52 protein-coding genes and 3 pseudogenes (1 of these 55 running past the window's edge) are annotated in these 57,671 nt (G+C 60.7%); 16 read left to right on the top strand and 39 right to left on the bottom strand.

What is annotated here, in order from left to right; all coding sequences use genetic code 11:
- A protein-coding gene (locus EZI54_RS11640; protein WP_423226997.1) for an ABC transporter ATP-binding protein crosses the window boundary here: on the bottom strand, positions 1 to 1,167 show its 5' portion. It extends 660 nt beyond the left edge of the window; 1,167 of the gene's 1,827 nt are visible here — the first part of the coding sequence; it begins with the start codon at positions 1,165 to 1,167; its stop codon lies off the left edge, out of view.
- Between the two features lie 202 nt (positions 1,168 to 1,369).
- Here EZI54_RS11640 and EZI54_RS11635 point away from each other — a divergent pair, with 202 nt between their 5' ends.
- On the top strand, positions 1,370 to 2,812 hold the full coding sequence (locus tag EZI54_RS11635) for a hypothetical protein (RefSeq protein WP_242674437.1): 1,443 nt from the start codon (positions 1,370 to 1,372) through the stop codon (positions 2,810 to 2,812).
- 258 nt (positions 2,813 to 3,070) lie between these two features.
- Here the strand turns inward: EZI54_RS11635 and EZI54_RS11630 are convergent, their stop codons facing one another.
- A complete protein-coding gene (locus EZI54_RS11630; RefSeq protein WP_131482054.1) occupies positions 3,071 to 4,525 on the bottom strand; it encodes a rhomboid family intramembrane serine protease in 1,455 nt (484 codons plus the stop codon).
- Between the two features lie 166 nt (positions 4,526 to 4,691).
- Between EZI54_RS11630 and EZI54_RS25080 the strand changes: the two genes are divergently transcribed.
- Entirely contained in the window at positions 4,692 to 5,417 is a 726-nt protein-coding gene (locus tag EZI54_RS25080) for an OmpA family protein (protein WP_242674436.1), read from the top strand.
- 119 nt (positions 5,418 to 5,536) lie between these two features.
- Positions 5,537 to 5,947 (top strand): copper resistance protein NlpE, encoded by a 411-nt coding sequence (locus EZI54_RS11620; RefSeq protein ID WP_131482053.1) that lies wholly within the window; start codon positions 5,537 to 5,539, stop codon positions 5,945 to 5,947.
- Positions 5,948 to 5,957: 10 nt separating this feature from the next.
- Here EZI54_RS11620 and EZI54_RS11615 read toward each other — a convergent pair whose 3' ends face one another.
- From EZI54_RS11615 to EZI54_RS11590, 6 genes are all read right to left on the bottom strand, one after another.
- A complete protein-coding gene (locus EZI54_RS11615; RefSeq protein ID WP_131482052.1) occupies positions 5,958 to 6,359 on the bottom strand; it encodes an MAPEG family protein in 402 nt (133 codons plus the stop codon).
- A 64-nt stretch (positions 6,360 to 6,423) separates the two neighbouring features.
- On the bottom strand, positions 6,424 to 6,666 hold the full coding sequence (locus EZI54_RS11610) for a GlsB/YeaQ/YmgE family stress response membrane protein (RefSeq protein ID WP_123634625.1): 243 nt from the start codon (positions 6,664 to 6,666) through the stop codon (positions 6,424 to 6,426).
- Between the two features lie 133 nt (positions 6,667 to 6,799).
- Entirely contained in the window at positions 6,800 to 7,516 is a 717-nt protein-coding gene (locus EZI54_RS11605; RefSeq protein WP_131482051.1) for a lysophospholipid acyltransferase family protein, read from the bottom strand.
- A gap of 107 nt (positions 7,517 to 7,623) precedes the next feature.
- Positions 7,624 to 7,914 carry a DUF6316 family protein gene (locus tag EZI54_RS11600; protein ID WP_131482050.1) on the bottom strand — a complete coding sequence of 97 codons (291 nt, stop codon included), beginning with the start codon at positions 7,912 to 7,914 and terminating at the stop codon, positions 7,624 to 7,626.
- Between the two features lie 83 nt (positions 7,915 to 7,997).
- Positions 7,998 to 8,657: a class GN sortase gene (locus EZI54_RS11595; protein WP_131482049.1), complete on the bottom strand. Its 660-nt coding sequence runs from the start codon at positions 8,655 to 8,657 to the stop codon at positions 7,998 to 8,000.
- Positions 8,654 to 10,765, bottom strand: a complete 2,112-nt coding sequence (locus tag EZI54_RS11590; protein ID WP_242674435.1) for a marine proteobacterial sortase target protein — start codon at positions 10,763 to 10,765, stop codon at positions 8,654 to 8,656. The genes EZI54_RS11595 and EZI54_RS11590 overlap by 4 nt, the downstream gene beginning before the upstream one ends.
- Positions 10,766 to 10,951: 186 nt before the next feature.
- Between EZI54_RS11590 and pdsR the strand changes: the two genes are divergently transcribed.
- The 3 genes from pdsR (at position 10,952) to EZI54_RS11575 (ending at position 14,239) form a co-directional block, all read left to right on the top strand.
- Positions 10,952 to 11,653 carry a proteobacterial dedicated sortase system response regulator gene (gene pdsR, locus EZI54_RS11585; RefSeq protein ID WP_131482048.1) on the top strand — a complete coding sequence of 234 codons (702 nt, stop codon included), beginning with the start codon at positions 10,952 to 10,954 and terminating at the stop codon, positions 11,651 to 11,653.
- A 6-nt stretch (positions 11,654 to 11,659) separates the two neighbouring features.
- Positions 11,660 to 13,714, top strand: a complete 2,055-nt coding sequence (locus tag EZI54_RS11580) for an ATP-binding protein (RefSeq protein ID WP_242674434.1) — start codon at positions 11,660 to 11,662, stop codon at positions 13,712 to 13,714.
- 81 nt (positions 13,715 to 13,795) lie between these two features.
- Complete coding sequence (locus EZI54_RS11575) at positions 13,796 to 14,239, top strand: DUF4124 domain-containing protein (protein ID WP_165495737.1); 444 nt, start codon at positions 13,796 to 13,798, stop codon at positions 14,237 to 14,239.
- 9 nt (positions 14,240 to 14,248) lie between these two features.
- On the opposite strand, the gene EZI54_RS11570 is transcribed toward EZI54_RS11575, so the two are convergent.
- Positions 14,249 to 14,968 carry a spermidine synthase family protein gene (locus tag EZI54_RS11570; RefSeq protein ID WP_131482046.1) on the bottom strand — a complete coding sequence of 240 codons (720 nt, stop codon included), beginning with the start codon at positions 14,966 to 14,968 and terminating at the stop codon, positions 14,249 to 14,251.
- Positions 14,969 to 15,125: 157 nt separating this feature from the next.
- Here EZI54_RS11570 and EZI54_RS11565 point away from each other — a divergent pair, with 157 nt between their 5' ends.
- Positions 15,126 to 15,770, top strand: coding sequence for a hypothetical protein (locus EZI54_RS11565; protein ID WP_131482045.1), 645 nt, complete (start codon positions 15,126 to 15,128; stop codon positions 15,768 to 15,770).
- Between the two features lie 49 nt (positions 15,771 to 15,819).
- On the opposite strand, the pseudogene EZI54_RS11560 reads toward EZI54_RS11565, so the two are convergent.
- A pseudogene (locus EZI54_RS11560) lies at positions 15,820 to 16,347 on the bottom strand (DVUA0089 family protein); the annotation flags it as partial.
- Between the two features lie 335 nt (positions 16,348 to 16,682).
- Between EZI54_RS11560 and EZI54_RS11555 the strand changes: the two are divergent.
- On the top strand, positions 16,683 to 17,990 hold the full coding sequence (locus tag EZI54_RS11555) for a DUF3422 family protein (protein ID WP_131482043.1): 1,308 nt from the start codon (positions 16,683 to 16,685) through the stop codon (positions 17,988 to 17,990).
- On the opposite strand, the gene EZI54_RS11550 is transcribed toward EZI54_RS11555, so the two are convergent.
- Positions 17,991 to 18,959 carry a threonine/serine dehydratase family protein gene (locus EZI54_RS11550; RefSeq protein ID WP_131482042.1) on the bottom strand — a complete coding sequence of 323 codons (969 nt, stop codon included), beginning with the start codon at positions 18,957 to 18,959 and terminating at the stop codon, positions 17,991 to 17,993.
- 52 nt (positions 18,960 to 19,011) lie between these two features.
- A complete protein-coding gene (locus tag EZI54_RS11545) occupies positions 19,012 to 20,322 on the bottom strand; it encodes an MFS transporter (protein WP_131482041.1) in 1,311 nt (436 codons plus the stop codon).
- Positions 20,323 to 20,595: 273 nt separating this feature from the next.
- Between EZI54_RS11545 and EZI54_RS11540 the strand changes: the two genes are divergently transcribed.
- A complete protein-coding gene (locus EZI54_RS11540) occupies positions 20,596 to 21,000 on the top strand; it encodes a DUF4332 domain-containing protein (RefSeq protein ID WP_131482040.1) in 405 nt (134 codons plus the stop codon).
- Positions 21,001 to 21,025: 25 nt separating this feature from the next.
- On the opposite strand, the gene EZI54_RS11535 is transcribed toward EZI54_RS11540, so the two are convergent.
- Positions 21,026 to 22,123, bottom strand: coding sequence for a right-handed parallel beta-helix repeat-containing protein (locus tag EZI54_RS11535; RefSeq protein WP_131482039.1), 1,098 nt, complete (start codon positions 22,121 to 22,123; stop codon positions 21,026 to 21,028).
- Positions 22,124 to 22,251: 128 nt separating this feature from the next.
- Between EZI54_RS11535 and nfi the strand changes: the two genes are divergently transcribed.
- Positions 22,252 to 22,950: a deoxyribonuclease V gene (gene nfi / locus EZI54_RS11530; protein WP_423226999.1), complete on the top strand. Its 699-nt coding sequence runs from the start codon at positions 22,252 to 22,254 to the stop codon at positions 22,948 to 22,950.
- A gap of 52 nt (positions 22,951 to 23,002) precedes the next feature.
- Here the strand turns inward: nfi and EZI54_RS11525 are convergent, their stop codons facing one another.
- Together EZI54_RS11525 and EZI54_RS11520 are read right to left on the bottom strand one after the other, a co-directional pair.
- Positions 23,003 to 23,869 carry a DNA ligase gene (locus EZI54_RS11525; protein WP_131482037.1) on the bottom strand — a complete coding sequence of 289 codons (867 nt, stop codon included), beginning with the start codon at positions 23,867 to 23,869 and terminating at the stop codon, positions 23,003 to 23,005.
- Between the two features lie 363 nt (positions 23,870 to 24,232).
- Positions 24,233 to 24,946, bottom strand: coding sequence for an NUDIX hydrolase (locus EZI54_RS11520; protein ID WP_131482036.1), 714 nt, complete (start codon positions 24,944 to 24,946; stop codon positions 24,233 to 24,235).
- Between the two features lie 123 nt (positions 24,947 to 25,069).
- On the opposite strand from EZI54_RS11520, the gene EZI54_RS24425 reads away from it, so the two are divergent.
- Complete coding sequence (locus EZI54_RS24425; RefSeq protein WP_165495736.1) at positions 25,070 to 25,804, top strand: beta/alpha barrel domain-containing protein; 735 nt, start codon at positions 25,070 to 25,072, stop codon at positions 25,802 to 25,804.
- Between the two features lie 222 nt (positions 25,805 to 26,026).
- On the opposite strand, the gene EZI54_RS11510 is transcribed toward EZI54_RS24425, so the two are convergent.
- The 4 genes from EZI54_RS11510 to EZI54_RS11495 all read right to left on the bottom strand — a co-directional run bounded on the left by EZI54_RS11510 (position 26,027) and on the right by EZI54_RS11495 (position 35,747).
- Entirely contained in the window at positions 26,027 to 27,778 is a 1,752-nt protein-coding gene (locus tag EZI54_RS11510) for a hypothetical protein (RefSeq protein WP_131482035.1), read from the bottom strand.
- A gap of 51 nt (positions 27,779 to 27,829) precedes the next feature.
- Positions 27,830 to 33,067 (bottom strand): DNA repair ATPase, encoded by a 5,238-nt coding sequence (locus EZI54_RS11505; RefSeq protein ID WP_131482034.1) that lies wholly within the window; start codon positions 33,065 to 33,067, stop codon positions 27,830 to 27,832.
- Positions 33,068 to 33,153: 86 nt separating this feature from the next.
- The gene (locus EZI54_RS11500) at positions 33,154 to 35,088 is read right to left on the bottom strand and encodes a flotillin family protein (protein WP_131482033.1); all 1,935 of its coding nucleotides are present in this window, start codon (positions 35,086 to 35,088) and stop codon (positions 33,154 to 33,156) included.
- 32 nt (positions 35,089 to 35,120) lie between these two features.
- Entirely contained in the window at positions 35,121 to 35,747 is a 627-nt protein-coding gene (locus EZI54_RS11495) for an OB-fold-containig protein (protein ID WP_131482032.1), read from the bottom strand.
- Positions 35,748 to 35,994: 247 nt separating this feature from the next.
- On the opposite strand from EZI54_RS11495, the gene EZI54_RS11490 reads away from it, so the two are divergent.
- From EZI54_RS11490 to EZI54_RS11480, 3 genes are all read left to right on the top strand, one after another.
- Positions 35,995 to 36,399, top strand: a complete 405-nt coding sequence (locus tag EZI54_RS11490) for a YjfI family protein (protein ID WP_131482031.1) — start codon at positions 35,995 to 35,997, stop codon at positions 36,397 to 36,399.
- Between the two features lie 15 nt (positions 36,400 to 36,414).
- The gene (locus EZI54_RS11485; RefSeq protein WP_131482030.1) at positions 36,415 to 37,104 is read left to right on the top strand and encodes a PspA/IM30 family protein; all 690 of its coding nucleotides are present in this window, start codon (positions 36,415 to 36,417) and stop codon (positions 37,102 to 37,104) included.
- 63 nt (positions 37,105 to 37,167) lie between these two features.
- Positions 37,168 to 37,500: a hypothetical protein gene (locus tag EZI54_RS11480; RefSeq protein WP_131482029.1), complete on the top strand. Its 333-nt coding sequence runs from the start codon at positions 37,168 to 37,170 to the stop codon at positions 37,498 to 37,500.
- A gap of 134 nt (positions 37,501 to 37,634) precedes the next feature.
- On the opposite strand, the gene EZI54_RS11475 is transcribed toward EZI54_RS11480, so the two are convergent.
- The 4 genes from EZI54_RS11475 to EZI54_RS11460 form a co-directional block, all read right to left on the bottom strand.
- Positions 37,635 to 39,200: a pectate lyase family protein gene (locus tag EZI54_RS11475; RefSeq protein WP_165495735.1), complete on the bottom strand. Its 1,566-nt coding sequence runs from the start codon at positions 39,198 to 39,200 to the stop codon at positions 37,635 to 37,637.
- A gap of 74 nt (positions 39,201 to 39,274) precedes the next feature.
- Positions 39,275 to 39,862 carry a globin domain-containing protein gene (locus EZI54_RS11470; RefSeq protein WP_131482027.1) on the bottom strand — a complete coding sequence of 196 codons (588 nt, stop codon included), beginning with the start codon at positions 39,860 to 39,862 and terminating at the stop codon, positions 39,275 to 39,277.
- Between the two features lie 44 nt (positions 39,863 to 39,906).
- Positions 39,907 to 40,677, bottom strand: coding sequence for a ParA family protein (locus tag EZI54_RS11465; RefSeq protein WP_131482026.1), 771 nt, complete (start codon positions 40,675 to 40,677; stop codon positions 39,907 to 39,909).
- A 9-nt stretch (positions 40,678 to 40,686) separates the two neighbouring features.
- Positions 40,687 to 40,899: a chemotaxis protein CheW gene (locus EZI54_RS11460; RefSeq protein ID WP_242674433.1), complete on the bottom strand. Its 213-nt coding sequence runs from the start codon at positions 40,897 to 40,899 to the stop codon at positions 40,687 to 40,689.
- A gap of 53 nt (positions 40,900 to 40,952) precedes the next feature.
- On the opposite strand from EZI54_RS11460, the gene EZI54_RS11455 reads away from it, so the two are divergent.
- A complete protein-coding gene (locus EZI54_RS11455; RefSeq protein ID WP_131482024.1) occupies positions 40,953 to 41,318 on the top strand; it encodes a hypothetical protein in 366 nt (121 codons plus the stop codon).
- Positions 41,319 to 41,351: 33 nt separating this feature from the next.
- Here EZI54_RS11455 and EZI54_RS11450 read toward each other — a convergent pair whose 3' ends face one another.
- Together EZI54_RS11450 and EZI54_RS11445 are read right to left on the bottom strand one after the other, a co-directional pair.
- Positions 41,352 to 41,660 carry a response regulator gene (locus tag EZI54_RS11450; RefSeq protein ID WP_242674432.1) on the bottom strand — a complete coding sequence of 103 codons (309 nt, stop codon included), beginning with the start codon at positions 41,658 to 41,660 and terminating at the stop codon, positions 41,352 to 41,354.
- Between the two features lie 84 nt (positions 41,661 to 41,744).
- Positions 41,745 to 42,032 carry an STAS domain-containing protein gene (locus EZI54_RS11445; RefSeq protein ID WP_131482023.1) on the bottom strand — a complete coding sequence of 96 codons (288 nt, stop codon included), beginning with the start codon at positions 42,030 to 42,032 and terminating at the stop codon, positions 41,745 to 41,747.
- Positions 42,033 to 43,292: 1,260 nt separating this feature from the next.
- On the opposite strand from EZI54_RS11445, the gene EZI54_RS11440 reads away from it, so the two are divergent.
- Positions 43,293 to 45,350, top strand: coding sequence for a sensor domain-containing diguanylate cyclase (locus EZI54_RS11440; protein WP_131482022.1), 2,058 nt, complete (start codon positions 43,293 to 43,295; stop codon positions 45,348 to 45,350).
- Between the two features lie 141 nt (positions 45,351 to 45,491).
- Here EZI54_RS11440 and EZI54_RS11435 read toward each other — a convergent pair whose 3' ends face one another.
- From EZI54_RS11435 to EZI54_RS11380, 14 genes and pseudogenes are all read right to left on the bottom strand, one after another.
- Entirely contained in the window at positions 45,492 to 46,124 is a 633-nt protein-coding gene (locus EZI54_RS11435) for a response regulator (protein WP_131482021.1), read from the bottom strand.
- On the bottom strand, positions 46,121 to 48,802 hold the full coding sequence (locus EZI54_RS11430) for a PAS domain-containing protein (RefSeq protein WP_242674431.1): 2,682 nt from the start codon (positions 48,800 to 48,802) through the stop codon (positions 46,121 to 46,123). The genes EZI54_RS11435 and EZI54_RS11430 overlap by 4 nt, the downstream gene beginning before the upstream one ends.
- Positions 48,803 to 48,841: 39 nt before the next feature.
- Positions 48,842 to 49,138, bottom strand: a pseudogene (locus tag EZI54_RS25435) (PAS domain-containing protein); the annotation flags it as partial.
- Between the two features lie 245 nt (positions 49,139 to 49,383).
- Positions 49,384 to 51,462: a hypothetical protein gene (locus tag EZI54_RS11425; RefSeq protein WP_131482019.1), complete on the bottom strand. Its 2,079-nt coding sequence runs from the start codon at positions 51,460 to 51,462 to the stop codon at positions 49,384 to 49,386.
- 29 nt (positions 51,463 to 51,491) lie between these two features.
- A complete protein-coding gene (locus EZI54_RS11420; protein WP_165495733.1) occupies positions 51,492 to 52,187 on the bottom strand; it encodes a PilW family protein in 696 nt (231 codons plus the stop codon).
- 2 nt (positions 52,188 to 52,189) lie between these two features.
- A complete protein-coding gene (locus EZI54_RS11415; RefSeq protein ID WP_131482017.1) occupies positions 52,190 to 52,630 on the bottom strand; it encodes a PilV family protein in 441 nt (146 codons plus the stop codon).
- Positions 52,608 to 53,072 (bottom strand): pilus assembly FimT family protein, encoded by a 465-nt coding sequence (locus tag EZI54_RS11410; RefSeq protein ID WP_131482016.1) that lies wholly within the window; start codon positions 53,070 to 53,072, stop codon positions 52,608 to 52,610. Before EZI54_RS11410 ends, EZI54_RS11415 begins: the two co-directional genes overlap by 23 nt.
- Positions 53,066 to 53,590, bottom strand: coding sequence for a type IV pilin protein (locus EZI54_RS11405; protein ID WP_131482090.1), 525 nt, complete (start codon positions 53,588 to 53,590; stop codon positions 53,066 to 53,068). The genes EZI54_RS11410 and EZI54_RS11405 overlap by 7 nt, the downstream gene beginning before the upstream one ends.
- A gap of 222 nt (positions 53,591 to 53,812) precedes the next feature.
- Positions 53,813 to 54,096: pseudogene (locus EZI54_RS25070) on the bottom strand (IS5/IS1182 family transposase); the annotation flags it as partial.
- Between the two features lie 116 nt (positions 54,097 to 54,212).
- Positions 54,213 to 54,743 carry a GTP-binding protein gene (locus EZI54_RS11400; RefSeq protein ID WP_131482015.1) on the bottom strand — a complete coding sequence of 177 codons (531 nt, stop codon included), beginning with the start codon at positions 54,741 to 54,743 and terminating at the stop codon, positions 54,213 to 54,215.
- Positions 54,744 to 54,751: 8 nt separating this feature from the next.
- Entirely contained in the window at positions 54,752 to 55,645 is an 894-nt protein-coding gene (locus EZI54_RS11395) for a hypothetical protein (protein ID WP_131482014.1), read from the bottom strand.
- Between the two features lie 41 nt (positions 55,646 to 55,686).
- Entirely contained in the window at positions 55,687 to 56,043 is a 357-nt protein-coding gene (locus EZI54_RS11390; protein WP_131482013.1) for a roadblock/LC7 domain-containing protein, read from the bottom strand.
- Positions 56,043 to 56,468 (bottom strand): roadblock/LC7 domain-containing protein, encoded by a 426-nt coding sequence (locus EZI54_RS11385; protein ID WP_131482012.1) that lies wholly within the window; start codon positions 56,466 to 56,468, stop codon positions 56,043 to 56,045. The genes EZI54_RS11390 and EZI54_RS11385 overlap by 1 nt, the downstream gene beginning before the upstream one ends.
- A gap of 842 nt (positions 56,469 to 57,310) precedes the next feature.
- A partial coding sequence (locus EZI54_RS11380; protein WP_131482011.1) for a transposase occupies positions 57,311 to 57,671 on the bottom strand: 361 nt, incomplete at its 5' end.

Here is a 57,671-nt window from a genome sequence, read left to right as displayed (position 1 = left end):
GCGCAACACGTCTTCCTCGCCGTAGCGGAACGAGACGTCACGCAGGGTCAGGCTGACGGTGTGGCGGTTCCGGAACGGATTCTCCAGCGCCGGATAGCGCGGTTCCTCCTTCAACTGCAGCAGGCGATTGATCCGCGCCAGGGCCGCGTTGGCCGCGTAGTAGGCGTACTGCATGTTCAGCATCTCCTGCACCGGCGTCAGCATGAACCACAGGTAGCCGAAAATGGCGAACATCATGCCGATGCTCAGATCGCTCAGCAGCACGGTGATCATGGCGGCGGCGCGAAAGCTGTCCACGCCGAACTGGAACAGGGTGAAACTGGCGCGGGTGGCCGCATCGCTGCGCCATTCGAATTGCACGGCGTGATCCCGCACGCCCCGGGCCCGGTCGATCAGGTGCCGCAGGTAGTGCCCCTCACGGTTGGCCGCACGCAACTGGTGGATGGCGTCCAGGGTTTCAGTCAGGTCGCCCTGGAATACCTCGTAGGCGCTATTCTCCCGCCGCTTGAGCTCCTTCACCCGCTTGCCGATGAGCATGGTGCAGAAGATCACCAGCGGGTTGAACAGCAGGATCAGCAGGCCCAGCTCCCAGTGCACCCAGAGCAGCACACCCGCGGTGCCCAGTACCGTCAGGCTGGCCACCAGGAAGCGGCTGATGGTCGTGCCCAGGAACTTGTCGATGGTGTCCAGATCGGTGATGAAATGCGCGGTCACGGCGCCGGAGCCCAGGGTTTCATACTCCGACATGGCAATGCGCCCCAACCGGCCCAGCAGGCGCTCGCGGATGCGGAATACCACGTCCTTGGAAATGATGGAAAACTCCCGGGACTGGGCCACGTTGAAGGCCAGCGCCATCATCCGCATCAGGAACGCCAGCAGGACCATCACGGCGATGTAGACCACCGGCGCCTGCCAGCTTTCCGGCAGCACCGCGTTCATCGCCGGCAACACCGGGCCCGGCTTGTCCAGCAGCACCTCGTCCACCAGCACCGGCAGCAACAGGGGCAAAGGCACACTGACCAATGTCGCCAGCACGGCAATGATGTTGGCCCGCACCAGGCGGCGCCGGTGGGTCAGGGCGAAGCGGGCGATCTGGCGCCAGGTGTAGGCTTCTCGAGGGCCCGTCGCGGCCGCCACGGACCGGAGATCGGGTTGGTATCGGGTCAAATAGTGCCTCCCGCGCCCGGCGCGGCCTGCATGTACCGGTCGGGCAAGAATGTGTCGTCTGTCCCTGTATTCTAACGGAACGACGTCTCCGGTCGCGTCCGCATTTTTACGAAAAGCCAACATCCCGGCCACTGCGGGTGCTGGTGAGGTCCTCCGGCATCTGCCATGATTGTCGGCCAGATCAACCAGTTAGCAGCGCGACGTGAAACACTACTGTCATTACCATCCCAACACCGCCGCCAAGTGGCACTGCAACGGCTGCCAGCAGGACTACTGCCTGGCGTGCATGCCCGACGCCGATACCCATCGCCGGCACGGGACCTGCCCCCATTGCGGCCAGGTGATGCGTTACCTGGGCGCAGCGACGCAGGTGGAACCGTTCTGGAACCGGATTCCCGCCTTTTTCCGCTACCCGTTCCATTCCGATCCGCTAATGGTGGTGGGCATCTGTACGTTCGTGCCGCTGCTGCTGGATCGCAACCTGGTCGGCTTTGCGGTCTGGTTGATATTGCTGCTAGCCCTGCTCAAATACACCTACGCTGTGATCCGGCACACGGCCGAAGGCCATATGACGCCACCACCGCTGGCGACCGCCTTCACCGGTTCCGGATTCATCGTCGTGCTGCTGCAAGTGGTGGTGTTTTTCCTGATCGGCGGGCTGTTGTATAGCGCTGGCATGGTGGGCGGCTGGGCGCTGTGGCTGGTTGCTCTGGCCTTCGTGATTCTGGTACTGCCGGCCAGCATCATGATCCTGGGTATGGAGCAGTCCCTCGGGCCGGCGGTGAATCCGGCCCATCTGATTTCACTGATCTCCCGGATCGGCTGGCCGTACTTCGTTCTATACGGGCATCTGGTCCTGATGATGCTCGCCAGCGGCGCGATCCAGGAATTCGCGATGAATCATCTCTCGCCGATGGTGGCCCAGCCCCTGTCCGGCTTTATCGGCAGTACCTTCATGCTGATTTTCTTCCACATGATGGGTTACCTGCTGTTCCAGTACCAGGAGGAGCTGGGCTTCGCCAGTGACCTGCAGGACGACGAGGTCCTGCGCCGGGAACCGGACCGCTCGCTGCGGATCGACGCCGACATCGACATGAACCTCAAGGACGGTAACTACGAGCGGGCGCTGAGTCTGATCAAGTCCGGCCTCAAGAGTGACCCGAACCATCCCCAGCGCCTGGGCCAGCTCTACCGGCTGCTGGTGGCCATGAACGATGACCGCGAGCTCTACCAAGCCCATCCAAGGCTGTTGCAGTGGCTGGCCGACCAGCGCGATGCTGAGGGCTTGGCCGACTTCCTCCAGCGGCTGGAAAAGGTGGAACCGGGTTTCCGGCTGGATGATCCGGCCCTGGCGGTGGCCTGTGCCCGGGTACTGAACCATTACGGCCAGCATCGTGAGGTGTTGCGTGTGCTGCAGGACTTCCACAAGCGTTTTCCGGACAGCGAAGCCTTGGCACCGGCCTATCTGTTGGTGGCACAGTCCCTGGCCCAACTGGGCCAATGGGAAAAGGCCACCGCCTTCCTCACCTTCATCCAGAAACGCTGCACCGGCCACAGCCTGCACGCGTCGATCGCCACCTACCTGGAGCAGGCGCGCAACCAGCAGCCCCTGCGCGGGCCGGCAGCACAGTTCGGGGCAGAATAAGGCCACTGCGCCATTTCCCCCAGGACGTCGGTTGGGCTGACGCAGGAAGCCCAACAATGAGCGGGCACCGGACGTTCCCGTTATCGCGGGCATGCTTGGAGTATGGGTTCCCCAAAACCGGCTGTGACCATTGGATTGGATGAGATTGGCCGCAAACCCGGTTTGTTGGGCTTCCTCCGTCAGTCCAACCTACGATACGGGCCGCCGCTGGCGAGGCTTTTGCTGCCGCCTCGGCGTGGACCGTACGGTTTGGGCCGACTAGGCCCCCAACCGCCCCAGAAGGTCGCGGTAGTGACGGGCCTTGGGCGTCATCTGCCGTTTCTCGAACTCCGCCGCCAGCAGGCGGCAGGCTTCCTCCGCCAGCGTCCGGTCTCCGGTCGCCCGCAGGCGCTCGAAGACCCGTTCCGCCGTTTTCAGGTCGCCGCTGCGCAGGCCGGCGAAGAAAACCCGGTTGTGGTCTTCAGCCGATAACGGGTGATGCGGCTGCCCCTTGCCCTGGTATTCCTGCCAGACCGCCAGCATCCGTTCCGGCTGGTGCTGGGCCTGGGTCACCTGCATCAGCTCCCGGGCCCGGTCGCGGTAGGCTTCGCTGTCGGGCCGCAGCTTGGCCAGCTGGTACAGGTGTTCGAGCAGGACCAGCCGCTGCGGATACCGCTTCCACAGGGCCTCGAACTGCAGTCGGGCCTGTTCGAAATCCAGCGCGCCGATCCGCCCCATCGCCTGGCTGTAGGCGCTGCGGAAACGCTCTTCCTGTTCGTCCTCTTCCGGTTCGAAGAAGGTCTCGCGCGGCTGCAGCCAGCTGCGTCCCAGCAGCCACACCAGGCCAGCCCCCACGGCCAGACCGCCCGCGTGGGCGATGTAGGCCACGCCGGTGGCCCCGGCGAAGAAGTGATCGTAGATTTCCTTGCCGATCCAGACCGGCAGCAGGGCCAACGCCGGCGCCCGGAAGTAGTCGAAGTAGACCCCCACGAAATAGAAGAAGCGGATCCGCTGGCGTCCGAACAGGGCCACGTACATCCCCATCAGCCCCGCGATACTGCCCGAGGCACCGATCAGCGGTAAGTAATGCCCCCAGTTGAACCCGGCCCAGACCAGCCCCGACACAGCGCCGCAGAACAGGTAGGCCAGCAGGAACTTGACCGGCCCCAGCGCCCGCTCCACCGTGAAGCCCAGCATGAACAGCACCAGCAGGTTACCGATGATGTGCATCCAGCCGCCGTGCAGGAACTGGTAGCTGATCAGGTCCGCCAGCGACAGCTCCGCCGGCACCACCCCCGCAGCCAGCGCCGAGGTCTGGCTGACCCAGTCGGTCTGGATGGGAATCCGGTGTTGCGACCAGTAACTGCGCTCCTCCGTCGACCAGATCACCGACTGGTGCTGCAGCAGGTAGTGGTAGAAATCCGCGTCCATCAGCAGGACATGGGCCAGGACGACACGCTGGTCCTGGGCCATTAGATCCTTCACGGTCCCCAACCGTGACGTCAGGCCGGTCTCGCCCTCCAGCCGGATACGGCGTTCTAGGTAGGTTTCGTAGGCCGGTGCTTCCAGCCGATCCAGGTCGGCATCCAGGTACTGCGCGACGGCTCCGCCCATCCGGCGCCCGTCGCCGGACTGGTAGAACAGGAACACCAGCAGGCAGGTGAGCATGATGCCCAGGGTCATCCAGGGGGGACGGCGCCAGTCCACGGCGCGTTCGACGGGAATAATCAGCATAGTACGTCCATGGCTTCGGACGGCCGCAGCGGGGCCTGCCCGATTTCATCACATTTCATCCGTTCCGGTCTGCTTTTTACCACAGCGGTGCCAGATTATCGCGCTGAAATAGACCCTGAGAGACAGAAACGGGCCTAGTGTCCCAACCGACGATCAGGAGTTTTCCATGCCACAGCGTTTGTCACATCCCCTCCATAAAGTCCGCATTCAATCGGACGCGGGTCGCTGGCGGTTTACCGCGGGCGCCTTGCTGATCGGTGCCATCAGCGGCTGCGCGTCCAGCGGCGGGCCGGAAAACGACGCGGCCACAACCGCCTCCGCCCAGCCGCCGGTGGCCGACACCCGGCAACACATCGACCAACGGCCAATTGCGGCGCAATCCGCAGCCGACAATAGTGAGACCAAACCGGATGACCGCATCGCGGATGCGCCTGAGGAAAAAGATATGACCGTTCTCGTACTGGACAACCCGGAACTGATGGCCCGTGCGGCCCAGGTACACAACAGCGACTCACAGGTGAACCCGATGGACGAGAGCCCGCGCAAACCGCACCAGATGAAGTTCCACTTCGGCTTCGACAAGCACCGCCTGTCGGAGGAAGACCAGGCGATCCTGCGTCAACACGCCGCCTACATGAAGGCGCATCCGGAAGTGACGGTCAGCATCAACGGCCACACCGACAGCCACGGACCGGAAGAATACAACGCCTTCCTGTCCCGTCTGCGTGCCAACAGTGCCGCCAAGATCCTCAAGAGCGAGGGCATCGACGAGAGCCGCATCGAGGTGGTGGGCTGGGGCAGCCGCAAACCGCTGACCAACCCGGAGGACAGCGCCGCCAACCGTCGCCTGGACCTGCAGTACCACAGCGAGCAGATGGCCAAGGCCCAGTAAACGCTTCCGTGCCCATTCCCATCCGGCGTGTCGCCTGATACGCCGGATTGAACCATCCCGTCGAACCTGCGATTCTTTCCCCTCGCCAGACCCGCTACCCCCTTGCCAAGGAAGCGCCCATGCGACTGTTGACGCTCAGTGCCCTGTTGACCACTGCCCTGCTGACCGGTTGTGCCAGCCAGGCACCGGTGACGGAAAGATCGCCCTACGGCGTCTGGGAAGGCACGCTGCCCTGTGCGGACTGCCCGGGTATCGAAACCCGCCTGACGCTCTACCGGGCTCCGGACACCTACACGCTGACCGAGACGTACCTGGAGCGCAACGGCGATACCACGCGGCGGGAGGGCCAGTGGGAAATCCTGCCACCCACCGACCCAATGGATCTGGGGCGCATCAGCCTGCAGGGTGAAAATGGCCAGGTGGTTCGGATGTACCGCCGGCTACCGGAAGGGGGTCTGGAGATGCTCAACCGCGACGGCGAGCGCATCCAGTCGAAACTGAACTACACCCTCCGCCGCAAACGGCTCTGAGGATCAGGGGTTACAGGGAAACCTGGACCACGTTGAGCAGGGTCAGCGCGGCCATCACCAGGACCGCCAGCCAGGTGAACAGCGTGCCGAACATGCGGCCCAACGCATAGCCGCCACGGCTGCGTATAAAGCCCCAGGCATGCAGCAGGCGGCCCACAACGAACAGCATGCCGACGAGATAGACGTAGATCACGTAGACACCGTTCAGTTCGCCCAGCGCCATCAGGATCAGCATGATCGGGGCGTACTCCACCAGGTTGGCGTGGGCCCGGATCGCCACCTCGATATCCTTCTGCCCGCCATCGCCGATCCCGACCTTGAGCTTGCGGCGGAACAGCGACACCCGCAGGGCCAGGAACAGCATCAGGATGGCCGTGATGGCGGCAAAGACTGCAGTAACCGGTACGATCATTCTCCAGGATTCTCCAAGATGTCAGTGACGGAGCCCCGAACAGAGGCCGGGGCTCCCGGATGGTTCACGCTTTCTTTATCGCGCTGACGATCCACAGTAGTACGATGGCGCCTACCGTCGCGGTCACCAGGGACCCGATGGTGCCGTGGGACGACAGCCCCAACAGACTGAACAGGAAGCCACCGATCAACGAGCCGACAATACCAATACCGATGTTGGCGAGTACGCCGAAACCCCGCCCTTTCATGATCAAGCCGGCCAGCCATCCAGCCACGCCACCAATGATCAGAAACAGAATCAGATTCATCGCATCACTCCCTTTTGCCACTCTGCGGCCGGGTTCGATGCCCCGGCGGCGCCTTGCCGCCCCATGCGGCAATCCCCCACATACCGAAGGAAAATAGCTGGGAAGTCAAGCAGTCACGGTTCTGGAAAAGACCCTAGGCTGACGTCTCAGTTCCCATCTCGTGGATGGCCTGGCTCATCTCGTGATGGCAGCGGGCCATCAGCTCGGCAATGTCACCGGAACAGAGGTCATGGGTCTCCACCGGCGGCAACACCCGCAGCCGCACCGGGCGACGCCGGCCGAGCAGCCCCCGGGTTTCCGGGCGATAGGCCTCGGCACACACCATGGTGATGGGTGCCTTGGCGGCGATGGCCGCGTGAAAGGCACCTTTCTTGAACGGCTGAAGGTGCTCGCCGTGACTCCGGGTGCCTTCCGGGAAGATCCACAGGCTCTTGCGCTCCCGGGTCATGGCCCCGGCCGTCGTCTGGATGACGGCCACGGCACGGCTGGAGCGCTTGCGGTCGATCAGGATGTTGCCGCCCAGCCAGAACACCTGCCCGAAGAAGGGAATCCAGCGCAGCGACGCCTTGCCGATAGCGACGGTGCGCGGTGGCAGCAGGTCGCCCATCAGGAACAGGTCATCGTTGTGCTGGTGATTGGCGATGATCACCGTGGGCCGGTCCAGGGGCATGTTTTCGTAGCCCTCCAGCGGCCGTGCCAGACCCAGCAGGCAGCGACCGGTGCGGGCAACGGCCCAGCCCAGGATACGGGTGTTATCAGGATTGAACGGCCGTGCCAGGCACAGGATCAACCCCAGCAGGCAGAGAACAGGCACCGACAGCCAGGCCAGCAGTGCTCGGAGAAAACGCATCGGGACAGACTCCACAGCTTACCGGACGGCGCACACCTGTACGCCGGGTCGCATAGGATATCGATCCGGATTGCCGATGGGAACACTTCCCCGGCCCTGCGGGCCCGTCAGGACAGGAGGCGGGCCATCTCCCGGCACTGCTGGCAGTGCGCTGCGGTGCACGTCTCATAGTCGTGCAGGACCACGCCGTAGCTGTAGTCGACGGCGGCGCCGCGGCGGTGGGCATCCACATCCTCTATGTAGGCCCTGGCCGACTGTTCCGCCTGCTCGAAAGACTCGAACGGTCCCAGCGTGGTTTTTTCCCGCGTGGTGAAATACCAGCGCCGCCCGACCGCAAAATAGCGGCTCGACCGGGGCGGCAATGGCCCGTGCTCTCCTTGCCGTTTCTGCAGGAACATGACCCTGTCTCCTTTGGGAGCCTCCGACTGGCTCATCAGACTGAATCCAATGTGAGCCGGAATCCCATTTTTGTCAAACAGTGTCAAAATCCTACGCTGGCAGAGGTCAATAGATCACTTCCGGACGGGATTTTCGCCGGCTTCCGAATGGGTCGAACGGCGACGTGCCCGTCTGTTTCCAGCCCGGCCAGATCCTCAGCTTCGATCACGTAGCGCAGCGGCCCGTGAGGATCCAGGGCATCGAACGGGTAACAGGTCACCAGAATCAGGCGGTTGGTGCCATCCGGCCGGAAATCCAGGCGCGACTGCCTGGAATCCACCACCCGTTCATTCACCACCCGGTACCGGCGCCAGTCCCCGTCGAGTCCCTGCAGGGCCAACCGGTCCCCCACCCGGATTTCCTGGAGGACGCTGAAATGGGTATCGCGGTGGCCCGCCAGGATCACCGTGCCGGGCTGGCCCGGCAGCGCCGAGGCCGTAACATGGCCCGGCCCGAAGGCCAGGCTCTCGCCGCTGGTGCCGGCCAGGACCACCAGCGGTTCGTTGTCCTCCGGCAGACGCAGACGTCCCACCGGCCAGGTGTCGGCCCACGGCCAGGGGCGGGTCCGGGCCTGCTCGGCCTGGCTCTGGGCCCAGGCCATGTTGAGCAGTTGCTGGGCCAGCTGGGCTTTCAGCGGAATCCAGAGGCCCGCCACCAGGGTGATGGCGGCGGCAACCGTCAGGGTCATCAGCAGTCGCATCATCCGAACACCCTCCGCCGGGCCAGGAACACGCCGAAGGCCGGCATCAGGCCCGCCAGGCCGATCAGGATCAGCAGGGACGACGGAGTGGCGGTCTGCGGGTAACGCAGCATGCCCGGAGTACTGCCCGCGGGCAGCAGGGTGGGGACGGACTCGGCTTTCAATTTATCCTCCTGCGTGCGAACCGGCGTCTGGTCCACAGCCACGAAGCTGGTGTAGGGCGTCACCAGACCGTGGGCGAGCGCCAGCGGCGTGACTTGCGCGCGGATATCCGCCTCCGGGGTGCCGTAGATGCGCTGGTCGCTGATCTGGTCGATCTGCTGACGGGCCCAATAGCGATGCAGGCCCTGACCGGGCGCCGCCGAATCCAGCGACAGCGATCGTTGCCAGGCCGTACCGTCCGGCAGTTCTCCGGACAGTTTCAGCTCGCCTGTTGCGGCCTGGCCGCGAGCCACCAGCACCAGCGGCTCACCCATGAACAGGTCGCCCGGCCGTTTGGGAAAGGCCGTCGGCTGGCCCGGCCAGGACGCCGTGATGTTTCCCAGGACCGGCGCTGCCATGCGATCGAGCAGACGCCCCAACTGACCGCCCATCTCGGCGCTGCTGCCCACGGCGGTGAAGGTGCCCCGCCCGAACCGGGCCGCTTCGCGCATGAAGTGCATGTTGGGCGCCGAGCCGATGCCAACGGTGAACAGGCGGGAGTTCCCGAGCTGGTCGTGGATCTGCTGGAACAGGGCCTGCTCGTTGCCCACCGCGCCGTCGGTCATGAACAGCACCTGGCGGACCTGTGGGCCGGACGATTCCCCGTCAGGCCCCTGGTGGCGCAAGGCCAGATCCAGGGCCGGAGCCATTTCGGTACCGCCGTCGGCGGACAGGTTGGCCGCATACTGGCGCGCGGCCCGCAGTGAGTCCGCACTGACCTCGCGAGCGCCGTTGAACAGGGCGGAGGTGGTGCTGTTGAACTGGATGATGTTGAATCGATCCCCCGGTTTCAGCGTATCCAGGCCGGCCATCAGGGCTTCACGTGCCTGGCGGATGGACTCGCCCGCCATGGATCCCGAGGTGTCCACCACGAAGATCAGCTCCCGTGACAGCGACTGCCCGCCGTTGAGACCGGGCACGACCATCGCCAGCAGGTAGTCTTCGCCGTCGAAGCGTTCATGGAAGACGGCGGCGGAAGGCGTCTGCTCCCGCTTCGGCCGCCAGCGCACGACAACGTCCCGGTCCATGGCAACGCCGTCGCCCTTGGGACTGACGTCCACCTGCGAGCCCCGCCAGACGGAGTCCAGCGCATGACTGGGGCTGACCACCTGCTCGATGGGCAACCCGGCGTTCAGGATCAGGTGCACCTGGGCGCGGTGGCTGCCCGCCGGGACATCACCGGGATTGACGGTGTAGGGGCTGATGGCGCCGGCATCCGGCACCTCCGTGGTGGGCACGGCCCAACCCTGTTGCCAGGCGACCGGCTTCGGTTCGTCCACCATTGGCGCGCCAGGCATGTAGCGCGGCGTCAGGGTGGTGGGCAGGCGCAGGCTGAATTCGCCATCCCGGTAGGTCACCCGCTGCTGGTAGCGCAACTCGACGGTGACCGTCTCACCGGGCGGGATATTGGCCACGCGCGTGGTGAACAGGTTGGGCCGCTGCTGCTCGACCTGGGCGGCCTGCTTGCCCTCGGATTTGGCTTTCTCATAGGTCTTGCGGGCGTCCTCCCGGGTCTCGATCTCGCCCACGATCACCCGCTCGCCGATGTGCAGGCGCATGGCGTAGACGCTGGCCTTCTCCGGCAGCGGGAAGACGTAGGTGCCTTCGCGCCAGTCGTCGCTGGTGTTGCGAAAAGTCTGCTTCAGGCGGGTATCGGCCAGCAGGGCGCTGACATTGACGCGGTAATCGGTGTTCAGCGCCAGGGCCGTTTCGATTTGCCCCGAGGGCGTGACCAGTCGCAGCTCACCGGTACCGGGCGCCTCGCTGGCCCGCGCCGCCGCCGATTGCAGGACAAAAAACAGCGCCACCGCCAGCCACAGGCTGATGCCTTCCATGAAACGCAACAGTCGTGGGCGGGCGATTTTCGGCGATGACAGGCCACGGGTTCGCGGCAATGACGGATTGTGCACAGCTCGTCCTCTTTCCGGGTCGGTTTGGGACCAGTAAATCGTCCGGGAAAGGCAAAGCCGTGGCGGAAAATCGCCGGAATGCGGGCCAATCGTGATCAATTGTGGCAAATGGACCGTCAATGCTTGCGAGGGCGCGCGGGCGTGTTTAAATACCCGTCAGTATTCAGGGAGCAGTGAGCCGGAGTTATGAAACGCCATATCGTGCTTGTGGAGGATGAACCCGCGATCCGGGAGAATTACCGGGACGCCCTGCAGCGCCGGGGTTACGAGGTGACGGTCTACGCCAGTCGCCCGGCGGCCCTGGAGGGCCTGAAAGGGCCCCTGCCCGACCTGGCCATTATCGATGTGGGCCTGGGCGAGGAAATCGAGGGCGGTTTCGACCTGTGTCAGGCCCTGCGCCAGCGTTCGGCGCTGCTGCCCATCATTTTCCTGACCGCCCGTGACAGCGATGCGGATTCGGTCGCCGGCCTGCGCCTGGGTGCGGACGACTATGTCACCAAGGACATGAGCCTGGACCACCTGTTCGCCCGCATCGCTGCCCTGCTGAGGCGGGCCGACGCCTGGGCCCAGAGCAGCCAGCAGGCCGACGAGATGCTCCGGCGGGGCCGGCTGGAACTGAACGTCGACCGCATGACCGCCGAGTGGAACGGTCAGCCGGTGGAACTGACGGTGACCGAATTCTGGATGCTGCACTCGCTGGTCCAGCATCCGGGCCATGTCCGCAGCCGCACCCAGTTGATGGAGGCGGCCAACACCGTCCTCGACGACAACACGGTGACCTCCCACATCAAACGCATCCGGCGCAAGTTCCAGCAGACCGATCCGGACTTCGATGCCGTGCAGACGGCCTACGGCTTCGGTTACCGCTGGAACGCCCATGAATCCTGAGCCGGCATGGTCCGCCTGACCCTCAAGCGCCAGCTGCTGATCGCCTGCCTGCTGGTGCTGTTGATCCCCTGGGCGGGCCTGCAGTTCGTGCTGGAGCTGGACTCGGCCCTGCGCGCCCAGGCCACCGAGCAACTGGCCCGGCAGTCGGCCCGGCTGCAACACCTGATCGAGAACGACCGCGCCAGCCTCAACGCCCTGCCCGCCCCGGACCAGCGGCTGCTGTACGCCCAACCCCTGAGCCGCGCCCTGTTCATCGACGGTTACGGCGACGACTGGCCCAGCTGGGACGAGGACACGGATTCCGCCTACGCCAGCCCGATCTCGGCGCAGGACCCGGTGCAATGGCGCGCGGCTGTGGATGACCAGTCCCTGTACCTGCTGATCCGCGTGCGTCAGGCGCCGGGCCGCTATTTCAACCCCGGCGATCCCGAGGCGCCCCATGCCCACCTGCGCCTCTACCTGAACGACGACGGCCACACCATCACCCGGGAAATCCGCACGCCGGCCCCCGGCCCGGTGGTGGGTGCGGCGCCCCAGGGTGGCCCGGGGGACTACCGGGTCACCGGCGTATGGCAGGCCACGGCACAGGGCTACCAGGTGGAGTTGTGCATGCCCCGGCCCACCCTGGACAGCGAGATCGGTTTTGAAGTCTGGCACCCGGACGCCAGCCTGAGCGACGGCTACCGCGTGCTGGGCCACATGGGTTACGACGCCGGCCATCACCTGCCGCACCTGCTCTATCCACTGACCGTCCTGGGCGGGGAGATCCAGCCGCTGCTGGGCTCGGGCCAACGGGCCCTGTTGCTGCACGACAAGGGCTGGGTACTGGTGGACAGCCAGGGACCGTCGCAGGAGGACACCACGGATTTCGACAGCCTGGGTCCGGGCCAGATCGTCGAACAGATCGCCCTCAATGGCCTGCGCGCGCTGCTGCGTCGCTTCCAGCCCGACCCGGCGCCGCTGCCGGAAGCCGCGCCCCGCTACGCGGTAACCACCATTCCCGAGCAGGGGCTGGTGCGTCATGGTGACGAGGAATCCGCCCTGGTGTACCGGCGCACCCTGACGACGCCGTCCGGCGCGCCGGTGACACTGGTGCTCGAGCAATCGCTGAAGGACATCCTGGCGCTGTCCGGCGATACGCTGGGCCGTGTGATTGTCCGCAGCGTGCTGTTCGTGAGCCTGCTGGTGTTGACGCTGCTGGGTTATGCCAGTTGGTTGTCCTGGCGGATTACCCGGTTGCAGCGTAGCGTGGCCGCCACAGTGGACGCCGAGGGCCGGCTGCTCAAGCGGATTCCGGAAAGCCGCGCCGGTGACGAGTTGGGGGAACTGTCCCGCCAGTTCAGCCGGCTGATCGACAACCTGCACGGCTACACCGACTATCTGGAGAGTTTCGCCCGCCGTCTGTCCCACGAGCTGAAAACCCCGGTGGCGGTGGTACGCTCGTCGCTGGAAAACCTCCGTCACGACACCCCCGATATCGCCGGATCGCCTTACATTGACCGGGCCAACCAGGCTACCGACCGCCTCAGCCAGATCCTCCAGGGCATGAGCGAAGCGGCGCGACTGGAAAAGAGCTTCGAGCAGGTCGAGCGGGAAACCTTCGACCTGGCCGACGTCGCTGCCCAGGCCACGGCGGCGTACCAAAGCCTGGATCCGGATCATACGATTCGCTACGAGGGGCCAACCTCCGGCTGCCCGGTTGTCGGGTCTCCCGAGCTCCTGGTCCAACTGCTGGACAAGCTGGTGGACAATGCCCGGGATTTCACCCCAACCGGCGGTCTGATCGAGGTGCGCCTGGAAGACCGGGACGCAGTCTGGCACCTGCAGGTCTTCAATGCCGGAGCGCAGCTGCCGGCCCACCTGACCAGCGAAATCTTCAGCCCCTTCGTGTCGCTGCGGGAAGGCCAGCAGGATGGCCACCTGGGGCAGGGTTTACAGATCGTGCGTCTGATCACCGACTACCATGGCGGCCACATCAGCGCCCGCAACGTCAGCGATCCCGACGGCGTGGTGTTCGACCTGCTCCTGCCGCGCGGCACAGCCAATCAACCCGCCGCCTGACGGGCAGCGGATCGATCTTTCTGGTAGGCTGGCGGGCTCAATGAACAACCAATGCCCACGGATCGGGCAGGAGAATGCAGGATGCGCAAGTCCCTTCTGGTGCTCATGTTAGGCATGGGCACCTGTCCGGCGGTATCCGCCGCTATCTATCAATGTCAGGGTCCCAACGGCCAGGTGGTCTTTTCCGACTCGGTCTGCTCCGACTCAGCCAGAAAAGTCGAGGTCAACCCGGTCACCACCGGTGGCCGGCTGGATATCGGCACCGACGTCGAAGTCTGGCAGCCTACCCATCACGCCAAGCGCAGCCCATCGACCGATGGCTGTGATCTCGGCTACGTCCAGTCGACCCAGTTACGCACCTGGCGGGCCCGGCGGCAGGTCAAGGCCGGCATGAGCGCGCACCAGTTGCGCTACGTGCTGGGGGATCCGGATCACCACGAGGGCCAGTGGTGGGTCTACGAGCGCCGCGGCAAGGAAACCGGCCGCTACAGGGTGCGCGGTGGCTGCCTGGTGAGCTGGCGCTGACCCGACGACTCAGGCCGGCTTGCGGGCCAGGTAGACGGTGTTCGACGATTCGCCGTTCTGGAACGGATTGAAGAAGCTGACGACCTTCGCCTCAACACCCGTGAAGACGGCCCCCAGATCCGCCATGAAGGCCTCCGCCGGCGGCTCGTTGGACCAGACCGCGAAGAGACCACCCGGCTTGAGCTGCCGGCTCATCAGGCGCAGGCTGTCCGGCTGGTAGAAGCTGGCGTTGCCCTCGTCCAGAAAGTCGCTCGGGGAATGGTCGATGTCCAGCAGGATAGCGTCGAACTGGCGCCCGGGTTGCGACGGATCAAACCCGCCCTCGACGGCCAGGTCAAAGAAGCTGCCGTTCACGAAGCGACAGCGATCGTCCCGGTTGAACACGGCGCCCAGCGGGACTTTTTCCTGCCGGTGCCAGCGGATGACCGGTTCCAGCATTTCCACCACGAGCAGTTCACCCACCCGCACGTCGCGCAGCGCGGCGTCGGCGGTATAACCCAGCCCCAGACCGCCCACAACAACCGCGAAGTCATCGCCCGTCAGCGCGCCCAGGCCCAGGTCCGCCAGCGCCACTTCGGCGTCCACGAACATGCTGGACATGAGGAATTCCTCGCCCAGCTTCACTTCGTAGATATCGCGGTCCCCCAGCGCCGGAATGCGCCGGCGCCGGAGTGTGATCTCGCCGATGTCGGACGGCTGGCTATCAATCTCTTCGAAGAGTACGCCCATCTCGATGTCCCCGTTAAATAGCCCTACAGACTACCATTCATAAACCGGGAAAGCCCTTCAAGCGGGGGCAGGCTTGAAGCCAATCGCCGGGAGGCCCAAGCTGGGTCCTTTCGAACACGGCTCCGGTAGGGAGACCAACAGCACAGGGAGGGCGCCCTTGATTGACTGGCTCAACCAAAACAGCGGCGTATTACAGGTCATCACCAGCGTCTGTACGCTGGCCATCTGGCTGTTCTACGCACAGCTCCTCTACACAACCTACCGGCGGGATACCCGGCCGCGCCTGCTGATCAACAAGGGCGTGGGCAAGGACGACCTGGGTTCCCCCTGCCTGATCTGCAACATGAGCAAGGAGCCCATCTTCATCCAGTGCCTGGTGGTCGAGCTGGAAACGTCGGAAGGGGTCTTCTGCACCACCGCCACCGATCCCGACGAAAGCCTCGACGATGACGAGAACCGCAAACCCGTCCGCGAACGCACGCGGCAGGGGCCGCTGCACAGTGGCGCCTGTATCGAGGTGAAGAGTTTCCGGGAGTTGATCGAGCGGGCTGCGGTTGCCGGCGGTGTCCAGGTGGATGACGGCTTACCCCGGGACCGGGAGGTGGACTTCCTGTCACTGCGGCTGACCATCATCTCCATCTACGGACCGGAAGACCACCCGTTCGGTGCAGCACGGACCTTCAGCCTGGACTGCAGCGATGTACAATGCCCACAGATCCAGCCGATGTCACTGGATACCGAGCGCCTGACCTCGCGCAAGGACAAGCGACAGGTCGAGCAGTGGCTTTGGGAGTATATCTAGGAAGATGCTGTGAGCGAGCTGGCGTCCTGTCACGCCAGCTCGCAGGGACTCAACCGCGACGGGCGCGACGCAGTCCCAGGCCCAGCAGACCCAGCCCCAACAGGGCGACGGAGGACGGCTCGGGAACGGACGCCGCATCGTCCGGGTTGGAAGCGCTGTCGACGCCGTCCAGCCAAAGGCTCCAGTTCGGACCCATGCCCTCGTGACTGGCGGGCTGATCCCATTCGGCCAGGGGAATCGGATCCAGGCCGTCGTATGCGAACCCGTCGGACAGCATGTTGCCTTGCGCCGCGTTGTTAAAGGTGGCGATGGTAAAGATGTAATTCCCCGCCGCCAGGCTGCTCAGTGAAAACCCTGAGTCATAGCTGGTCTGGGTCGACGGATTGATGCCACTGTTGTCGTCGTTTTCATCAATCAGTGACCCGTCTGCATTCCAGAGTGCCGTGATCGGATCAAAGTTGATTCCCCCCTGATACGAATCCGTCCAGATGCGCACGTCGTCCGCGTCGTTATCGAGGGTGAAGTAGGTGTAGACGACATCGTTGTGGTATTCGATATTACCGGTGAAGTGGATCGTTGCAGCGCCGGCGTTGGCCGCCAGCAGGCATCCAGCCAATAGCATTGCTCCCTTGTACATAATCGCTCCTTAGTTTCGGCATTCGTTCCATACAGGGTTGCCCATCAGGGACGCCCCCATGTAGCAAAATACGATCCATAAACCGCTTTACCCTCCTGAATCAGCACTTTTACCTGAAAAAATCAACGGAACATCCTCAACCTGAACAAGATGTGTGAATTTTTCCGACACACCTTTATGCGCACCAGCGTACGCCCATCGTCTCCTTCCCGCCGCCATCGCTTTGGCCTATGGTTCTGACAGGACCGCTGTAAAACCCATTGAGGAACATTGTCTTGCACCCGTCACTCGGCCGGCTCGACCTGCACCCACTGCGCGATGAGCTCTATAACGAGCTGCACTCACGGCCGTTCCAGGTCCTGAGCAGCCCGGCGCGGGTCACCCATATCGCGTTGCTGACCACACCGGGCCGGCGGCGCGAGCAGTTCCGCCACCTGCAGCACCTGCACCGGCTGCTGGGATTCGAGGCGCCGGTCCACGAAGTGGGCTGCTATGAGAAGGATTTCGGCACCCTGCGTATCCGCCGGGAGATGCACCTGGAGTTCGCCTCCTATACGTTCACCAGCCAAGCCGATCCCGACGCCGATCCGTTTACGTCGACCGGCATCACCCACCTGCCCAAGGGCTGGCTGGAACAGTTGCAGGGGACCGTGGTTGCGGCGTTCCACCTGGATGTGCAGCAGGTCGCCGGCGGCCCGGACGTGGATCTGGCGCGAGTGCGCCCCTGGTTCGAGGACCTGCGCCTGGTGGGCAGCAGCCCGCAGGAGGGGGCGGCGCGGATCTGGGGCACGTTCCGGCTGCACAGCGACGGCTTTGGCCGCTTCATGATCCTCAACCACCACATGTCCGACAGCCAACTGGGACGGCTGACCCAGCGGGTGATGGAAATCGAAACCTATCGCCTGATGGCGCTCCTGGCACTGCCCCTGGCCCGTGACATCTCACCCCGACTGGCGGACATGGACCAGACCCTGGCGGACATCACCCAGGCGCTGGCCGATAACGCAGATGTCGACGAACCGGCCATCCTGGCCCGGCTGACCGACATCGCCGCCCGCATCGAGGCCTTCCGCGCCCGCTCCACTTTCCGTTTCACGGCGACACGCGCCTATCACCAGCTGGTCCTATCCCGCCTCGCAGCCCTGCGGGAGGACGAGTTGAGCGGTCACCTGACCCTCACCGAGTTCATGACCCGGCGCCTGACCCCGGCCGTGGAGACCTGCCAGTCCGTGGGCGAACGACTGGAAGACCTGTCCCGCCGCGTCGACCGGGCGTCAGAAATGATGCGTACCCGGGTGGAGTTGGCGATCCAGAACCAGAACCGGGAGCTGTTGAGCTCCATGGACCGACGCTCGAAAATCCAACTGATGATGCAGCACACGGTGGAAGGACTGTCGGTGGTGGCCATCAGCTACTACCTGATCGGCCTGCTGAAACTGGGCCTGGACGCCGCCCACGACAACGGCTGGGCGTTTAACAAATCGCTGGTGCTGGGGATCGCGATTCCGGTGGTCCTGGGCGGCGTTTTCCTGGGGGTCCGGCGGATCCATCACCGCTTCCTGAGGATGGCGCGACACCAGTAATCAGTCGGTCAGACAGCGATCGACCTGATCCAGGTCCAGGTTGGCACCGGTCAGCACCAGCACGGTATCGCCCGTTGCAGCCGGGAAGCGATGCTCGATCAATGCCGCCAGGCCGACGGCCGCCCCCGGCTCCACCAGCAGATGGCCGCTGGACAGCAGGTGCCGCGTCGCCTGACGAATGGATGCCTCACTGACGGTCAGGATGTCGTCCACCACCTTCCGACTCGCGGCGTAAGTGTTCTCACCCACCGCCGCCGGCGCCAGGCTCGCCGCCCAGGTGTCCACCCGATCCAGTGCCGCGGCGGCATCCTGGCAATCCCAGGCATGCCGCATGGTCGGCGCCCCGGCCGGTTCCACACCGATCAGTTCGATCCCCGGCCGCGCCGCCTTCAACGCCAGACCCAGCCCGGAAATCAGACCGCCGCCGCCTATGGGACACAGCACACGACCGATATCCGGCCCCTGGCGCAGCAGTTCCAGGCCGACGGTACCCTGACCGGCCATGACCCGTGGATCGTCGTAGGGGTGCACCAGCGTCAGCCCGGATTCATCACGCAGGCGATGGCAATGAGCCACCGCTTCCTGGATCGTGCCCTGGACGATCACCTTTGCCCCCAGCGCTTCAGTACCGCGGACTTTCAGGGGGCTGGAGCCTGCGGGCATCACCACGGTCAGCGGGACCTCCCGCATCGCCGCCGCCCAGGCCAGTGCCAGGGCATGATTGCCGGCAGAGACCGTCACCAGCCCCTGGTGCAACTCTTCCGGCTCGGCCGTCAGCACCCAGTTGAGCGCGCCGCGGGCCTTGAAGCTGCCGGTGCGCTGCAGGCTTTCCAGTTTGAGGTGGAGCGGCGCTCCCATCACGGCGTCCAGGTCGGGCACCTGAAGCAGGGGTGTTTCGGACAGGTAGGGCCGGATGCGGGCTTCGGCCTCGTGGACGGCCCGGGCATCCGGAATGGCGGTGTGAGTCATAGGCCCTCCGGAGTCATGCATATCGCCAGACTGAACCCTCCGGCAACGGGTATCAAGCCGTCGCCGCTGCCTTCACGCGTTCGGCCGAGGGGACGGTCAGCATCAACAGGAAGCCGATCAGCAGGAAAGCCAGGATCGTGGCCATGCCCCAGCGCTGGCTGCCGGTCAGCGCCGTGACCGAGCCCACCAGCAACGGACCGGCAAACGCCGTGGCCTTGCCGGAGAAGGCAAACAGACCAAACATCTCCGTCTGCAGGTGCTCCGGCGCCACCCGGGCCAGGTAGGAGCGGCTGGCCGACTGCAGCGGGCCGACAAAGATCCCCAGGATCATGCCCCAGGCCCAGAAGCCCGCTACCGAGTCCACCACCAGGATCGCCAGCGCACTGGCGCCCAGCCCCACCAGCGACAGCAGCACCGTGTTCCGACCGCCAATGGCGTCGTCCACCCAGGCAAAGCCCACCGCCCCCAGCCCGGCGGTGATGTTCAGGGCAATGGCGAACTGCAGCACCTGGGTCTGCTCCATCCCGAACGTCCCCGCGGCATAGACGCCACCAAACGTGAACACCGTGGCCAGACCGTCGGTGTAGATCATGCGTGCAATCAGGAACCGCAGGATATGCCGGTACTGGCGCACGTGACGGATGGACTCGGCAATCTGGGCGAGACCGGCGCGAACGGCCCGTCCGGCGGGCATCCCGGTGGGCGGTCGGTCCGGCGTCAGGAAGAAGATGGGCAGTGAGAACACCAGGTACCACACCGCCACCAGCACGAAAGTGGCCCGCACGTGTTCCGCCTGCGCCACATCCAGCCCCAGCCAGGCGCCCTCCGGCTCAATGAAGGCATACAGGGCCACCACCAGGCTCAGCACGCCACCCACATAGCCCAGTCCCCAGCCCCAACCGGACCAGCGCCCCACGTGATCCGGCGTGGCCAGCTCCGGCAGCATGGCGTTGTAGAAGATAAAGGCGAATTCGGCGCCAAGGATCCCCAGGCCCACCCAGATCGCCGCCGGCCAGAACTGGTCGGCGCCCGGCGTGATGAACCAGAGCATGCCACTGGCGAACACGCACAGCAGGGTAAACGTCACCAGCCAGGGCTTGAGGCGACCGGACTGGTCGGCAATGGCCCCGAGAATCGGCGCCAGGACCGCGATGAACAGGCCGGACACCCCCACGATATTGCCCCAGGCCTCGGTGCCGGCCACGTCGTCCTGCACCACGGACTGGCTGAAATAACGGGCAAACACGAAGGTGAGGATGATGGTGAAGAAGGCACTGTTGGCCCAATCGTAGAAGGCCCAGGACCAGAGGGCGCGCCGACTTCCGGCGGTGGGTACAGCAGTCGGACTGACTTCGGATGGCATCGCAATTCCCTGGCGGTGCGGAGTTTTTTTCGGATTGCAAAGCAGACTAGCACTGGCTTCCGGCAAAGGGCCAGTTACCGTCCCGTTACGGCTGCGATGACTTTTCACTTTGGCCGCCGTCGACTAAATTGAAGGAGCGGCATTAGGCCAGATCGAACCACTGGTCTCAAGGTCACCCGGCTGCCCGGTTTACGGCCCGGCGCGAAGCCCCGCCCGGTGCGGCCGGTTTGCGGACTGTCCGCACAGTCCGGCGACTGCTAGGGGAGCGACACGATGAGCAAACTGTCCGACATTGAAGGGATTGGCGACACCTACGCCAGCAAGCTGGAACGGGTCGATATCCATACCCTGGCCGACCTGCTGAAGGCCTGCAGCGATCCCAAGGGACGCCGCACCACCGCCCACCAGACCGGCATCAGCGAGAAGCTGATCCTGGGGTGGGTGAACCGGGCGGACCTGGCCCGGATCAACGGCATCAGCACCCAATATGCCGATCTTCTCGAATACGCCGGCGTCGACACCGTACCGGAGCTCGCCCAACGCAAGGCGGACAGTCTTCGCGCGAAAATGGTTGAGGTCAACGACGAACGCAAGCTGGTGCGCCAGTTACCCGGGCTGAGCCAGTTGGAAGACTGGATCCAGCAGGCCAAGACATTACCCCGGATCATATCCCACTAAACAGGCACTGGCCGGAGCTTCTACGCTAACGGGCTCCGGCCTCCGTTCGACTGACCGTTTCCACCGATTTACTGCCGTCGTAGGCGAGGCAACGCCCATACTGCTCCCAGGCCGGTTCATGGTTGGGGCTGGCCACGAATATATCCCCCCGGGAGACATTCGGCGGCGACGGAAAGTCCTGGCAGTTCGCCGCCTTGTCCACAGCCACCTGATAGCCGAAGCGGTTGTGCTCGAACCGGTTATCCACAAAGGTGTTGTCCCGACTGAAACTGTTGTCCCAGCACAGGACCGGGTCACGGTCCCGAACGGAGCAGGTCAGGAAAACACCCGCCCCAGCGTTGTTGCGGATCACATTGTTCTCGAACCGGTTGTGCTCGGCATCCGCCAGATAGAGGCCATGGGAGCCGTTGCCGGCAATCACGTTGTTCCGGATTTCACTGCCTTCCATGAATTCCACGGTAATTCCCGCCGCCGTGTTGTTCTCGATGGTGTTGCCGATAATCCGCGTCGGCCCGGCCCGGTTCAGGGAGATACCGTCCCATTCGGCACCGCTGACGTGATTGTTCTCCATCAGCACGTTTTGGCTGTGGTACTCCGTGAGCAGGCAGGCGCTGCGGCAGTCACTCAGCTCCAGGTTGCGCAGCGTGATCTGCTCGCCGCGGCGGACAATCAGGCCACTGTTGCTCAGGTACGGCAGATCTGGCCGGAATTCGCTATCGCTGTGGCCCCCGCCGTGAACACCCATGCCTTCCACCGTCACCTGGTTGATCGGGTGCCGGGGCTCCTGATGATAGGCATCGCCCAGGACCAGGACAGGGCTGGAGACCCTGGAGGCCATTTGCAGGATCGTCTTGTCGGGGCCGGCCCCTTGCAGCGTCAGGTTGCTGCGTTCCAGGGTGACCATGTCCTGCAGGTGAAACGTGCCGGCATCGAGACAGACCGTTTGATGGCTCCCGTTATCCGGCAGACCGTCCAGGGCCACCTGTAGATCTTCACCTGGCGTGACCCTGCGATTGCACGCATCTCCGCTATCGGCCCAAGCCAGTGAGTCCAGGGCAATCAGGGCCAGCAGGATCAAAACAAACCGTTGGCCGGTCTTTCTGATTGCGCCGGCATCCGCCATCGCGGCACACTCCTTTGATTACTGATCGGGTTTACTGGCTCCGATACGATCGAAGCCAGACAAGAGGTTGATACTCTGTCGGATTTTCGATCAACGTGCCATTAACGAATCGTCAAGGAGTGGTCATGCTGCCGGACCTCAGCACCGAGTGGGCTGATCTTACGCCCAAGGACGCGATTGCCCTGCAACAATCATTGCGGGCCCAGGTCCGCACCGAGGATGACCTGCCCGACGTCAGGACCGTGGCGGGCGTCGATGCCGGGTTCGAGGACAATGGCCAGACAACGCGGGCGGCCGTCGTTGTCCTGAACCTGAACGACCTGACGCCGATCGACTACACACTGGCCCGGCTACCAACCCGGTTTCCCTACGTGCCGGGCCTGCTGTCCTTCCGGGAATGCCCGGTCATCCTCGAAGCGTTGAAACAGCTTGAGACCCTGCCCGACCTGCTACTCTGCGACGGCCAGGGCATCGCCCACCCCCGCCGACTCGGCATTGCCACGCACATCGGATTGCTGACCGGCCTGCCCAGCATCGGCGTCGGCAAAAGCCGCCTCACCGGCACCCACGGCCCAGTGCCGGAAGGCAAAGGCGAATGGACGCCCTTGAAGGACGGCGACGAGACCATCGGCGCGGTCCTGCGCACCCGCTCAGGGGTGAAACCGCTCTTCATCTCGCCCGGCCACCGCATCAGCCTGCCCACCGCCATCGACCACGTCATGGCCTGCATCACCCGCTACCGCCTGCCGGAAACCACCCGCTGGGCGGACGGCCTGGCCTCCAATCGCGGCCAGCAATGGCTTAAGACCCTGGAAGGGCTCAAATAAAGCAAAACGCAGGATGCCGGTGAACCCAGCGAACCGCATCGGGCCCCGTTTCCTATTCCGCCACCGGCTCCTCATCCCGAACCCGCATAAAACTGGCGAACCGCGGCAACCCGGTGGAGGTCAGCCCGTAATATTTGTAGGTCACCGTCGCCCCCATCGCCGGAGGATCCGCACGCTGTTCATCACTGAACCCGCTACCCAGCTTGAACCGACGGCCATCGGAACGCTCCACCACCAGCGCGCCCAGCATGCCCTCGTACTTCCCCTTCCCCGGCGAATAGCCCACCACCGTGGCCTCGGCATCCTGATACCGCTTCACCTTCAGCAAATCGTCCGAGCGGCCGGCTTCATACAGGGCGCCGCCCCGATGCAGCATCAGCCCTTCACCGCCCTCATCGACGACTTCATCCAGACGCGCCATCAACGCTTCCCTCGTGGTTGCCGGCGTCTGTTCGATCATAGCGAGGTAGGGGGATGGCGAAGGCTTGAGCAGCGATCGCATCCGCGCCACCCGCTCCGAGAACGGGCGATGACTCCCGGGCAGATCAAAGATCTCGTAATGCACCTGCCGCCACTCGCTGTCCACCGGTTCCAGCTTGCGCACCACCCCGGACAGTTCGGAGAAGGTCCCGCGCCCCATCCACAACTCACCGTCCAGCGGCACCTCCGGAAAATCCCGGGTAAACCACACCGGCGGATGAAACGCATGACCCTGGCGCGAAATCAGGTGCTCACCGTCCCAGTAGGCCCGCACGCCGTCGAGTTTTTCGCTGACCCAGTAGCCTTTGAGGGCATCGCCCTTTTCGTAGACCTGGGCCAGGGTGAGTTGTGGTTTTTCGGCGTGGAGTTCAGACGCGGGGAATAGCAGGGCAAGGCTGCACAGGAATGGCAGCAAGCGCTGGTACAGCGGGGTGGGCATTTCACGGTCCTTGTGGTGATATTGGGTTATTGCTGCTATGGCATTCCACCTTGGAAAGCCACCGGATAACGAACGGGTAAATCAGCTATGAGTCACTTCAAAAGCGCGTTCCGGCAAATTTACGGGCGTCACGGTTGCCGTGGTTTTTTACGTAAAACGTCGTAAGACAAGTCTTCAATCGCTCCAAGGGGTAATTCCTTAAAGCGGACTTCGGGAGGTAATAACATTGCATCCTTTCCATGACTTCCACGCCCTGCGTCCTGCAGGATGACTGCGAGGACCATGATACAGTCCTCATCAAAAAACGGAAATCATCTGCAAGCGGCAAGAGCTCAGCCCCCCTTACGCCAACCTGCTCCCGTATCAAGTGCGCGTTTTGTAGCTCTTCCCTATTTCGCTATCGAAATAGGACAGTGATCGCTCCGTCAGCCGATACAGCATCGGCGCCCGACCACGGCTGCCGGATTCCCTTCGCTCGCCCGTCTCGATCAGCAATCCTGCGTTCACCCAGCGACTGAATACCGTCTGCTTGGACACCCGGATGCCCAATACCGCATAGGCTTCCACGATTTCTGCAATAGCCACCTGCTCCGGGAGCAAATAGAGCAACAGCGACGAGTACTTAATCTTGTTCAGAAAGACCTCGTAGGCGCTCGCCACCAACTTACCGTGATCGTACGGAAGCGGAAACTCGCCCGACAAGATACTCTCAGCGCTCACCCACCGAATCCCCGGCCGGGTTTGCAGGGCTTCGTTATCCGCTCGATTGAACAGACACAAATGGGGCAGCGTCACGGACCAGCCCAGGCTAGGATCCCGGTTCAGGCCGCCCTCCGGCTTCACCCGCTCCAGATAACTGGGCTGGAGACCAACCTTCTGTGACAGGATTCGGGCAACGGCGTCGTCCAGAGTCACGTCACATGGCCCGCCCTCTTTCTCCGGCCTTTCCCAGACCCAACCGCCGACGAGCGCATCGCGACCTAATTCCGGGGATTTCTGACGTTTCTGGAGCATCACCTCCGGTGCCCGGGTCTCCCGATTCAGCCGCAGGCATACAAAATCGAGCGTCACGATCATATTTATCGCCTTTGAAAGTGGAGGCCTGAGGGTATCACCTCTCATTTTATGTCAAAAGAATTGACAAATAAAAAGAGAATCCTGCCTTATAAGTCAAATGATTTGACTATTTAAGGGAGTGCCATGAACACCACCGTCAGCAAAGCGCTTTTCCGGCCGCAGTTGATTACCAGCGCCATGGATACCGATGCCTACAAACTGCACATGCAGCAGGTGGTTTTCGAGAAATACGCCGCGGTCCTGGTGCGCTACGAGTTCCGGTGCCGGACCGACGAAAATCTCGCCGAATTCGCCGGCGAGATTCGCGAGGCCATCAACAACCTTGAAGGTGTGGCGTTTACCGAAGATCAATTGAGGTACCTGTCCAGAATCCCGTTCCTGAAGGAGGCGTACATCGAATTCCTCCGTCAGTTTCGGTTTGACCCACGCCGCTATGTCACGGTCCGTGTCGATAACGGTGAACTGTTGATTCGGGCAGAAGGTCCCTGGCTGTACACCATCCTCTTCGAGATTCCTGTCCTGTCCATTGTCAGTGAGATTCGAAATCGGCACCGGTACGGCATGGTAAACGAGGATGTTTTCCGGGAAGAGCTGGGCATGACGGCAAGCGATATCGAGGAAACGCGTTACGAGGCCTACGCCTTACCAGCCCTCACAGCAACACGCGGACGCGTGGTCTTCGCCTACGGATGTGAGCAGACTGAAGACCAGGCGTTGGAGCCGGATGAGGACGTATCGATCCATCGCACGGTGACGCTGGATCAGTTGCTGATCTCGCTCGCCAACGGAGAGATCAACGACGCCGAGTCCTGCATGGCGCTGCAGGCTTACGCGCTCGCGACAATGCCACGCCTCTGACGACGCGCGATTCAATGTGAAACTGGTTACTGCTGACCGAGAGGATCGCCGTATCCGACGATTCTATGTCAATGCGTCCCATCTGACCTTGGCAATCAACGAATCAGGAATCTGCTTGAACGACACCGTTCGCAAAAGTCAGCAGGACAGCCAGTATTCCTTTGCTACTCAAAGCAAACCTCTTCTGCGGCATTGTCGCGGGCATCAAGTTCAGCGCTGCCACTAGCCGAACCAGAACGCCAATCCAATGGCAATGAACAAGAAAAAGATGAAAGCGGCCGCGGCACCGTCCCCCTCGCTGGCGTTGCTGGTATCGTTGTCCCGATACTCGGCTTCAATCCCGCTCATTGCCCTTTGGGCAACCTGAATACTGAATTCACGCTGCCCTTTGGGTGACCGAGCCAGGAAAACGATTTGCAACTCACGCTTCATTTCGTAGACGAACTTGTCGTTACTGGGGCCACTTTTCCGCAACCATTCGTCGGGGTAATCGACGAGGTTCTTGGGAATGGCTATAAAATCCAGGAAATCAAGAAACCTGGCTCGCCCCTGATCAATGATTTCGTGCCTATCGGGGAAGGTGGCGGGAATATCATCGGCCGGTACCTCGACTTCCAACATGAACAAGCAGATGTGGTGGCCATCCTCTTCGCCCAATAACAACAGGGGCACCTCCCCGGACGTCAGTCGCCAACGCCCGTAGCGGGGGTAGTTGTTGTCCTCGTAATCCGGAATGTATGTTTTATCCAGATTGAGAACCCGACTCGGGAACAGGCCCCTCATGGTGTCTTCAACGTTACTGAACGACAGCGCTTCCGCCTGCACGACACCATACCAGTGCAGTACACATGCGAGATGTCTCGCCAATGTCTGATAGAAGCCTGGTGGGAAAGGATGATTGCCGGGCTGCACGGGAAGCGCCGCGGCCTTTAAATCGCTGTCCTGAACCAAAACCCCGGAGGTATTCAATGCATACTGCGGGTAGTTGCCGAACACCACATTCACGTTACTGAATGCTATAGGCTCCCCCTCTGCGACCTGAGCACCCAAACCGGTCGCACCGTCGGAAGACTCCGGCCCGGATTGAGGCTTGTCAATATCTGGGTGTTCTTTGTCGATACTCTCTGGAGGATCGTAAGGCTCGACCTCCAATCTTAAGCCTGCCTCTTGCCCCAGAACTTTTTCGGCGATGGCTTTCTCAAGTTTCAGCAGCTTGTCGATGGATTCCGGTGTACCTTCTGGGGCAATCGGCTCATGCTCACCCAACTGGAAGTTCAACTCGGTTTCGACATCGCTCACATCTCTTCTGACGGTTTTCGGGTCCACCCCCAAGAGTTCGGCGAAATCGACCGGCATTTCGGACCATTCGTCGTAGAGAGCCTGCTCCACGGTCGAGAGCGTTTCCCGGCACCGTTGCTCCAGGTTGGCATTCGTGAAGAGAGTGTCTTTGGTGGAGTCATAGACGAGGCTTTCATCCACGGACTCGTCTCGCTTTTTTAGATCGGGGTCGATACCTGCCTGGAGCCATTTCTGGGCCTTGAACCGCGACGTATCCTCGTCCGTTTTCAGGGGGGTGCATTCGGTCAGGAAGGGCCGACCATCAGCGCCATCACGGACCGCTGTGTAACCCATCAGGTGGAGGATGGTCTGGTTCATCACTGCTCCCTCCCCCAGCCAGTTCAGTAGGACTCCGTTATGGAGGCAATCCCGGCACCAGGCATGAAAAGGCTTTTCCTTGATCACGATCCGCGTACCTTCGGGCGGCTGCCATTCCTTGATCGAATCCTCGACCTCCTGTCGGTCGGGCCCGGCAGTCATCATCTGAAAGTCATCGTCCGATATCAACGAAGGAATCTCGGTTCCCTCTTCCCGCCGCAGGTAGATCCCGTAGAACGGGCAATCCCGCCAGCGGCGATTGAATGCCCAGACGCCGTCTTTCTCCCGACTCTCGAGAAACGCTTCCAATGTGCTCACAAACACTCCTTGTCGATAATCTGCCACCTGCCCCGATTCCTTTGGGCAGATTTACTCCGAACGTGCCTCAATCTGCGCCTGAAGCGCTTCAACCGTTCGCAAAACGCGACTCATTTCATTCTGGGTTTTCAGGTCCAGATCCAACTTGCCGTCCATGACTTTCACCAGCGGTATGACCGACTGCTCGAAAATATCGGCGAACGCCTTCAGGGCGTCGCCCAGCCCCGCCGGACTGGATACATTGACGGTGACTGCGGGCTCGACGTGAATCTCCCTCAGGCCGTCCCGAAGCGTCTCTGCAAACCGGCCAAAATCGGCCTGCTGAGCCGATAGGATGCCCCTGATGGCATCCGACTGCCCTTCCGGGCCGGGAATCGAGTCCCGCAGCTTCGCCAGCGTTTCAACAATCAGCCCCAACTGGCGCACGACCTTGGCGCCCGTCTCCTCGTCACCACCGGCCATCTGGCGGCGCTGGAATTCTTCGCAGATCGCCCGCCAGCGCTCTTGCTCATCGTCGCTGGCGACGCCCCGCAACTGTTTCAGTTTAAGAAGGTTTTCTTCCGCTCCCTGGGTCAGCAACTGCGCTTCGCCCAGATAATGATCGTCGATCAGCGCTTCAAGTTCGTCATCCGTCATGACGGGCGACAACTTCTCCGCCAGCTTGTTCATGTTCCGGTAACTGCCCTGCAGCCGGAACGGCGGTTCCGTGCGGTAGGCTTCAGCCTGCGCACTGGAGGCGATGTAGGCCTGGTTCACCCTGAGGACAACCTCGCGTACCCGGAACATCTTCTGCAACAGGGCGACGATTTCCTCGCGCTCGGCGCTGCTATAATCGTGCTCGAATTCAGAACTGGGCACTTCACGTCCGGCAGCGAGATCAGCAAACCGGTAAAAATCGTCCATTCCCCGCGTAGCCAGCGGCGCCAGAACCTTATTCGAGCTGAGGCTGTTCTCGATGTACGACAGCGCAAAGACATCTTCCATGCCGCTCAGCACATCACCGAGGTTATATATATCCGCCCGATTGGCCAGCATGTCCGGCACCTGGAACACATCGCCGCTTTCGGTGTAGGGGTTGCCCGCCATCACCACGCAAAACCGCTTGCCGCGCATATCGTAGGTTTTCGTGCGACCGCGCCAAACCCCTTCGATGCGCCGGCTGCCGTCGCACAGGGAAATGAACTTCTGCAGGAATTCCGGATGGGTGTGCTGGATATCGTCCAGGTACAGCATGACGTTGTTGCCCATCTCCAGCGCCAAATTTAGCTTGATCAGCTCGGCTTCCGCGGTGGAATGCGGAGCCTTTTCCGGGTCCAGAGAGATAACGTCATGGCCCAGGCTCGGGCAGTTGATCTTCATGAAGATCAGGCCCAGCCGGCTGGCGACGTATTCCATCAGAGTGGTCTTACCGTAGCCCGGCGGGGAGATCATCATCAGCAGGCCCATCAGGTCGGTGCGGCGATCCTCGCCCACCGTGCCCATCTGCTTGGCCAAGTTGTCCCCGATCAACGGCAGGTAGCTTTCGCTGATCAGCTTGTTACGCACAAACGAGGACAACGGACGCGGCTTGAACTCCTCCAGACGGAGGCGGTCCCGCCAGCGAGACAGCACGTCCTGACGAACTTCCTGCAGGCGGCTCCAGCCGGGGATGACCGCATCGCGATGGTGACGTAGGCGCTGGTCCACTTCATCGAGCTGTAACGAAAGGGTACGATCCTGAATCCGCGGATGCTGGCCCAACAGCCCGTCCACCGAGAACGCCAGTTCAACATTGCGGGCCCTGAACGACAGTCGTGAGCCGGCATTGAGCATGGCGATGGCTTCCGGCAGGTAATGCCGTGCAGCGGCATCACCGGACTGTTTGGCCCAGGCCGTCAACCAGTGCGACGTGATACGCCAGCGTGCGCCTGGCTGATCGGCCACCACGGCCAGCGCTTCCTCGAACTGACTGTACTGGCCCTTCTGTTTCATGCCCTCCACGAACCCATTGGCCAGACTGCTGGCGTACTGGGTCACCTCGAAGTCACCGGTCTCCTCAGCCAACTGACCGACCAGGTATTCCGCCGCACTGTCCAGAATCACGTCGCCAGCCGGCAGGTCATGCTGTGCGGCGAACGCCGCGATGGCCGGGCGAACCTCCTCGACCAACGTGGTCATCAGTTCGGTCGCATTCATCAGGCGATTGAGGATGCCGGCCGACAGGCAACGCGAACGCAACACCCGGGCTGCTCCCTGATCCGGTTCAATCCGGGCCCAGTAAAGCATCGCCAGCGCCCGCGGCAACGGCCCAAAGCGAAGCAGCCCAGCGCTCTGCATGGCCGGCCACAGGGTGCTGACAATCAGCGCCGCATCATGATCGTGGATGCCTTTCTCGTAGCCTTCTCGGTACCTCGGCGACGCGAAACGCCGGATGTAGTCGGTCAGTTCGTCGCGGTTGGCGACGTTGACGGATTCCTCGGTCTCTTCCTGCAGGGCGCCCATCACCAGAAAGGCCAGGTACTCAGCCCGGTAGACGGTTTCCGACTCCGACGGCTGGCTCATGTCCCAGTACGATTTCAGGGATTCCAGCTCGGCATCCTCAATGGGCTCGTAATACTGGGTACCGGTCATGTGGAGCATGACCCGGTCGTCGCGGGGGACCAAAGTCAGGTCCACCTCCTGGTGATTCACGGAGAACCGGTGACGCGGCCCCAGGCGAATGACCTGCCCGCCATCCTCGTAGATGTCGGCACGATCACGGACACTGCGTAACGCCGAATCCCGTTCCGACGCCAACCGCCCCTCGCAGTCATCGGCCTCCATGCTGGCGCCCATATCGCGCAGCTCCTGGGCCATGCTGCGGACCTTGGCCACCATGGCGTCGGAGGCAAAGAAGGCGTGCAGTTCTTCCTGACTTTCGAAACGCTCAGTGCGGCGCGCGATGTTGCGAAGTATGCGATCCGCCGCATCGTTCAGCGTGTTAATGCGACGTTGGCGCTGGTCCTGCAACTGCTGGCGGCGCGCCTCGATGCTCTCGTGGGCAGCCTCTCGCTGTTCCAGGATGGCGGCCAGGAACTCATCGTACTCACCGAACTGGCTTTCCAGTTCCTGAAGCTGATCCAGCATCCGGGTCATCAGGCCATCGCAGGCGTCCGGTTCTGTCAGCGCCCCGACACCGTTGGACAGACTCTGCTCAAACAGCCGCATACGGGCCGCAAACTGCGCCTTGGCCTCCTGGCTGCCTTGCTCCTTAAGGCGAATCTCGGCCTCGGACCGCTGCTGGTTGATCCGGGCGTAGATGCCCGAGATGTTCTCGGTAATCTGGGTTTCCAGGCTCGCATTGTCGCCGGACAGGGAAGCCAGCATGCCCTGGATCATATCCAACCCGGTGGTAAGTTCGCGGTACTGTTCGACGCACTTGGCCAGTTCGTCCCTTGACGAGGCGTCGTTCACGGACTGGGCGAGATCCGCCAGGGTCTTGCGGTACCCATCCAGCGCCGCCGGCGTCGCCAGGAAGTTAAACGTACGGTCCGTCAGTCGCTGCTCGGCCTGATCCAGTTCCTGCTCCAGCGCCTCGATGGCCGATTCGTCGATGTAACGACGATCCCGCAAGGTCCGTACGACCCCGCGATGATCACGCACCTGCTTGAGGTGAGCCACGAACCGGTCGGGGGTTTTCCAACTGTCAGGCTTGAGGCTCCGCAACAGCTTTCCCTGGACTTCACCCGCTTCGCTGACGGCCATAGCGGTCTGGCTGCGAATGCTCTGGACTTTTTCGTACTCATCCAGCATCAGCTCGGCGGTCTTTCGTACCTGGGCCAACTGACCGGCAAGGTCATTGCCCTGCACCTCGTCACCAAGCTCTCCGATCCAGTAGAACTGATTGAGTACCCGGTCGGACGTCCGGATCAGCGTGGTGTAGTGCTGTTCGGAAGCCGTCGACTTTTCCACCAGAGTGACGATGGAATTAATCTCGGCGATGCCTCTGACCAGTTCCGGGTTGCCAATACGACCCATGAGGGTGTCATTACCCACGGCGTCCTGGGCGTGATAGCTCTCGGACATGAACGGCGTCGTCCAGAGCTGAAGCGGATGAACGAGGGTTGGTTCGCTGTCCGCGTTGAAAATGGCGAGATGGCCATTTTCAAACAGGGCAAAACCATGCCCGATCATCGGCGCATCAGCTTCCTTTCGGATGAGGTTGTAGCGATAGAGCACCACCTCGCCCGCATCTTCCCCGTAGAACACGTAGAGAACGTCTTCGCCGTTCGGCGAACGGATCGCACGTTCGAAACGGAGATCCACATTGGGGACGGCAAACGTCTTTAGCTCGCCGCTGGACAGGTAATAGCCGGTCGGGAAAATAAGGCCATGGTTCTCCGGCAGGGTCACGACGGAGCCACCCATGGCATCGTTACGCTCCACCTGTTTCGTGGCGCGGTTGAACAGGTAGTAGCGCCAATGATCTTCGCCGAATGGCAGGACGCGAACCAGAATGACCTCCCCGAGGTCCGCATACTCGAAGGTCGCGTCATCTAGGGACTGTGAGTCGGAGTCGACCGGATCAGAGAAGATGCCTTCGCCGGTGTTGGTGTTGTTTTCAACCTTGAAGGTGATGTCGCCGCGCAGGTTATCGATGAACAGGGCATCCGCGATGTTGAGGTGCGGGGCCCGGCCCTGGACCTGGTTGTCGCGCCCCGCTGTCACCCACGGGAAGCTGAACCGGTCAGGGAACACCAGATCACGCTCGCCGCGATTGTCCACATAGCGGCTGACTTCCCCATTCGACGCCAATTCCCAACGAAAGACCCGACGATCGCTCAGTTTCTCGCCAATACGGAAAGACATCAGCAGCATGCCGTTCATGATCGCCAACTGAGACAGCGTGGCGTGGCTGTAATACTGCTGTAGTTCCCGGAAATCCGTCTGGAAGCGACGGTCTTCCAGGAAGCTGCCCTCAATGGGCGCTTCGGTCACCTCGAAACCGTCCTCGGAGTCCTTCAGACCATAGAGGCGGAAGACGTCCCCAATCGCGAGGGCTTTGCGAAGCCCAAGCTGGACATTGAACCCGAACAGCAGACGATCCCCGATGCGTACAACATCCCGCGCCACCGAGTTGTTCTCTGTCCGGATACGCCCACGCCCCAACACTTGCATACCAGCGCTGCCAAAAAGCTCCGCCCGGGTGGTGTTCAGGGACTCGACCGATAAGCGGAGTTGGCGGCCCTGTTCTTTCAGTCGCTTCTGAATGGTGTCAAAGGCGGTGCCTTCCCTGACTATGGATTCAAGCTCGCTGCGGTCCGTCGACATGGATCATCCTGGATACGAAATCGAAGAAGGGAGTGGGCCCGGTGCCGGCCGGTCAGACAGGCCGGCACACGGGTCCGAGGCGTGGATCAGGCGTTTTCGGTGGAATTCGACTTGCCGTTCAGGGCACGGTCGGAAATTCCCGCCAGAGCGGCCTGTAGTGCCGGTGACTTGTCCAGAACCCCTTGTACGGTCTTGCCATAACCCAGGCCCTTGGCGAATTTCTCGAAGATGTCGCCATCGCCACCGATCATCTCGAACTTGGCGTCCTTCAGGGCCGCAGCCATCACCTTGCCGTTCTCCAGCATACCGATGCGCTGGGCTTCGATGTTGGCCATCGTTTCCTTTTCGTGGACCTCGAGGTTCATACGGAACTGCTCAAAATGGCGAGCGTCTTCGGACATGTTGTCGTAGGCCTTGAGCTTCTCGACCAGGCCATTGGCTTCGGCGCGTGCCATGGCTTCGCGCGCCTGCGCCTTGGCCAGCCCCATCTTCTCTTCGCCCTGGGCTTCGGTATCCAGGCGATGATCCAGTACGCGGACCTCGGCCATGCCGGCTTCCTCGTCGGCCTTGGCGGTTGCCGTTTTGACCTCCGCCTGGGCCAGGCCTTCGGCGCGTTGTGCTGTTGCACGGGCTTCCATGACCTGAGCCTGGGCAAGACCGTCAGCGGCGGCAAGCGCCTGACGCCCCCGGGCCGACTTCTCGTCCGCAGCGGCTTTCTTCTCGGCCGAATCCAGATCCGACTGGGCACGGATCACGACCTCGTCAGCTTCCAGCTTGGCCCGCTCGTAAGCCGCTTCCGCGGCCTTGACCTCTTTCAGTTTGTTTTCTTCTGCATCCGCTTCCGCGGCAATCACGCTCTGTACTTTCAGGCGCTCAGCTTCCGAACGGTTGCGAACATCCTTGATGTTCTCTTCTTCCTCTGCCACACCGCGTTCAACCGCAATGCGTTCGCTGGTAATAACCGCAATCTCCTTGCGCTCTTCCTCCAGCGACTTCTCCATACCGATACGCTCGATTTCCACCGCGCGTTCACGGTTCACGTCCTCTAACTCACGCGCCTGCTGGATACGGACATCTTCAATCTGCACGGCGCGCTCACGCGCCTTAACGGCCATTTCGGTCTGGCGACGCTTGTTCTCTTCGGCAATCTCGACTTCTTCGTCGGTCTTGATGCGCGCCGCTTCCGCTTTTGCACGTTCCTGTTGACGCACCTGCTCCGTCTCGGACGCCTCACGGGCTTTCAGGGTTTCTATCTCGCGCTGTTGGCGGGCCTCGGCATCCGCCTGGGTGCGCTCCAGTTCCAGCGACGCTTCCCGGGCCGATACATTCTTGCGCTGGATCTCAAGCTGCTGGTCCCGCTCCAGGCGATTGGTTTCCACATTATGCATCGCCGTAATTTCGGTGATCCGGCGAATGCCTTCGGAATCCAGGATATTGTTCGGATCCAGCGCGCTCTTCGGCGTTTGCTCCAGGTAATCGATGGCCACGTCTTCCAGGATATAGCCGTTAAGATCCTCGCCAATGGTCTCGACGATGGCATCCCGGAACCGCTGCCGCTCCTCGAAGAGCTGCATGAACTCCATCTTCTTGCCGACGGTTTTCAACGCTTCACTGAACTTGGCGTTGAACAGCTCGTTCACGGCCGTGCGATCGGAGGCACGCCCGACCCCGACCGATTTGGCAACCCGGAGCACATCCTCCGCCGTCTCGTTCACCCTCAGGTAGAACGCCACGGTGATGTCCGCCCGCAGGTTATCCTTACAGATCAGTCCTTCATTACCGGTCCGGTTGAGCTCCAGCGTAATCACGGAAATCTTCATGGTTTCCGACCGGTGAATCACGGGCAAGACCATCGCACCGGTGAAGTACACCTTCGGTGTGGCGGACAGGTCGTTGACGATCAGCGCCTCTCCCTGATCCACTTTGCGATAGAACGCCTTGAACAGCGCCAAAATCGCCAGTAGCACGACCACCAGTATCCCGGCGGATACCAGCACCGGCATGATCCAAGACAAGTCCATATCCACGATTCTCTCCTGAGTTGCTGGGCAAGTTAACCGGCATCGCCGGTCTGGAAATCAACCTCCGGGATAACCCAGTAGGCTTTTTGCTCTGGCAGGTACTCCACCAGAACCGCACGTTCGCGACGCTCAAATCGAGCATCACCCCGAACTTGTAGAATGAGGTGAGCACCATCCCGCATGACTTCCGCACGCCCCCGCCCTTTCCTTGAATTGAAGGCGAGGATCACACAAGCGGTTCCAATCAGCTGCTTTTGCTGGGGCCGCTGGTAGGCCCGTCGGAATAAGGGGCGCAGGGGGCGGACGATCACGGCCGTAATCAGGAGGCTGATCACCAGGGCAATAGGAATGGCGATCACACCGAACAGGATGTGCGGCCAGCCATCACCAACGACCGGCCCGAGGAACAGGTCACAGAAATAGGTAAACAACCAGCCGACGAGAAACAACACGGTCAGAACAAGTGGCAGGGGGACGCCCTGAAGTCCCAGAGTCACCATCAGCCCCCCCAGGTCGACCGAACCATCAACATCCGCGTCGACCGTATCGATATCGAGCAACCCCACCATCGAAATAAGCCAGTAGGCGACCGCCACAATCAGAAGAACGGTAAAAATCGCAGTCGGGAAGGAAAAAGTGATTGAAAGAAAGGCTTCCATGTTTTCTTGGCGTCCCTGGCTCTGGCGACGACAGCTTCGCTCCTTCCTGAAGCGGTCACGACCCACAAACACGACATAATCTGTCACGGTGGAGACGTTATACCGCAACAAAATATTTTATTGCAAGAAATTAATTTTAAGGTATAGACTCAGTTTTGTGACATTTTATGTCATTCAGTCACAACCGCGATTTGGCATGCTTCAGCCGGAGCCGCTGTTGTACGAGCCACGGAAAAAGGAGCTTAATGTGGACACCCAATCCCTCATTCTTGCCCTGGGCGAAGCCTCCCATGCGGGACGGACTTTCAACGTCATGCCCGTTGCCGGGGAAGAGCCCGTGCTGCAAATTGTCGTTTCCGGTGCCGAAGAGACACCTGTCTACCTCACAATCACCGACACCCAGATACTGTGCCTTGTCTACCTCTTCGAAGAGCGTGAAATTCGCAGTGGCCAGCTGGCCGACCTGCACGAGAACATGCTGCGACTGAGCGTGCCCATGCCCCTCAGCTCTCTCGGCAAGGTCGACCAGCACTACGTCGTTTACGGCGCGCTGACACCAACCTCGAGTGAAGCCGAGGTGATGCAGGAGTTGGTCACCCTCGCCGACAATGCAATTGACCTGTTACAGACATTTGAAGACTTTCTGGACTGATCAGGGGACGATGACATGAAAGCCGTACTCAAGAAATTGCTGACCGCCGTTCGCGGAAGCGTCAACGAAGTGGGCGAGGCTGTTGTGGACAGCCAGGGTAGCCGCATCCTGGAACAGGAGCTGCGCGACGGTGAGCACGAGCTCAAGCAGGCAAAACAGGAACTCGCCGCCCTGATGGCTGAAGCCGCCTCCCTGTCACGTCAGATCGATACGGAACAGACCAGCGCCGAAAGACGGGAAGAAGACGCCCGCAAGGCCCTCTCAGCCGGCCAGGAGGCATTGGCCCGGGAAGTGGCCGAACGTATCGTCGGCCACGAGCAGCGCAAGCAAGAACTCACCAAAGCCCACAGTCTGCTTAGAGAGCGCATCAACGGTTTGAAAGAACGCGTTAAGCAAGCTGAAAAGCAATTGGGCGAATATCGGCGAGAGCTGCAGGTCGTTAAGACCAATGAGCGGGTGCTTCGGACAACGGCCCAAATCGATACCAACATCAACAGCAACCAATCCTCCCTCAGCACCGCCAAGGAAACGCTTGAACGCATTCGTGAGAGGCAGGCCCGCGAGGAAGATCGGCAATCCGCCCGGATTCAGCTGGAAAAAGAAATGACTGGCGAAGATCTGGACGAAAAACTGCAGGCCGCCGGGATCGATGGCGGGAACGAAGCTGTCGACAACGTGCTGGCACGTCTGAAGCAATCTCAATAACCGGTTATCGCTCTACCTCTATCCGGCTGCCTCTGCAGCCGGTGCTTTCCCTTCGGAGTCAAGATGAAGAAGCAATCCGACTGGTCGCGTGAATATAAAGCCGTCAGGGCTGTCCAAATGGCCTTTGACCTTTCCAGCGATATCCAGCGAGCCTTTCGGGTGGCGGCGGTCATGCAGGATCTTACCCCATCAGACATGGTGCGAAAGGTACTTGGCCTGTCTTACCGCAAGAAACGCATCAGACCCCGTCTGACGGTCACCCTTCATGAAGAGGATTTTGTTGCCCTGGCAGCAAGATACGATTTATCCCCGGAAGACCGTGCGGCGATTCGGGAAAGGGTCTCGGAAGAACTGGGGGGCTTCGCAAGGACCTTCTTGCCCGACCATGGGGATTGAGAAAAATTCGGATGATTAAAACGCATTGCTTCAACCATCCGCATTAAACCATGGCGCCTTTGCACCGGCGCACATCTTTAAAGTGGCACCAGAGCCGACCCGGGACAACGACAGGCACGGGTGTTTTCCAAGCCTCAGTTACTAATATCGGCCTGGGGGCCAAAACGCTGTGATGTCACCTCGGAGTAGCTCTTTGGTTGAATCGATTTCACGGCGTGCAACCAGAAACTGTTGGCCTGAATGGCGGACATGGCCGAGGCGTTGATCACGAAGTTGCTGGGGGCATTGGTGTCGTAGTTCGCCGCACAGTCACGGCCCAGCAGGGACTGGCAAGTACTGGTGGTTGAACTGATGCTCAGATCCAGAGGTGCGTACAACGGTATACCCGTGCTGTCGGCTGAGATCGGAACAAAGCCGTCGGCGGGTTCATAGTAGTTGCCTTCCATCAGTACGGTGCCGGTCGCATCGCCGTGAAAACCGGTGCCATAGTTCTGGTCAAAGTAGTTGTTCACCATGTGGAGGACGCCTGCGCTTGAGGCTGAATCCTGCTTGCCGAATTTGGGTGAACGGCCCGAGGTCATGGATATACGGTTGCCGATCATCGTAATACTCTGGTTTTCAGCGACTAGCAGTGCGGTCCAGTAATGGCGCTGATCACAGTAATGACCGTAGTCCGTGGTTCCGTCCAGATAATTGCCGGAGATGGTGACGTTCTGGGCCGTCTCCCATCCGGTCACGATGAACTGACGTCCGATGCGGGCGATGTAGTTGTGATCGATCCAGATGTTGGAAGCATTGTTGATGGTCAGCGCATCCCCAGCCCAGATCGTACCGTCATTGATGTCGGTAATGGACAGGTTGCGAATGATGATATTCGACACGCCACCGGCCATTCGCAGACCTTTCCCCTTGATACCGGAATGGGCACCGACTCCAATAAGGGTTTTGTTGGAACCGATGTTCAGCGGTGTTTTGCCGGCGGTGTCGTAGGTGATGTCATACAGCGTGCGGCCTGAACAGTAACTGCCGACGTTAAGGATCTTCTCGTGTTTGCCGTTAACGCTGCAGTAACTGTCTGAATAGGTGCACCCCAATTCCGTCGTCGAGCCTTCGGTATTGCGGTAGTCAATAACACCGGAGATTCGAATGATTTTGGGCGTGCTGTCAGAAACGGCGGCTGTCAGTTCAGCCGGTGTAGTAACGGTCACAACGATGCCGCCTTGACCGCCCGTGGTGCCGGCACCGAATCCAACGGGCCCGTCTGAAGAACCTGACAAACTGGTGTTGGAAACGACATTCGATGTGGCCGTCGCACCGGCATTGCCTTCAAACTCGATCCAGTACCAGTAGCTGCCTGTGCCGACATCCTGATCGGTATAGGTACGCTGCTCCGCGTCCAGTTCGGCCAGGAGTGTGGCGCCGTCGGCGGAACCCCGCGTATTCCGGTAAACGTTCTGCCCCGTCATGTCGCCCTCGACGGACCAACTCAGGTCTATATCGCTGCCTCGCGCAGAGAGCATCAGGGTGCCATCCATGGCCTGATCGGCCGGGGCCTGGCGAGCCGCGCCGGCGCTCGACGCCGTATCCGAGTCGCCACCACCGCAGCCGGCAAGCAACAGCGCCATCAACAGGCTCCCCATCACCGGGAAAAAAGATGAACGGCGAACAACGCTAGAAAAAGGGGATGGTCCGTACTGCATCTTAACGTCCTTCCTAACCCATGATGTGGAGACAAAATTATCCGGAAAAACCTGAAATAACAATAAAACCGCCACTAACACCGACATTTTCCTGCGATACCGGCCCGGCCGGTTTCAGTGGCGTGGGTTTCGCCTGTTGAATGCCCACTGCACGCCTCCCCGGCCGGTCCCTGTGTCCGCCGACTAGAGTCCCGCAAAACCGGTGGAAGGTGATCCAAGCAACACACTAGTGTCCCGGTCCAGGCCTGCTCGAGGTCGGTTGTCCAAAGCATGCCGGCGCGTTCGCCGAGCACCGTCAGCAGGCTGTCTGCCACCTTGTCGTAATCTTCCCCGGCGACACCGTACACCTGGTGCCGGGCACCCAGCCCTTGCAGGTAATCGCGCAGAACATCGGGCTTACGCAGATTCCGCACCAGCAGTTTCAGGGCCGCCAACAGTTTCCTGTGCTGCTCCGTCGGTGAGCTGTTCCCGAACAACGGCGCCAGCTCCGGATAGTGCTCGAAGAGGTGGGCGTAGAACTCCGCCACAATCGACTCGGCCTGGCTGGCCAGTGCGGCAAAACTCTCTTCAATCAGTTCCGCATCGTCCTTTTTGGCCGCGTGGCGGTGTCCCGCGGACGCTTCCCGGGCGTGGTAGCGGGTCGGGGTCGGTCGTCCCGTCATCGTCCGCCAACCAAGCCAGGGGATCGTTTCCCATGGAACCCTTTTCAGCCATGCTCTACTGCTCTCCTACCCATGATATCGGCCGCCAACGAGAGATAATCCCGGGCGCCGGCGCTCTTCGCCTTGTAATCCAGAATGGTTTTCCCGTAGCTCGGGCATTCGGCCAGCGCCACGTTCTCGCGTATCGGCGTGCCCAGGACGCCGCCGGGGAAATAGTTCAGCATGCGGGATCGCACCTCCTGGGTCAGGTTTCGCCGCGGTTGTGCACGGGTCGATACCAGCCAGGTCTTGATGCAACGGCCCGACAGTCCCTCGGTCCGCCTGAGGATCTGCATCATCCTCGACAGCCCCTGCAGCGAAAGGTAGTCCGACGCCACGGGGATGATCAGTTCCTGCGCCGAGAACAGGGCATTAACTCCCAACAGACCCGAAGAAGGCGGGCAATCGATCACCACGAAGTCATAATCGACCAGCGACGATTGCTCGATCGCGCGCAGCAGCCGGTAGCCCCGCTGGACACCATCCTCCTTCACCTGCTCGAAGTTGGCCAGGCGATCACCCGCCACGACCAGATCCAGCCTTTCTCTCGCGGTGACCTTGACCTCATCGATAGCGGCACTGTCCAGCAGAACGGCGTCCATACCTGCCCGTTTATTGTCAAACCCCAGGCTGATGCCGGCCTGGCCCTGGGGGTCCATATCCAGCACCGCCACACGCTGCCCGGACCGTGCCAGCGCATGCGACAGGTTAACGCTGGTCGTGGTCTTACCCACGCCTCCTTTCTGGTTCATGACTGCGATGACCCTAACGTCCATGGAACCTCCTCACCCTATCCGCTCGGGGCTGAGCATCTTGTCAATTTCCAGCAGCAGCAACATATTGTCCCCGTTGTCGACGATGCGCTGCCCCTCCTCGTGCATGACCTTCAGCACCACGACCACCGTGGTGCCGCAGTACTCCACGAACGGCATACCGAAGAACAGCCGCAAATCCACGATCGGCACGATAATTCCTCGCAGGTTCAAGACACCGCACACGTGAGGCGGCGTACCGGGTATCGCGGAGACCGGCTGCCAGCCCTTGATTTCCTGTGATCAACGAATCCACCTTCTCGGTCCCGACCCGGATCGACGACATCTGCCGGCCGGCTGCGGAGGCTTCCGGCGGAGCGGAGGGGCGAGCCGCCCCCGCTCCGGCATTGGGTGCGGCCTGCATGGCGACCCCGGCGGTCGTCCGCATGGAGGGCTCCGGTGACGACCGGGCGGCAAGCGGCTCGATTCTCAGTTCGCAACCCCCTTCCACCCAGTCGAACACATCGGTGATCGCCCAACCGGTAGCGGGTGAATTCGCCATTTCAGGGGCCGCGGCCGCTACCGTCGATTCGGGGGAGTCATCATCCAACAGCAACCGTAATGCCCCGGCAACGTCCGCCGCACTCAGCGAAGCACCTTCTTAACCGTCGCCGGCAACTGGTCTGGATTGAACGACTTCACCAACCAGCCTGTGGTGCCGGCGGCACGCCCTTCCTGTTTTTATCCGGCCCGGCTTCGGTGGTCAGTACCAGAATCGGGGTAAAGCGAAAGCCGGCGAGTTTGCGCAGCTCTCGGGTCAACGCGAGACCGTCCATCACCGGCATGTTGACGTCAGTCAGGACCAGGTCGAAACCACGCTGCCTGGCAAGTTCCAGCGCCTGCTTGCCGTCTGCCGCCTCGGTCACCGCATGGCCGGCACCCTTAAGTGCGAACGCAACCATCTGACGGATCGAAGCCGCATCGTCGACAGCCAGAATATTTGCCATCTCGCTTAACTCCTGAATCAACTTATTACTTAATCCGATAAAAGCCGCTCCTAACCGCCTGTATCCGACGGGCAGGCCCGTTTTCTATACTGGCGGAGCACGGTAGAACCCAGGCATTCCCAAAATACCGGCAGACTCCAGGAAAGCCGCGCTCGGGTCCGACCAACACAGCCTGACACCATGCGCAGCGGCATCGCGCTCAAGACCGTACAGCAGCTGCAACGCGGCGGTATCTATCCGCTCCAAACGGCTTATATCCAGCTTGATATCGAGATTCTCTTCAATCGCGGCGTACAGCCGGGCGTATACATCGGCCACCTCCGCGATCCCGAAGACCTGTCCGCAATCGATCTCCGCTACACGTCCTGACATACCGGCTCCGTGCCTTGTTTGCCGCCTGCAAAATAGATGTGACGTACAACGCCCTTATATGAGTCAATACGCCCAGTACGATCATTCGTCGCCGCACCGATAGACGCCACGACAAAACATGCTGACATATTGCACTCAACACCAATAGCCGGAAAAATCTTAAATATCAGGCAGGTAAACCCTACAAAACCAGATCCCAGCCTTACCGAAAGTAGGTTTTTCCCTACAAACCCCACCTATATCCCCCGGCCTGGCAAGTACCGACATCCGGCCAGGTCTGCAGCGCGCGATGATGACCTTCTCCACACCGGCAGGCGACGGGGACGCGACAAGGCCCATCACGGGTGGTAACACCAGTGAAACCGGACTGACTCCATCATGGGTTTAGCCGCCTGATGCCCAGGAATGCCCCGGATTCGCAGGCGGCAGGAGACACACGGTTCCGCGTGACGTAAGGCTGGGAAAGGGAATATTCCGAGGAAGCTCGCGCAGCTTCCTCGGCCCCATGCCAGTAGGGGATTTCCACCCGCGATTCAGGACATCACGATCCGGCGGCGTATAGGTGAGCTTGCCTAACGGCAACCCCATATGCAGCCGAATGGATCAACCCGGAGAGCTGAAAAACGGAATCAAGCAGAATTGCGACTCAATCGAACCGCGGGAGGCAGGGAAACCGGAAAGAAAAGAAGCACCTAAAGGATAGCGTAAACAAATCAGCAACTCTGCAATGTCCACGGTCTGAGCAGCTTGGTTATAGTCAATGCAAATGTGGATAACCCATACCACCTTTCGCTAATTGCAACCAACCCACGCCACTACAATGATCGATTATCGGAAAAGAAATGGGTCCCTTGATGCAAGCGCCTGGAAAACCGACTGACCGGAATATTCTGGAAATTGATAAATCTTTACGTTTCCTGACTTTGCTGTTACCTGGTCTATTTGTCGTTAATGGGTATGGATGGGAAAGAGGGTTCAATGTCATTCGTTGAGGTCGTTTATTATAGCCGTTTGAATTTCGCAGTCTTTTTACGGCACTCCGCGTAACAATGAGTCAGCGCGCCGTTCTTGTTTCCTGGTTTCGGTGGATGTTCCTTTAATGTCTTCATCCACCTTTCCTTGTAAATATCGTGACAAACAAGTCATCAGTGTCGTGTATTTCCAAAAGGCCGAACACAGCGGGGACAAACCAAGTGGCGGGGATAACCCCAGGCTCGAACTGCAGTACGCCGTACCCAAGTTGAATAATCGGCCTACGACATGCACTTCTCCCGTTTCTCACTGAAAGTTGTCATCCTTTCCATACTTCCCTTGGGATTATTCGCCACCGCGCTGTTGGTGATTCAGCTCCATGAGGCAAGCCAGTTAACCGAATCGGCCACCAGGATCTCGGATGTCAAAATACAGGAGATCTATCGGTCGCATGTGCGGAACCAGGCCCGAAGTATTGCCGGCCAGGTGAGACTCCGGCTGGAATCGATCCGGAACGAGTTGAACATCCTGCGCGGCTCGGCACAGCTCCTGATCGACCGGCCCTCCCTTGCGGGACTGGGCGCCAAGGTGAATCAGGTCGACTTTTTCCACAATCATTTGATCTACAACGATAAGCAGCACTGGGCGAACCTGGCGCAGTCCGATGACGATATCAGCATGAGTGTATGGGGATATCTACTCGGGTCCGACGGGCGGATGAACGAGGCAACACGCCGGCATGTTGCCCTGGTGTCTGGCATCAAACCGTTACTGTTCTCCATCGGTCATTACGGCATGCCCAAGGGATGGCTGTATGTGGTCGGCCCCAAGACAACACCGGTGATGACGATGACACCCTGGGCTCAAATGCCGGCGATCTTCGACAAGGAGTATCCGGGCCACAACACCCACAACTGGTGGGATATGTTCTTTCCCGGCATTGTTGAGGGCTGGACATCCTGGCTCCCGAAGCTGCCCGACCCCGAAAGTCAGGTGACATTGACGCCGCTGTATAAAGATGCCGGCGGCACCGGCCTGATGGTCACGTTCTTCGCACCGCTATGGAATGCGGATCGCACGGCCAATGCGGGCGCCGCGGCAGTCGACTACCCCCTCAATAACCTGGTCAACCTGGTCAAGAAGGGGCAGATCAGCCACCAGGGTTTCTCCTTCATCATGGACAGCAGTGGCGGCAATATACTTGGTCTCAAGCCAGAGTGGGCGAAAACACTGGGACTCAGCGAGAAAAAGCGCACCGACTCCGGTGTCACACAAAGTTATTTCAAGCTCTCCGACAGCAAGAACGACAAGCTGCGACAGGTCGCCGGAGAACTGGAAGGCGACGATTTGCCACTTCATACCTTTACCGATGCCCAAGGCCAACCCTATCTGCTGGCATTCAAGAAAATAACCGCCTTTAACCGGTGGAACGGCCATGGGCCCGGGATAAACCGCGATACGCTCTATCTTGGAACAACCGTTCCATTGACGGAAGTCAAGGAGGTTCGCGATGCGATCAAAACCGAGATCTCAACGATCTCCGAACGATCGCAACACTTTATGGTGCTGTCCGCCCTGGGGGTGGCGCTGCTGGTCGCAGGACTCGCAACGCTCTTCGCCTGGCGGCAAACCCGTCAGATACGCCTGCTCAATGAGTGTGTCGACGCGGTACGCAACAAGGATTTCACCGGCCAGGTCGAGGTGGCCGCCAAGGATGACCTGGGTGACCTTGCCCGCGCCTTCAACAAGATGGTCATGGAGCTGAACGAGTCGCATCAGCAGGCCAGCCATTACAGCCGGGCGTTGGAAGATAAGGTCCGTGAACGCACAAGGGAGCTGGAAGAGAAAAATGCCGCCCTCGAACAACTGAGCGTCACGGATGCCCTGACGGGACTCTACAACCGTCACAAGCTGGATCAGGTGTTGATCTATGAACAGAATCGCTTCCAGCGTTACGGCCACATTTTCAGCGTCATACTGCTGGACATCGACCATTTCAAGTTGGTCAACGACCTGCATGGTCATTCGATCGGCGATGACGTGCTCAAGCAGGTCGCGGATATACTGGCGTGGAATACGCGCCAAACCGACTCGGTCGGTCGCTGGGGTGGCGAAGAATTTCTGATTGTCTGCACCGATACCGATCTGGACGGCGCGGCCACGCTTTCCAACCTGTTGCGACAACGGATCGCATCCCACGACTTTCCACACCTCGAAGGGATTACCGCCAGTTTCGGCGTTACGGAATACCGCGCTGGCGACAACGAATCGCTGGTGGTCTCGCGCGCCGACGATGCACTCTACCAGGCCAAGCACGCGGGCCGGAACAAGGTATTCGGGCTCTGACAATCAACTGCGGGCTCCGGCACTGCAATAACGAACGATCGGAGATGGAACGGGACTATGAGGGCTTATCCCGCAACGGAAACTGGCCATGAAGGCCCGAGGTCTGGTTTTGACCCTGCCCCATCTTAATGACCCTACCGCTTATTCGATCATGCGGTGCCTCATGGCATAGGTAACCAACTCGGCGTTGTTGTTTATGCCGGCTTTTTTCATCAGCCGCGTTTTATGGGTGCTGACGGTCTTGTTGCTGATCGCTAACTGGTCGGCGATCTCATTCAGGGTGAGGCCCTTGGCCAGCAGGTGAAGGATTTGTCGTTCCCGACGGGTCAAGTCCCCTGGCGACGTACGGTTTCCCGTGACCTCGAGATCGAAGGCGATGCGTTCGGCAAGTTCCGGATGGATGGCGCGCCCCCCGGCCGCGAGCTTTCGGATGGCGCCCACCAACATGTCTGGCTCGCAATCCTTGGTCAGGTAACCGCTGGCCCCCGCCTTCAACTTGCGTTTGGCAATCTGCGTCTCGTTGAACATGGTCAGGATCAGGATGGGCAGCTCGGGGTAGCGGTCGTGTATCCGGGCCACCAGACTTTCCCCGCTCAGGCCCGGCATGGAAACGTCGAGCATGACAACATCGAAGGCAACCCGTCTCAGGGCCTCCAGGACCTCGCCACCGTTCGATGCCTCGGCTTTCACGCGGATGTCATCGGTACCGTCGAACAGTCGCTTCAGGCATTCGCGCATCAGGGTATGGTCGTCCGCGATCAACACGTCGATCATGACGCTTTCCTCGGATGGATCGGTATGGTGATTCTGAGTGTCGTGCCATGTCCGGGTGCGCTGTCCAGCGTCATCTGACCGTTGAACGACAGCACCCGCTCCTGCATGCCAATCAGGCCAAATGACTGCTGGCTGACGATGGCTTCTGGGTTGAAGCCGCAGCCGTTGTCCCGGATGGTAAGGCGGTAACCGGATCCATAGTGGTGCAAACGAATCCAGACCTGGTCCGCCCCGGAATGCCGCCCGACATTGGACAGTGACTCCTGCACCAGCCGGAACACCATGGTGGCCCGTTCTTCATCGAGTTGGATGCCTTCCTGCGTGGACAGCTTGCAATGGATGCCGCTGTGACGGGCGAACTCCTGGGTCAGCCATTCCAGGGCGGAGGCGACGCCTGTATTGAGTACCGCCGGTCTCAGGGACGTTGCGATGTTGCGAACCGTCTCTATGGTCCTGTCCACCAGGCCGGTCATATCGTTCAGTTTCTGCCTTAGCGAGCTGTCTTCCGCTGGCAGTTGGGACCCGGTCAGGCTCAGGTTCAGGCGCAGTGTGGTCAACAACTGTCCCAGTTCGTCATGGATTTCATGGGCGATACGCTTGCGCTCCGCTTCCAGTTCGGCTTCCCGTCGGACGCCCAGTTCCCGCAACAGACTCCTGGACTCACGCAGTTCGTGGTCGACCTGCTTTTGGCGAGTAATGTCCTGGCCTACCGACAGGACACTCGCGAAATCGCCCAGCTCATTCTTCTCCGGTACGAACAGGAGGCGGTGCCACTCCTGGGGATTTGAAAAATAGATTTCGAGTTCCACCAGGCAGTCAAGCTCCACCGCCTTCTCATGCGCGCTTATTAGCTGGGCATGCTCGGCGGGCGTGACCCAGGGCGAGGGGGGAACACCGGGGCCTGCGTTGCCGTCGAACTCAGGCCCCATCCAGGTCCGAAGCGCAGGATTGACATACAACAGGCGGCCACTGGGAGTCGTTCGGCAGATGTAGTTGGGGGAGTTCTCCACCAGCGAGAGCAACTGGAATTCCGTTTCCTTCAGGGCCGTGATGTCCCGCATCACGGCCAGCACCGAGCAGACGTTGCCCTCGGGTATGAACTCGGGAACGAAGCGAACATCCTGGTACCTGACATGCCGTTTGTCCGCCCCCCCCAGCCGAATCACCAGATGGGCTTCGACGCCAGTTTGCTGCACGGACCGCCATGCTTCCTGATAGGCGCAACGGTCAGCCGGCATGATCCGTTGTTCCAGGGCGGCGGAGACTTCGCCGTAGGGCGTGTCGGCGCCGCCTATCAATTCACGCAATACGGGGTTGATGTACAGGGTGTCTCCATCGGCACCATATCTGACGACGCCGTCGGGTGAGTTGTCCACCAACGCCCGGAACTCCTGTTCACGGGTATGCAGCAGTTTTTCCGCTCGCCTGTGCTCCGTGACATCCCTGCTGATCAGCACGACGCGATGATAGCCGCCGTTCGGGCGGCGTACGGGAATCATCGCGCAATGTAATATACGCCGGCCGACGGGAAGGTCAAACCAGGCTTCACCTTCCACCATCTCTCCCCGGGCGAGGCACTGGTGACAGTGGGCGTTGATCCGGGCCGCCAGCTCCTGGGAAAGCGTGGCGATCTCATCCGTCGTTTTCCCCACCATATGCCGGCTTGGGATACCCACGGTTCTCTCCATGGCCGGGTTGGCTTCCAGGACACGGAGACGCTGGTCCCCGGTGATTTCCAGCAATGCCAGGGCGTCAAGGGCGTTGTCAAAGATATCGCGATAGCGCTGATGGCTTTCCTGGACCTGCCGTTCAGCCCGTTGCCGCTCCAGGGCGATGGCGGCAAAATGACTGGCTCGCCGGGCAATCCGCTTGACGCCGGTCTCCGACGGCTTGCCGGTGGTGTGCAGATAAATACAAAAGGTGCCCAGTACCTTACCCTTGCCGCTGATGATGGGCGTCGACCAGCAGGACAAGAAGCCGGCGTCGAGGACTATGTCCCGGCAGGCCTGGAAATAGGGATGGTTGGCCGTGTCCTCGACCTGGACCGCCTGTTTCAGGGCAGCCGCCGTGCCGCACGCACCCTGGCCTACCCCGATCGGAACAGGAGCAGCCCGGATGGCATCCAGGAATCGGGCCGGCAACCGGTTGGATGGGCCCGGTTCAAGGTGGGTGCCGCCCTCGTTCACCAGCATAATGGACGCCACGGCCTCGGGGCAGGTCTCCTCAACATAGTTCACGATCAGTTGCAGGCTTTTCGCCGGAAGGGTCCCCCTAGTCAGGCTCTCCAGGATGCCATATCTCAATGTCTCCAGCTGTTGCACCTTCGAAACATCGAGGGCGAAGACCATCGTGCGGTTCATTCCAGCGTACTTGAGCGGGACGAAACGGATATTGACCGGGAATCTCTCGCCATCGCTACGGAGGTGGTAGGAATCCTGGACGGGCGTGTTTCGCTGGGCGTGCTCGGCGGGGGCACAGGTGTCGTTGTTGAAATTCGGGTCGATGTCGTTAAAAGACAGGCGAAGGAGTTGTTCCCGCCTATACCCCAGGGTTTCGCAGGCAACCTGGTTGGCGTCCAGGATTCTGCCGTTGGCACCAATCAGGTAGGCCGCTTCCTGCACATGATCAACGGCCAGGCTGGCGAAGCCCGGACTCGGCCCGGAAGCTGGTGGATCCACAACTGTATCCTGCCCGGGAAATCCCGTCACTTGCAGGATAATACCCCTGGGGTTCACTCCGTCACCGAGCGGGGCGGTAACACACCGCAGCTCCAGGATCCGCCCGTCCTTGTGTCTAAAGAGACAGTGGCTGCCGGCCATGTCCCGGTCATGGCCATTATGGATTAAAACGGATTCCGCCGCATTTTCCATCAGCAAAGGCAGTGAGCGGTCCCGTAGCTCTTCACGCCAATAGCCGAGCAGGCGGGCGAATGCGTCATTGCAGCGACTCAAAACAAGCCCGGGCGCCAGGATGGCGCATGGCACGGGAGACTGTTCGAAGAGCGCTTCAAACATCGGACTGTTTCGATTCAAAGGGCCGGGGAATCCGTATACAGACATTCCTGAAAGCCATTTCCACAACCTTAAGTATTGCACAGAAAATCGCCCATGCGGCGATTATTAAGTCCCACTATGATCAGGAACGGAGCAACTCGTTCACCGATACGTCAGGCTTGGACGGCGCGATTTTCTCACGGGGAAGACAGCCCCTCGTTTCATGGCGGGCGTTTTCGATGGGGGCGTCCCTGCCCAATGACCGGTCAGAGGGAGCGCGCCCGGTAGCCAGCCAGTACCCGCTCCGGTTTTCCGCCGCCCCCCTTTCCGCCTGTGAATGTCCGCAGTTGGCCCGCCGTGAGCTTGCTGGTATCCACGATCAGTCCGCCCGCCGAAATCTCGGTGCTGCCCTGCTCGCCGCTTTCCTGGTTGACATTGAGCCCCACCGACAGCGCCCCTGTAATCTGGGTCGTACCAGCGGCCGTGTCGATATCGTCGCCGACGATGACGTGCCCCGAGATCGTCCAACTGTTGGTGCTGAAATCCTGGTTGGTCATGACGGCGTTGTTGGCCAGGGGGAACTTGGGCACGGTATTGCCGTCGCCGTCCTTGGTCATTGCCAACTTATAGCGGTCCCCGCCGCCTTTTTCGCACAGTTGCCTCGGATAGAAATCCTGGTTGCAGATATCCGCGGCCTTCGCGAAATTAGGGGCGGTCAGCGCAAAGAGTCCCCCGGCAGCGGTCAGGTTCAGGTCGCCGGTGCTGAGCAGTGTGTTGTACAGCGGGCTCCCGTACAGCGGGGAAGCACGAGCTCCGGATACACCATTTAACGTGAACCGGGTGGCCGTCAGGTTTTTCTGGTCTGGATCGCCCGTTCCGCCGAACACGATGATTCCCCTGGGGAGGGCAAAGAGACCGGTAAAGGTCCAGCCGTCATCCGCACTGGCCCAATGGCCACACCAGTCTCCGGTATACCACCAATTGCACTGCAGGAAGTCATGGCCATCCAGGGTCCGCACATCGGTTTCACGGAGATTGATGGTCTGGTCGATACTCTTGCCGTCGCTGTCATTGACATTCTGGATCTTGAGCATGGGATCGCCCGAGGTCTTGTCAAAATAGAAGATGTAATTCGCCTGGGCGATCAGGTTGTTGACGTCGAAGGCCGTGACCTCCACATGACACTCGGGAAAACCGGCCAATCCAGGGTGGACATGCTGCTGCTTGACGCTTAAATGGGGGATAGGTTCGCTAACGACAGCGCCTTTGTCGCCCTTGCCCCTTCCCTTACCGTTGCCGTTGCCTTCGACCCGCACCTGGCCGGCGATGGTGCTGGGCTGGTCAAACAGGGGTATATGGCTTTTGCTGCTAACGATAAAGTCGTGTCCCCCGGTCAGCGTACCGAACTGCCTCATCTCGTCGGCGCCGTTACCCAGGTGGAAGTCGTGGTTGACCTTGACTTCGGTGAACCGACCACCGGGACTGACCGTAATATTGTTCGCGTGCATGAAATCCACGGTACCAATACCGGCGTTATTGATGGTGATGTCCCCATTGGCCTTGATGGCCTGGTAGCTGCCACCGCCGCCATTAATAGTGACGTTGTCCCCCCATATGGACATGTCGCTCGCGTCCTGGCCGTCGACGGTGACATCGCCGCCGGAAGAGTATAGGTGGCCGTGATCGGGAATGCCGCCGCCGTTAATGGTGATGTCCCCGGTCGCGCAGCCGGAAATATCCGAGGTGGCCGCGGACTGCATGATGATGTCGCCGTTGACGGCGATATTGCGGTAGTCGCTGTTACCGGTGACGTCCAGGCCACCGCCGGCAATACTCAGGTCGCCGTTGAAGACCAGGGGGGTTGTGATGACTTCCGGGGTGGGTGGATTGTTCTGGGTGATCCGGTAGGCCACCTGCAGTGGGGTATGGCTGTCCGCGCTGCTGCCCGTGACATTGAAGCAGGCGATGGTACTGTTGCCACTGGTGCTGGAACAACCGCTCTGGTAACTCGCCACGGCGATGTCAGTGTCGCTGCCGACCTTGCTGAACTTCAGGTTGCCGAGCCCGTTCAGGAACGCGTCCAGGCTGGTGTCCGGATCCGCACTCAGGTTGTTGTTCAGGTAGGCGGTCAAGGCCTGGACACCGGCCCAGGCGTAGATCTCGGACTGGGTTTGCGCGTGCACCGTCATCTGGCTCTTTTGGGAACCGCGCACGTAGGACATGGTGCCCATGGCCACCACCGTGGCCGACAAGCCCGTCAGCAGCACCAGCAACAGGGCGGCAATACCTCTTTGGCGGTGAAGGCCGCGACCTGGAGTAACAATGGTTTTTTTACACTTGGCCATAAAGTGCTCCGGGTATGACAGTGCTCGGTTTAGAAGTTGACCAGACAGGTGGTGGACACCTGGGCCGCTCCGGCGGCGTAACCGTTTGCAGCCAGGGTGACCGTGAATTTGCCGGTGTTGACGGACTCGGCGGCCAAGCCAGGCGGCTGGCAGCTGCTACTGGCCAGCGTAACGCCGACCCGTCCAGTACTCGCCAGGTTGGCGGAATCGACCGATGGCGGGGCAATCAGTGCCGTGTTGGTTTGCCAGTTATTGCTGCTACCGGTCAGCGGAGTCGCACCGCCGGTGGCGGTCAGGGTCAGCAGCCCCCCCTTGGCCGGCGCGTACAAGCCCTCCAGGGTGTCGCCGCTACGCCATAGCAGGGCCCAGCCGGCTCCGGCCTTCACGGGTGTTCCCAGGCTCTTACTGGCAACGGGGGTGCCATGGAAAGCACCGCTTTTGTCCAGGCGGGCCTTCGAGATCAACAGCAGGTCCGTGCCATAGCCAGGGGTGGCGGCATCGGCGGCGGAGGAGAAACCGGCGCCCTGGAGCAGCTTGTGCGCGGTTAACAGGCCGAGTTGGACGTCTCCATCCAGGCTGGCTCCGACCTTGACTTCCACACTGTTCCGGGTCATGCCCTGGAACAGGGAGAGGATGGAAATGATGGCCACCAGTGAAATCACCAGCGTCACCATCAATTCCACCAGGGAGAACCCTTGTTGTTGCGTGGGGGGGCGTATGCTCATGTTCATGGGTTAATCACAACCTGTCCGCCGAAGAGCTCCCGACTGGTGTCGTCGTTGTTTGTGGATATTCGGGGGATAGGGACGTTGACATTGTCCGCGGTGAATCCCTTGGTGTCCGACGTGATCTGAATAACCGTGTCCTGACTGCTGCATTGGGCAGAGACCCTGACCCCGGTGTCCTCGCCGATCGACAGCTGGGAGTTGGCGGTGTCGGCGCTGTTACACTGCCCGCTCATGATCTGGTTGCGCATCTGGCCGACGGTTAGCCCGAGGACATTCATGTCCTTTTGCGCCACGGCCGACCGGCCCATGAGATAGGTCATGCCCAGCCCAATGATGGCAGTGAGCAGCAAGGTCACCAGCGCCTCGATCAGGCCGATGCCCTGTTGACGGTGGCGCGCGTACGCTATCCGGGAGCGTTCACTGCAAGGTGCCGGCATCACTGGGGCCTCCTTTAATGGTTAGGGTGTAATGCACACAACCCAAGTCTGCCGGCAGGCCCCTGGCGGTCAGGGCCAGGGTATTGGGGACCGCGCAACCCGGCGCATCGCCCAGGGCAACCGTGGTGTCGGTATCCACCTGGCCGGACCACAGGGTGAGCACCTTGGTGCTGTCGTCCGGGTCCGGATAGTCCACCGAAAGCTTGTTGCCGTTCACCCTCAGGGTGGCGGCGACGGCGTTGCCGCTGACGTTGGCCGTATTCCGCAGGGCCAGGGCGCGCGCCGTGGCATAGGCTTCCTTTAGCACATCGTGGGCGTGGTTCAGGTGAGTGCTCTTTACCCAGCCCGCTCCCAGGGGGGCGGCAAGCAGCGCCAGGATCATGATGATGGTCATCACGACCATCAGTTCAATCAGGGACAGCCCCCGCTCGTAGCGCCTTACCATGACGCCAGGCCGCCACAGCCGGGTCCGTCATTGGACGTGCGCACATTGCCATTGTTCAAGGTGAGCACGCAGTTGCTGTTGAGGGTGTTTCCCCGGCCGGTCGCGGTGAGCTTGTAGGTCCGACCCTTGTCCTTGCCGGTTTTCAGGACGCTCAGTGTATAGGTGAAATTGTCCGCTTCGGCGGGCTGCCACAAGGAATTGGCCGGCAATGCCGATTTGCTGTCCACACCGTTCACATAGCGAATGGTGCCGTCTGTCGATGTCGTGGGGAGGTTCACACCATCGGGTAGCCCGGTACTCGTGTCGTAGGGGTAACGAAGCCGGCGTTGGTAGATGTTTTCCATAACAAGGCCGAGCGCCACCAGATCACCGGCGGCGGCCTTGGCGTGGCTGCTTTTGACATAATTCTGATAGCTCGGAATGGCAATGCTCGCGAGAACGGCGACAATCACCACAACGACCATCAGTTCAATAAGGGTAAAGCCACGCGCAGCTCGGCGGCTGTATCGGGGAAACATGGTCGGCACATCAGGCTCCTTTCGATCACCTGCTCGACGTTGTTTTCGGCAGCCTAATTCTGCGAAAAACAATAAGGCAGCATGATGTGGGGAAAGTCGCGGGCTGAATAGCCGGGAAATTCTGATTTTTCGTAGGATCTTGATGACTGGTTGTCGGAAAATCCCGACAGGAAACGCCGGAAAAGGCTTCCCTGCCTCCCACGTGACACCTCACGGGATCAAACAGAGGTTACTCCAGGGGACTCGGGATTGCACCAGGCCGATAAGGACACCATGCTCCGACAGCGCATACATGTGCCTGAGTAGCTGCAAGCCCACATGCGGCCGGATGGGTGTACCGGGCGCCCGGCTTCCACCGCATACGGCCGGCCAGGATGTTGTTCGCAGGCGGTCCAGTCGATCCGATTGGCCATTTACACCCGTTCATGCCGGGAGTCAAGAACGTCTTCGAGGGAGGCTTCCAGCAGATGTCGTTGTGGTGCCTGGCGCTTATCCCATGGAATCATGGGCTTTTCTTCCGGGTTTTAAGCAAAACGGTAATATTTGTGCCAGACATTATACCCCGAACCCAGGCCAGCTCATTACCTTCGTTCACGTTTTTTACTTTTGCAGTACCGACTCGTTACTGGTTCGGTGCCCGGCTTACCAGCATCACTCGCAATAGCTGCTTGACGTCGGTGGCTTCACGGGCGTCTATCGACAGCATTGGCGTGGCGCCCGCGCATCTGTTGACCACTTGCCGCAGCCGGTTCAAGGAAAATTCCGGGCTACAGTCTGTCTTGGTAATGCCGATAACAAGCAACAGATCCGGACCGAATGAGGCCAAGGACTGCAGCCAATGCTCGGTGTCCCCGTATAAGTGCTCGGAACTTGCATCCAGCAACAGTATGGCCCCCAATGCGCCATCCGCAAGAATGTCGCGCATGAAGCCCAGGCGCTTTTGACCAGGTAATCCATACAGGTGGATGATCTCACCGTCCAGCTCCAGATAGCTGTAATCCATGGCCACTGTGGTGGTCGTTTTTTCCCCAATGGGGCCATCGGACAACGGCGCTTCGGTTTCAATCGGGCCCGAGGTCGAGATCGCACGGATAGCTGTTGTTTTTCCCGCGCCGACCGGCCCGGCGAATAGCAGTTTGTTGTGAATACTCACGGTTTTCCCTAAATCCCTAACCAGCGCCGTAACGCACCGACAACGCCGTTTTTTTCCTGGGGCCCATATTCCATTTGAAGGGGTGCCGGGGGAGCCTTGCCAGAATTCTGTACAAGGAGTCCCGCGACGCGGCAAGCGTGGAGAAAGGACGCCACCACCACTTCGGACGATACGGCACCGAGCGATTCCAGCCCCACCGGTTTACCCAATAGGATAGCAGACAAACTGGCAACATCACTGCCATGCCGTTTGTTATGGATGTCGGGCCAACCGGTCAAATTTACCGCGTCCGCGTGGGGCCAAACAACGCGGTTACGCGCGACAAGCGAGTTGAACACGAGGTTCTCGATGCTGGTGCACACCTCTAGCTTGCGGGCATTGAAGCCCGGTGGGGGAGCCAGGACCTCGACAGGCCGGCAATGGCTCAGGTGGTGAGCCACCGTGGCCAGTTCTCGATGCGAGCCGGCCCGGCACAAACCGGTATCGGCTTCAAACATGACGTCCGCACTTCCAGCAACCAGGCGCTTTCCCCGGGCCAGATCAAGCGTTTCAGGCGTGATACCGGTTGTACCTGGTTCAGCGCCGGACAACGCCTCTACAAGGCGAAAATACTCGATGACCGGCCGCTCCCGGTGAATAGAGCGCTCGCCGTTCAAAGGGGTGGATGGCAAATCCTCACGGTCACCAACGACCAGCAATGGAATCTTTCGGCGTCTGGCAACTTCTGCAACGCGGCGGCCAAAGCCATCCTGACAATCAATGATCGCCAAATCGACACCGGCGCCTTCCCATCGACTCAACACGGGCTTGAAGCCTCTTCCACGCAACAGATTCGCTACGAGATTAAGCTTTCGCACCATGCCTTCGTCACAGCCAGCATGGGCAATTCTCAGGCGGGTCATTGGAGGGGGTCCGTTTTGGTTGCCATCTACCTATACATTGTTCAGCTAAAATCCATGCTCTTCTCGAAAGAACGCAGACTATAGCGAGCCAAGGCCAGGTTGGACTTCGCTTTGTCCAGGACCAGGTAAAGGAAGATCTTGTTATTGGTCTCAAGCGGGCGAATCAGATGGTACTGTTTGGATTGCGTAATGAGAATGTCTTCCACGGAGTCATCAAGTCCCAGCGAAGCAGCAACTTTCATTTTGGCTCTCAGCACATTGGCATTACCCGCGGCCGCAAGCTCCAGGTTAATGGCGTTGCCGTCACCGGCCATCAGCATGCCCGATTCCATGTCAACCAGGGCTGCCGCCAAGTAACCATCAATATTCCGAACTTCCGAAAACTCAATCCTTGCCATTATGTATACCTATGGGTGTCATGCGGTAAATTGGTCATCATTTCCCCCATATCGCGGGCGATACGTATGACGGTTGCCAGATTGTTCTGCTCACCACTGGCAACACATAGTTGGTAGGGTTTTCCACCCAGTTCCAGGCGAACGATGACCGCATTGCCCTTGAGGCAGGACAGCGCAATTTCCCCATTCTGGGAGCCCAGCACTTCCTGGCAGAATCTTTGGGATAGAGACATCAGGGCGCTGGAAAACGCTGCCTGGCGGGAAGTCGCTTCTTCCTGGCTTTCACAGGTGGACACACATAAACGACCATCGGCCGTTGCCAGCAGGGCCACGGACTCCCCATCAAGGACGGTCAGGCGTCGAGTCATTAGTTTTCTGGTAGCTCGAACGTATATGTCTTTATTGAATACAGCTTGCTCGCTCACCAGATGTTCCCGCTGTTCTTAAAATGGCAAGCCATGCTACAAAAAAATCGATGAGGGGCATCACTGGCTGATGGTCTATAACATGATTGCAAAAACCAGCACCGGCTTACAGCTCACCGGCCCATCGGGCTGGACGTGACAGGCGATATACGGACCGGACTCGATGAAGGGGCTTCGAAGGTCTCTTTACCCCAATAGGTGCAAAATCTGATCTTGCCCGTCGTGCGGAAAAGGCCGCGGCCCAGGTCCCGGACCATGACTTCCGGGTGACGTTCCAGATACCCAGTGAACGGTTACCTGAAGGATAAATGGAGACCAATCAGTCCAAAAAACGGCCCCAAAACAACCGTACGGCGATCAGGACGTCCATACCAAAAGCAACAACAAGTAAAAAGGAAGCCACACAAGAGAAAGCAAAGATGCCAAAGACAAAACGGTCGGCAAGCCCCAGCGACTATCAATATCAAAGGCCCTTGCCGCATCCAGGTTTCGAAGGGGTCCTCGCTAAACCACCAAACCATCGCCACACCGGTTAAGCAAAGCGCAATGCCTAGCAAAAGCCGCCCGGCCCGAGAAAGAGGAGCGTGCTTCCACTGGCCAGAAGGCTGTTGATACCCACCGCGAAAGTGCCCGCTGCAAGCAGGCTACTTCCGATACCAGTTGCGGTGTTTCCCATTTCAAACCGAGAGACGGCATCGCTAAGGAAGGTCTGAATAACCGCTGATTTTTGCTGAATTTGGTTTTAATCGGCAAAAAATCGAAGATTCAGACACTATTTTCCCGTTATTTGTGTGTTCCTTGCCTGTTTCCCGCCAGTTTGGCGGAACACAGGCGCACTGGTTCTACGCCAGCAGGTATTTTTCACCGATCAGCAGGTTGCTGAACGCTGCCAGCAAATGCAGCCGGTTGCTGTTTTTGGCAAGACCACGATAGCGGACCTTGCCATAGCCGAAGACCTGCTTGATGTACCGAAAGGGATGCTCAACCTTGGCACGAACACTGGCTTTGAGTTTTTCGGCTTTTAGTTTATCGGCATCCAGCTTCTTCCGGGTGCCAGGCCGTTTGGCAATGAACCAGGAGACGTTTTCGCGGTGCTTATGCTCATCCCGCTTCTGAATGCCAAGGTAACCGGCGTCGCCGAAGACTCTCTGCTCTTCGCCATGCAGCAGATTGTCGGTGGGCACGATGTCGTGCACGTTGGCC

This window comes from Marinobacter halodurans (assembly GCF_004327985.1).
Taxonomy (GTDB): domain Bacteria; phylum Pseudomonadota; class Gammaproteobacteria; order Pseudomonadales; family Oleiphilaceae; genus Marinobacter_A; species Marinobacter_A halodurans.
This window is presented reverse-complemented; position numbering and strand designations above follow the sequence as displayed.

Coding starts and splice junctions, on each gene's coding strand:
- EZI54_RS11405 (WP_131482090.1), bottom strand. CDS start 53,590: ATGTTTCCCCGATACAGCCGCCGAGCTGCGCGTGGCTTTACCCTTATT.
- EZI54_RS11540 (WP_131482040.1), top strand. CDS start 20,596: ATGAGCAAACTGTCCGACATTGAAGGGATTGGCGACACCTACGCCAGC.
- EZI54_RS25080 (WP_242674436.1), top strand. CDS start 4,692: ATGCCACAGCGTTTGTCACATCCCCTCCATAAAGTCCGCATTCAATCG.
- EZI54_RS11575 (WP_165495737.1), top strand. CDS start 13,796: ATGCGCAAGTCCCTTCTGGTGCTCATGTTAGGCATGGGCACCTGTCCG.
- EZI54_RS11595 (WP_131482049.1), bottom strand. CDS start 8,657: ATGATGCGACTGCTGATGACCCTGACGGTTGCCGCCGCCATCACCCTG.
- EZI54_RS11395 (WP_131482014.1), bottom strand. CDS start 55,645: ATGACCCGCCTGAGAATTGCCCATGCTGGCTGTGACGAAGGCATGGTG.
- EZI54_RS11410 (WP_131482016.1), bottom strand. CDS start 53,072: ATGGTAAGGCGCTACGAGCGGGGGCTGTCCCTGATTGAACTGATGGTC.
- EZI54_RS11425 (WP_131482019.1), bottom strand. CDS start 51,462: ATGGCCAAGTGTAAAAAAACCATTGTTACTCCAGGTCGCGGCCTTCAC.
- EZI54_RS11505 (WP_131482034.1), bottom strand. CDS start 33,067: ATGTCGACGGACCGCAGCGAGCTTGAATCCATAGTCAGGGAAGGCACC.
- EZI54_RS11630 (WP_131482054.1), bottom strand. CDS start 4,525: ATGCTGATTATTCCCGTCGAACGCGCCGTGGACTGGCGCCGTCCCCCC.
- EZI54_RS11495 (WP_131482032.1), bottom strand. CDS start 35,747: ATGGAAGCCTTTCTTTCAATCACTTTTTCCTTCCCGACTGCGATTTTT.
- EZI54_RS11480 (WP_131482029.1), top strand. CDS start 37,168: ATGAAGAAGCAATCCGACTGGTCGCGTGAATATAAAGCCGTCAGGGCT.
- EZI54_RS11420 (WP_165495733.1), bottom strand. CDS start 52,187: ATGAGCATACGCCCCCCCACGCAACAACAAGGGTTCTCCCTGGTGGAA.
- EZI54_RS11520 (WP_131482036.1), bottom strand. CDS start 24,946: ATGATCGTGACGCTCGATTTTGTATGCCTGCGGCTGAATCGGGAGACC.
- EZI54_RS11390 (WP_131482013.1), bottom strand. CDS start 56,043: ATGGCAAGGATTGAGTTTTCGGAAGTTCGGAATATTGATGGTTACTTG.
- EZI54_RS11610 (WP_123634625.1), bottom strand. CDS start 6,666: ATGAATCTGATTCTGTTTCTGATCATTGGTGGCGTGGCTGGATGGCTG.
- EZI54_RS11475 (WP_165495735.1), bottom strand. CDS start 39,200: ATGCAGTACGGACCATCCCCTTTTTCTAGCGTTGTTCGCCGTTCATCT.
- EZI54_RS11580 (WP_242674434.1), top strand. CDS start 11,660: ATGGTCCGCCTGACCCTCAAGCGCCAGCTGCTGATCGCCTGCCTGCTG.
- EZI54_RS11605 (WP_131482051.1), bottom strand. CDS start 7,516: ATGCGTTTTCTCCGAGCACTGCTGGCCTGGCTGTCGGTGCCTGTTCTC.
- EZI54_RS24425 (WP_165495736.1), top strand. CDS start 25,070: ATGAACACCACCGTCAGCAAAGCGCTTTTCCGGCCGCAGTTGATTACC.
- EZI54_RS11545 (WP_131482041.1), bottom strand. CDS start 20,322: ATGCCATCCGAAGTCAGTCCGACTGCTGTACCCACCGCCGGAAGTCGG.
- EZI54_RS11485 (WP_131482030.1), top strand. CDS start 36,415: ATGAAAGCCGTACTCAAGAAATTGCTGACCGCCGTTCGCGGAAGCGTC.
- EZI54_RS11500 (WP_131482033.1), bottom strand. CDS start 35,088: ATGGACTTGTCTTGGATCATGCCGGTGCTGGTATCCGCCGGGATACTG.
- EZI54_RS11450 (WP_242674432.1), bottom strand. CDS start 41,660: ATGGCAAATATTCTGGCTGTCGACGATGCGGCTTCGATCCGTCAGATG.
- EZI54_RS11615 (WP_131482052.1), bottom strand. CDS start 6,359: ATGATCGTACCGGTTACTGCAGTCTTTGCCGCCATCACGGCCATCCTG.
- EZI54_RS11600 (WP_131482050.1), bottom strand. CDS start 7,914: ATGTTCCTGCAGAAACGGCAAGGAGAGCACGGGCCATTGCCGCCCCGG.
- EZI54_RS11470 (WP_131482027.1), bottom strand. CDS start 39,862: ATGACGGGACGACCGACCCCGACCCGCTACCACGCCCGGGAAGCGTCC.
- EZI54_RS11435 (WP_131482021.1), bottom strand. CDS start 46,124: ATGATCGACGTGTTGATCGCGGACGACCATACCCTGATGCGCGAATGC.
- EZI54_RS11525 (WP_131482037.1), bottom strand. CDS start 23,869: ATGCCCACCCCGCTGTACCAGCGCTTGCTGCCATTCCTGTGCAGCCTT.
- EZI54_RS11620 (WP_131482053.1), top strand. CDS start 5,537: ATGCGACTGTTGACGCTCAGTGCCCTGTTGACCACTGCCCTGCTGACC.
- EZI54_RS11440 (WP_131482022.1), top strand. CDS start 43,293: ATGCACTTCTCCCGTTTCTCACTGAAAGTTGTCATCCTTTCCATACTT.
- EZI54_RS11445 (WP_131482023.1), bottom strand. CDS start 42,032: ATGTCAGGACGTGTAGCGGAGATCGATTGCGGACAGGTCTTCGGGATC.
- EZI54_RS11535 (WP_131482039.1), bottom strand. CDS start 22,123: ATGGCGGATGCCGGCGCAATCAGAAAGACCGGCCAACGGTTTGTTTTG.
- EZI54_RS11465 (WP_131482026.1), bottom strand. CDS start 40,677: ATGGACGTTAGGGTCATCGCAGTCATGAACCAGAAAGGAGGCGTGGGT.
- EZI54_RS11570 (WP_131482046.1), bottom strand. CDS start 14,968: ATGGGCGTACTCTTCGAAGAGATTGATAGCCAGCCGTCCGACATCGGC.
- pdsR (WP_131482048.1), top strand. CDS start 10,952: ATGAAACGCCATATCGTGCTTGTGGAGGATGAACCCGCGATCCGGGAG.
- EZI54_RS11550 (WP_131482042.1), bottom strand. CDS start 18,959: ATGACTCACACCGCCATTCCGGATGCCCGGGCCGTCCACGAGGCCGAA.